At 61.6% G+C, this 51,509-nt stretch carries 56 protein-coding genes and 1 pseudogene; 38 read left to right on the top strand and 19 right to left on the bottom strand.

The window, feature by feature from the left end; all coding sequences use genetic code 11:
- The 3 genes from BZF57_RS18110 to BZF57_RS18100 form a co-directional block, all read right to left on the bottom strand.
- On the bottom strand, positions 1-359 hold a 359-nt coding region (locus tag BZF57_RS18110), incomplete at its 3' end, for a type IV conjugative transfer system protein TraE (protein ID WP_240506044.1).
- Between the two features lies 1 nt (position 360).
- Entirely contained in the window at positions 361-645 is a 285-nt protein-coding gene (gene traL / locus BZF57_RS18105) for a type IV conjugative transfer system protein TraL (protein ID WP_066270727.1), read from the bottom strand.
- Between the two features lie 34 nt (positions 646-679).
- The gene (locus BZF57_RS18100; RefSeq protein WP_420810225.1) at positions 680-988 is read right to left on the bottom strand and encodes a hypothetical protein; all 309 of its coding nucleotides are present in this window, start codon (positions 986-988) and stop codon (positions 680-682) included.
- A gap of 419 nt (positions 989-1,407) precedes the next feature.
- On the opposite strand from BZF57_RS18100, the gene BZF57_RS18095 reads away from it, so the two are divergent.
- The 6 genes from BZF57_RS18095 to BZF57_RS18070 all read left to right on the top strand — a co-directional run bounded on the left by BZF57_RS18095 (position 1,408) and on the right by BZF57_RS18070 (position 6,987).
- Positions 1,408-1,908, top strand: a complete 501-nt coding sequence (locus BZF57_RS18095; RefSeq protein WP_066542658.1) for a transcriptional regulator — start codon at positions 1,408-1,410, stop codon at positions 1,906-1,908.
- A gap of 116 nt (positions 1,909-2,024) precedes the next feature.
- Positions 2,025-3,227 (top strand): AAA family ATPase, encoded by a 1,203-nt coding sequence (locus BZF57_RS18090; protein ID WP_066542654.1) that lies wholly within the window; start codon positions 2,025-2,027, stop codon positions 3,225-3,227.
- Between the two features lie 80 nt (positions 3,228-3,307).
- Positions 3,308-4,363 carry a ParB/RepB/Spo0J family partition protein gene (locus BZF57_RS18085; RefSeq protein WP_086740650.1) on the top strand — a complete coding sequence of 352 codons (1,056 nt, stop codon included), beginning with the start codon at positions 3,308-3,310 and terminating at the stop codon, positions 4,361-4,363.
- 118 nt (positions 4,364-4,481) lie between these two features.
- Entirely contained in the window at positions 4,482-5,717 is a 1,236-nt protein-coding gene (locus tag BZF57_RS18080; protein WP_086740647.1) for a replication initiator protein A, read from the top strand.
- 605 nt (positions 5,718-6,322) lie between these two features.
- Positions 6,323-6,589 (top strand): WGR domain-containing protein, encoded by a 267-nt coding sequence (locus BZF57_RS18075; RefSeq protein WP_086740644.1) that lies wholly within the window; start codon positions 6,323-6,325, stop codon positions 6,587-6,589.
- Between the two features lie 122 nt (positions 6,590-6,711).
- Positions 6,712-6,987 (top strand): hypothetical protein, encoded by a 276-nt coding sequence (locus tag BZF57_RS18070; RefSeq protein WP_086740641.1) that lies wholly within the window; start codon positions 6,712-6,714, stop codon positions 6,985-6,987.
- Here BZF57_RS18070 and BZF57_RS18065 read toward each other — a convergent pair.
- Positions 6,954-7,838, bottom strand: a complete 885-nt coding sequence (locus BZF57_RS18065; RefSeq protein WP_240506043.1) for a lytic transglycosylase domain-containing protein — start codon at positions 7,836-7,838, stop codon at positions 6,954-6,956. The two genes, BZF57_RS18070 and BZF57_RS18065, sit on opposite strands and share 34 nt — an antisense overlap.
- Before the next feature lie 150 nt (positions 7,839-7,988).
- Between BZF57_RS18065 and BZF57_RS18060 the strand changes: the two genes are divergently transcribed.
- The 7 genes from BZF57_RS18060 to BZF57_RS18025 all read left to right on the top strand — a co-directional run bounded on the left by BZF57_RS18060 (position 7,989) and on the right by BZF57_RS18025 (position 18,472).
- On the top strand, positions 7,989-8,831 hold the full coding sequence (locus BZF57_RS18060; protein ID WP_086740638.1) for a DUF7146 domain-containing protein: 843 nt from the start codon (positions 7,989-7,991) through the stop codon (positions 8,829-8,831).
- 65 nt (positions 8,832-8,896) lie between these two features.
- Complete coding sequence (locus BZF57_RS18055) at positions 8,897-13,117, top strand: strawberry notch family protein (protein WP_086740636.1); 4,221 nt, start codon at positions 8,897-8,899, stop codon at positions 13,115-13,117.
- Between the two features lie 172 nt (positions 13,118-13,289).
- Entirely contained in the window at positions 13,290-15,335 is a 2,046-nt protein-coding gene (locus BZF57_RS18050) for a ParB/RepB/Spo0J family partition protein (protein ID WP_086740633.1), read from the top strand.
- A gap of 103 nt (positions 15,336-15,438) precedes the next feature.
- Positions 15,439-16,410 (top strand): ArdC family protein, encoded by a 972-nt coding sequence (locus BZF57_RS18045; protein WP_086740631.1) that lies wholly within the window; start codon positions 15,439-15,441, stop codon positions 16,408-16,410.
- A gap of 44 nt (positions 16,411-16,454) precedes the next feature.
- On the top strand, positions 16,455-17,105 hold the full coding sequence (locus tag BZF57_RS18040) for a hypothetical protein (protein ID WP_086740628.1): 651 nt from the start codon (positions 16,455-16,457) through the stop codon (positions 17,103-17,105).
- A gap of 26 nt (positions 17,106-17,131) precedes the next feature.
- Positions 17,132-17,794 (top strand): DUF6927 domain-containing protein, encoded by a 663-nt coding sequence (locus BZF57_RS18035; protein WP_086740626.1) that lies wholly within the window; start codon positions 17,132-17,134, stop codon positions 17,792-17,794.
- Positions 17,795-18,169: 375 nt separating this feature from the next.
- A complete protein-coding gene (locus tag BZF57_RS18025; protein ID WP_331710218.1) occupies positions 18,170-18,472 on the top strand; it encodes a thermonuclease family protein in 303 nt (100 codons plus the stop codon).
- Here BZF57_RS18025 and BZF57_RS18020 read toward each other — a convergent pair.
- Entirely contained in the window at positions 18,462-18,947 is a 486-nt protein-coding gene (locus BZF57_RS18020) for a hypothetical protein (protein WP_086740624.1), read from the bottom strand. The genes BZF57_RS18025 and BZF57_RS18020 overlap by 11 nt on opposite strands.
- 280 nt (positions 18,948-19,227) lie before the next feature.
- Between BZF57_RS18020 and BZF57_RS18015 the strand changes: the two genes are divergently transcribed.
- The 15 genes from BZF57_RS18015 to BZF57_RS17945 all read left to right on the top strand — a co-directional run bounded on the left by BZF57_RS18015 (position 19,228) and on the right by BZF57_RS17945 (position 28,241).
- Positions 19,228-20,322 carry a hypothetical protein gene (locus BZF57_RS18015; RefSeq protein ID WP_086740622.1) on the top strand — a complete coding sequence of 365 codons (1,095 nt, stop codon included), beginning with the start codon at positions 19,228-19,230 and terminating at the stop codon, positions 20,320-20,322.
- Between the two features lie 47 nt (positions 20,323-20,369).
- Positions 20,370-21,008: a DUF7007 domain-containing protein gene (locus tag BZF57_RS18010; protein ID WP_086740619.1), complete on the top strand. Its 639-nt coding sequence runs from the start codon at positions 20,370-20,372 to the stop codon at positions 21,006-21,008.
- A 43-nt stretch (positions 21,009-21,051) separates the two neighbouring features.
- Positions 21,052-21,333: a DUF5983 family protein gene (locus BZF57_RS20950; protein WP_143738564.1), complete on the top strand. Its 282-nt coding sequence runs from the start codon at positions 21,052-21,054 to the stop codon at positions 21,331-21,333.
- Positions 21,330-22,292, top strand: a complete 963-nt coding sequence (locus BZF57_RS18000; RefSeq protein WP_240506042.1) for a hypothetical protein — start codon at positions 21,330-21,332, stop codon at positions 22,290-22,292. The genes BZF57_RS20950 and BZF57_RS18000 overlap by 4 nt, the downstream gene beginning before the upstream one ends.
- Entirely contained in the window at positions 22,289-22,648 is a 360-nt protein-coding gene (locus tag BZF57_RS17995; RefSeq protein ID WP_086740615.1) for a DUF3768 domain-containing protein, read from the top strand. Before BZF57_RS18000 ends, BZF57_RS17995 begins: the two co-directional genes overlap by 4 nt.
- A 128-nt stretch (positions 22,649-22,776) precedes the next feature.
- A complete protein-coding gene (locus BZF57_RS17990) occupies positions 22,777-23,076 on the top strand; it encodes a hypothetical protein (protein ID WP_240506041.1) in 300 nt (99 codons plus the stop codon).
- A 53-nt stretch (positions 23,077-23,129) separates the two neighbouring features.
- Positions 23,130-23,636, top strand: a complete 507-nt coding sequence (locus BZF57_RS17985; RefSeq protein ID WP_086740608.1) for a hypothetical protein — start codon at positions 23,130-23,132, stop codon at positions 23,634-23,636.
- A 56-nt stretch (positions 23,637-23,692) separates the two neighbouring features.
- Positions 23,693-24,088, top strand: a complete 396-nt coding sequence (locus BZF57_RS17980) for a DUF6878 family protein (RefSeq protein WP_143738563.1) — start codon at positions 23,693-23,695, stop codon at positions 24,086-24,088.
- A gap of 3 nt (positions 24,089-24,091) precedes the next feature.
- Entirely contained in the window at positions 24,092-24,487 is a 396-nt protein-coding gene (locus BZF57_RS17975) for a DUF6915 family protein (RefSeq protein WP_086740604.1), read from the top strand.
- Positions 24,474-24,818, top strand: a complete 345-nt coding sequence (locus BZF57_RS17970) for a hypothetical protein (protein WP_086740601.1) — start codon at positions 24,474-24,476, stop codon at positions 24,816-24,818. Before BZF57_RS17975 ends, BZF57_RS17970 begins: the two co-directional genes overlap by 14 nt.
- 66 nt (positions 24,819-24,884) lie before the next feature.
- Complete coding sequence (locus BZF57_RS17965) at positions 24,885-25,556, top strand: hypothetical protein (protein WP_162291047.1); 672 nt, start codon at positions 24,885-24,887, stop codon at positions 25,554-25,556.
- A 204-nt stretch (positions 25,557-25,760) separates the two neighbouring features.
- Positions 25,761-26,216, top strand: coding sequence for a DUF736 domain-containing protein (locus BZF57_RS17960; RefSeq protein ID WP_086740595.1), 456 nt, complete (start codon positions 25,761-25,763; stop codon positions 26,214-26,216).
- Between the two features lie 142 nt (positions 26,217-26,358).
- Positions 26,359-26,607 (top strand): hypothetical protein, encoded by a 249-nt coding sequence (locus tag BZF57_RS17955; protein ID WP_086740592.1) that lies wholly within the window; start codon positions 26,359-26,361, stop codon positions 26,605-26,607.
- Positions 26,608-27,002: 395 nt separating this feature from the next.
- Complete coding sequence (locus BZF57_RS17950) at positions 27,003-27,248, top strand: hypothetical protein (protein ID WP_086740590.1); 246 nt, start codon at positions 27,003-27,005, stop codon at positions 27,246-27,248.
- A gap of 657 nt (positions 27,249-27,905) precedes the next feature.
- Entirely contained in the window at positions 27,906-28,241 is a 336-nt protein-coding gene (locus BZF57_RS17945; protein ID WP_206073299.1) for a single-stranded DNA-binding protein, read from the top strand.
- 590 nt (positions 28,242-28,831) lie between these two features.
- Here BZF57_RS17945 and BZF57_RS17935 read toward each other — a convergent pair.
- The gene (locus tag BZF57_RS17935) at positions 28,832-29,416 is read right to left on the bottom strand and encodes a hypothetical protein (protein WP_086740583.1); all 585 of its coding nucleotides are present in this window, start codon (positions 29,414-29,416) and stop codon (positions 28,832-28,834) included.
- A 1,113-nt stretch (positions 29,417-30,529) separates the two neighbouring features.
- Here BZF57_RS17935 and BZF57_RS17930 point away from each other — a divergent pair.
- The 3 genes from BZF57_RS17930 (at position 30,530) to BZF57_RS17925 (ending at position 33,221) form a co-directional block, all read left to right on the top strand.
- Positions 30,530-31,558, top strand: coding sequence for a DUF2493 domain-containing protein (locus BZF57_RS17930; protein WP_086740581.1), 1,029 nt, complete (start codon positions 30,530-30,532; stop codon positions 31,556-31,558).
- Between the two features lie 441 nt (positions 31,559-31,999).
- Complete coding sequence (locus tag BZF57_RS21745; RefSeq protein ID WP_276206648.1) at positions 32,000-32,131, top strand: hypothetical protein; 132 nt, start codon at positions 32,000-32,002, stop codon at positions 32,129-32,131.
- A 529-nt stretch (positions 32,132-32,660) separates the two neighbouring features.
- A complete protein-coding gene (locus BZF57_RS17925; RefSeq protein WP_143738562.1) occupies positions 32,661-33,221 on the top strand; it encodes a hypothetical protein in 561 nt (186 codons plus the stop codon).
- A gap of 99 nt (positions 33,222-33,320) precedes the next feature.
- Here BZF57_RS17925 and BZF57_RS17920 read toward each other — a convergent pair whose 3' ends face one another.
- On the bottom strand, positions 33,321-33,539 hold the full coding sequence (locus BZF57_RS17920; protein ID WP_086740577.1) for a hypothetical protein: 219 nt from the start codon (positions 33,537-33,539) through the stop codon (positions 33,321-33,323).
- Between the two features lie 639 nt (positions 33,540-34,178).
- Positions 34,179-34,349 carry a hypothetical protein gene (locus BZF57_RS21655; protein WP_240506040.1) on the bottom strand — a complete coding sequence of 57 codons (171 nt, stop codon included), beginning with the start codon at positions 34,347-34,349 and terminating at the stop codon, positions 34,179-34,181.
- Between BZF57_RS21655 and BZF57_RS17915 the strand changes: the two genes are divergently transcribed.
- The 5 genes from BZF57_RS17915 to BZF57_RS17895 all read left to right on the top strand — a co-directional run bounded on the left by BZF57_RS17915 (position 34,348) and on the right by BZF57_RS17895 (position 41,464).
- Positions 34,348-36,798, top strand: a complete 2,451-nt coding sequence (locus BZF57_RS17915; RefSeq protein ID WP_086740575.1) for a type IV secretion system DNA-binding domain-containing protein — start codon at positions 34,348-34,350, stop codon at positions 36,796-36,798. The genes BZF57_RS21655 and BZF57_RS17915 overlap by 2 nt on opposite strands.
- A 2-nt stretch (positions 36,799-36,800) precedes the next feature.
- Entirely contained in the window at positions 36,801-39,917 is a 3,117-nt protein-coding gene (gene mobF / locus BZF57_RS17910) for a MobF family relaxase (protein WP_206073298.1), read from the top strand.
- A gap of 2 nt (positions 39,918-39,919) precedes the next feature.
- Positions 39,920-40,201 carry a hypothetical protein gene (locus tag BZF57_RS17905; RefSeq protein ID WP_086740572.1) on the top strand — a complete coding sequence of 94 codons (282 nt, stop codon included), beginning with the start codon at positions 39,920-39,922 and terminating at the stop codon, positions 40,199-40,201.
- A gap of 228 nt (positions 40,202-40,429) precedes the next feature.
- Positions 40,430-40,648 (top strand): hypothetical protein, encoded by a 219-nt coding sequence (locus BZF57_RS17900; protein ID WP_240506039.1) that lies wholly within the window; start codon positions 40,430-40,432, stop codon positions 40,646-40,648.
- Between the two features lie 345 nt (positions 40,649-40,993).
- Positions 40,994-41,464, top strand: coding sequence for a hypothetical protein (locus BZF57_RS17895; protein ID WP_143738560.1), 471 nt, complete (start codon positions 40,994-40,996; stop codon positions 41,462-41,464).
- Between the two features lie 39 nt (positions 41,465-41,503).
- On the opposite strand, the gene BZF57_RS17890 is transcribed toward BZF57_RS17895, so the two are convergent.
- From BZF57_RS17890 to BZF57_RS17840, 11 genes and pseudogenes are all read right to left on the bottom strand, one after another.
- Positions 41,504-42,037, bottom strand: coding sequence for an RES family NAD+ phosphorylase (locus BZF57_RS17890; protein ID WP_086740568.1), 534 nt, complete (start codon positions 42,035-42,037; stop codon positions 41,504-41,506).
- A complete protein-coding gene (locus BZF57_RS17885) occupies positions 42,034-42,396 on the bottom strand; it encodes an antitoxin Xre/MbcA/ParS toxin-binding domain-containing protein (protein ID WP_067404556.1) in 363 nt (120 codons plus the stop codon). The genes BZF57_RS17890 and BZF57_RS17885 overlap by 4 nt, the downstream gene beginning before the upstream one ends.
- Positions 42,397-42,795: 399 nt before the next feature.
- A pseudogene (locus BZF57_RS21800) lies at positions 42,796-43,113 on the bottom strand (YybH family protein); the annotation flags it as partial.
- A gap of 34 nt (positions 43,114-43,147) precedes the next feature.
- A complete protein-coding gene (locus BZF57_RS17875) occupies positions 43,148-44,071 on the bottom strand; it encodes a CopD family protein (protein WP_086740564.1) in 924 nt (307 codons plus the stop codon).
- 7 nt (positions 44,072-44,078) lie between these two features.
- The gene (locus tag BZF57_RS17870; protein ID WP_086740562.1) at positions 44,079-44,468 is read right to left on the bottom strand and encodes a copper resistance protein CopC; all 390 of its coding nucleotides are present in this window, start codon (positions 44,466-44,468) and stop codon (positions 44,079-44,081) included.
- A gap of 16 nt (positions 44,469-44,484) precedes the next feature.
- On the bottom strand, positions 44,485-45,591 hold the full coding sequence (locus BZF57_RS17865) for a copper resistance protein B (protein ID WP_086740559.1): 1,107 nt from the start codon (positions 45,589-45,591) through the stop codon (positions 44,485-44,487).
- Positions 45,588-47,453, bottom strand: coding sequence for a copper resistance system multicopper oxidase (locus BZF57_RS17860; RefSeq protein ID WP_086740557.1), 1,866 nt, complete (start codon positions 47,451-47,453; stop codon positions 45,588-45,590). Before BZF57_RS17860 ends, BZF57_RS17865 begins: the two co-directional genes overlap by 4 nt.
- Before the next feature lie 5 nt (positions 47,454-47,458).
- Positions 47,459-48,031, bottom strand: a complete 573-nt coding sequence (locus tag BZF57_RS17855; protein ID WP_086740555.1) for an RNA polymerase sigma factor — start codon at positions 48,029-48,031, stop codon at positions 47,459-47,461.
- Positions 48,028-48,465 (bottom strand): periplasmic heavy metal sensor, encoded by a 438-nt coding sequence (locus BZF57_RS17850; RefSeq protein ID WP_086740553.1) that lies wholly within the window; start codon positions 48,463-48,465, stop codon positions 48,028-48,030. The genes BZF57_RS17855 and BZF57_RS17850 overlap by 4 nt, the downstream gene beginning before the upstream one ends.
- A complete protein-coding gene (locus BZF57_RS17845) occupies positions 48,462-48,722 on the bottom strand; it encodes a hypothetical protein (RefSeq protein WP_086740551.1) in 261 nt (86 codons plus the stop codon). The genes BZF57_RS17850 and BZF57_RS17845 overlap by 4 nt, the downstream gene beginning before the upstream one ends.
- Positions 48,723-48,783: 61 nt before the next feature.
- Positions 48,784-49,170, bottom strand: a complete 387-nt coding sequence (locus BZF57_RS17840; protein WP_086740549.1) for a MerR family transcriptional regulator — start codon at positions 49,168-49,170, stop codon at positions 48,784-48,786.
- A 72-nt stretch (positions 49,171-49,242) separates the two neighbouring features.
- Here BZF57_RS17840 and BZF57_RS17835 point away from each other — a divergent pair, with 72 nt between their 5' ends.
- Together BZF57_RS17835 and BZF57_RS17830 are read left to right on the top strand one after the other, a co-directional pair.
- Complete coding sequence (locus BZF57_RS17835; RefSeq protein WP_162291046.1) at positions 49,243-49,992, top strand: MauE/DoxX family redox-associated membrane protein; 750 nt, start codon at positions 49,243-49,245, stop codon at positions 49,990-49,992.
- Between the two features lie 252 nt (positions 49,993-50,244).
- Positions 50,245-51,456, top strand: coding sequence for an IS256 family transposase (locus tag BZF57_RS17830; protein ID WP_011950834.1), 1,212 nt, complete (start codon positions 50,245-50,247; stop codon positions 51,454-51,456).
- Positions 51,457-51,509 lie beyond the last annotated feature (53 nt).

Raw genomic sequence — 51,509 nt, 5'->3', positions numbered from 1 at the left:
CTCGAATTGCCCTGCTCCTTGATGACCTTCATGAGGTCACGCTTGAGCGCCCCGTGGGCCTCGGGCGCGGCGATTTCGAGGATCGTCTCCATCCAGTAGTTGAGATTTTCCGGGCTGCGGTTGAGTGCGATGAGCGCGGTGTCGCGCGTCACCATCTCGAGATATTCCTTCGAGACGCCACTCGACGACACTGTCAGCGGGCTGCGCAGCACGGGTTGAAGAACGATTTCGCGATCGCGCGTGAACCCGAAGATCAACAGCAAGACCAGAAGCCCTGCCAACGTGAGCGCCGTGATGCCCAGCATATTGCGCTGCTTGAGCACCCGCTGCGATTGCGCCAGTCCGTAGGAATGATCCATGTCAGCCCACCATCATGCGAAGATGGGAGGGCGGCGTCGCCTTGAGTCCGGTGAAACTCGACGGCAGGTACCAGTAGGCCATGTGGAACACCCACGATGTGGCCCGACCGGCTTTGAGCTTGCGAAAGCCCCACCATCCAAGCACCGCCAGCACCAGTCCGATCACGACATGCTGCGTCAGAATGCCCCAGATGAACGGAACTGCCATCGCGAGGAACTCATCCAGCGTCCAGAACCCGATGAGTTCAGGATCGTCGAGATGCGAAGGAATGCTGTACCGGTCCATGACTTACCGCCCTCCCCTTTGGTTGAGCGACGCCTCAGATCGTCGCGGTGACGGTCGAGGTGACGATCGGAACGCCGGTGCCGGCACCCACGCCCACGGCGACCGGGACGGCGACCTGGGCAAGGCTGAAACGGCCCGAACCGAGGGCCACGAGGCCGCCGGCAAGGCTCATCACGGTGATGATCCGACCGCCCGAACCTTCGAGGAAGTTCGTGAAAGTGTTCAGCGCGGTGTTGAAGGTGTTGTCGGTACCGGCATAGGCCGCACCGATCGTCAGGAGAGTGACGATGGCGAAGACCGCCAGCGCCATGAGGATCGTGTTCGGCGACAGACCCTGCTTCATCGAGAGTGCATTCATTGCAATTCCCCGTTGTACGGCCCCGCGGGATTACGGAACCTAAGAAAGCAAACGGGAAACCAGCCTATGCTTCAAGCCAAATATCTTTGACTGCCACTCAATTCGTCGCAACTTGTCAAACGGGTTGCTCAGCAGAGGAGGAATTTTCGTCTTCGGACGAAATATTTTCCTTATCTTGAGAATTCTATTCCTAGGCCGAGGAGAAATTCTCCATCCTGACGGACGTAAATTCTCCCTCATAGGAAAAATTTTCCTTCCTCCCTTTGAAACTGAATGAAATTTCTGCATCAGTGAGGATGGTCACTGCCGGACGAGATGAATCCAATTAGCCATCATCCCAAAGATTAATACTTGACAATGCGCCTAGACCCTAAGTTACTATTAGATTAAGGGGTCCAAGGCTTATGCAGAATGTCCTTAACGAAGAACGCAGGGCCGCTCGCTTCGAGCAGTACCGGATCGTGCTGACGGAGGCGTGGCGGCGCAACGGGATGACCAACAGAGAGGTAGCCCTAGCGACCGGCAAGGGAATGAGCCTGGTCAGCAAGGTCAAGAATGGCCGAGCCAACATATGTGCGAACTTTCGGCACCAGTTGATTGACCTGTTCGAGATGGACCGAGCTCGGTTGTTCATTGCGATCGAAGTTGCAGGCGAAGGCATGCTCTACTTCGACCCCATCTTCAAACAGGTCTGCCATGCATCGATGAGCTTCGTACAGGAGCTTCTGACGCTGACGAAGGACGACATTTCGCCCGAACAAAGAGCACTCTTTGCCGCGTTCTCCGAACAAACAATCAGCATCGTCGCAGGCCAAGCTGGGTCGGACGTCACAGGCCGATTCGCCGCGATAATGCCGGCCCTAACCCGCCTTGTGGAAGTACCGAGATCCGAGAATCTTGGATAATCAGGAACTGACACCGAGCGCCACTAACCAACCTTTGAAGGTTCTCTGACACATGCTTGCCGAATTGAAGGTTTTCAACTATTCAGTTCGCTCAAAACCTTCAAGGACCCTTCCGAATGGCATATTCTGATTCAATCGTGAGCCAGATCGGCGATCTTGCGGAGGCTGGCGAACGGATGATTGAACGACTCCGACGCAAGGCATTTCTGCCTGACAGCCGCAAGGGTCTTCATATCAGGTTCGGAATTGCGGAAACAGCTCAACTGCTTGGCTGTTCAACCAACAGGATCCGAATGGCCGAGGAGGATGGACGACTGCCCCCTCCCCCGTCGGGTGAGAACGGAAGGCGGATCGGGTACACGATCGAGGACATCCAGCAAATGCGGCAAGTGCTCGACGCGAGCCCTGCCCGCAGCGCCAAAGACACGCCTGCCATGATCGCCGTCCAGAATTTCAAGGGCGGTGTCGGCAAATCCACGGTCACAACACACTTAGCGCATTACTTCGCAGTTCAAGGCTACCGCGTCCTGGTCGTCGACTGCGACAGTCAAGCTACGACAACCACGCTCTTTGGGTTCAATCCTCATTTCAACATCACGAGGGATGAAACTCTCTACCCGTATCTCTCGATTGACCCGACGCAGGCGGACCTCCTTTATGCGGTCAAGAGCACCCCTTGGCCAAATGTCGACCTCATCCCGTCAAATCTGGAACTTTTTGACGTTGAATACGAACTCGCCGCATCGGGTGCAGACGGGCAAAACGTCCTTGCCGCACGCTTTCGGAAACTGAAGCAGGGTCTTGTTGACCTGGCTCGCGATTATGACGTCGTGATTCTAGATCCGCCTCCAGCATTGGGAACGATCTCTCTTGCAGTGATGCAGGCGGCTAACTCGTTGCTCGTGCCGCTCGCAGCGACAACGCCGGACTTCTGCTCGACCGTACAGTTTCTTTCAATGATGGATCAGGTGATCGAGCAACTGATCGAGGCAGGGGTGGCGGTCGAATACAATTTTGTACGCCTCTTGTGCTCGAAGTTCGACAGCGGTGACCCGAGCCACGAGATGGTGAGGACAATCATGGAGCAGGCCTTTGGCCCTGCCCTGCTCCCCATTCCTATCTTGGAGAGCGCAGAAATCAGCCACGCCGCGCTGCGCATGATGACGATCTACGAACTGGAGAAGCCTATTGGGACCTCGAGGACGCACAAGCGATGCCGGTCCAACCTTGATGAAGCTCTCGGACAGGTAGAGCAACTTGTCAGGCAAGGCTGGGGGCGGACCCAGGCAATCGACGAAAGCCTTCTCGTCAATGGCTGATGCGGCCAACTCATTGAAACCGAGACTGCGAGCTCGAACCCACGTTGCGCTGCCGCCGGCGGCAGACTGAGAGACCAACGATGGCAAGGAAACAAAAGGACTATCTGACCGCATTGCTGGCAGATGAGATCGAAAATCACGAGGCAGACGCGACAGGTAGCGAACCCGAAGGCGCGCCTGCACCGCGCGCAGACAGGGCCCGTAGAAATTCACTTCTCGGACGCGAAAGTGCCCTCGCCCGAGTGGCGAGCGGCGAGGTCCGACAGGTCACACAGATCGCATTGGACCCGGCTCGCGTGCGCCCTTGGGCAGGCAATGCGCGATCCTACAACCATCTCAACGAAGAGAATTGCCGCGAACTGATCGACGCGATCATCGCCGAGGGAGGCCAGAAGGTTCCCGCCATTGTCCGTCGTGTCGACGGCGATCCGACCTTTGAGTTCGAGGTCATCGCCGGAACGCGTCGCCACTGGTCAATTTCGTGGCTCCGCCAGAATTCGTACCCGGACATGAAATTCCTCGCGCAGATTGCGGATCTCGATGACGAGGCAGCATTCCGCCTCGCGGACATCGAAAATCGTGCACGAAAGGATGTTTCGGACCTCGAGCGAGCCCGCAACTATGCGGCTGCGTTGAAGACCCATTACGGCAATCATCAATCTCGGATGGCCGAACGGCTCAAGCTCTCACAAAGCTGGCTCTCCAAGATGATCAAGGTTGCAACGATCCCCGACACGATTGTCGCCGCATTCGCGTCGCCAGCTGACGTTCAGCTGAAGCCAGCCTACCCCCTCGCGATGGCACTGAGCGACCCCAAAAGGACCCGATCGATACAGAGCGCCGCAAGGGATTTGGCAGCCAAGCAGGCTGATCTACGCGAGGCTGGAAAGCCCCCCCTCTCGGCTCAAGACGTGATCAAGGCACTACTGGCAGCTGATCAACGGACGACCAAGGGCCGCGAGATCGTCCTGAATGGGGCTCACGACCGACCTGCGGTAAGTCTGCAGGGAGCAAGCCGGCAGGGCATAACCTTGCGCCTGCACGCTGGGCACGGCCTATCTGACGACGAACTTCTGGCAAAGGTGAAACTTCTTCTCGAAACGCTCGCCGCCGACGGCGGGGGGCTTCAGAGGTGACACCCCACCCGCCCCCGAGAACCAGCGACACGCGATCACCCGATTATTCCCCGGGGAATAATCGTCGTTGGAATTATTCCCCGGGGAATAATTTGCGCAGCGGGGAGGAAAGAATCCCATGACGCAAGCAATCAAGAAGAGCGTTCCCGAGCAGTTCGACCTCTTTTTGCCTTACCTCGCGGATATGCCACTGCGCGATCAGCGCGAGATGATGGAGCGCCCCTTCTTCTCCCTCGCAAAGCGCAAACGGACCAAACCGATCGAATACACGGCGCCCGACGGCAAGCTGTGGGTCCATGTGAGCGCCAACCCCGATTACGGAATGGCAACAATCTGGGATGCCGACATTTTGATCTATTGCGCCAGCCAACTGGCCGACATGTCACGCCGCGGGGTGAACGATGTGCCGCGCAAGCTGCATATCATGCCCTATGACCTTCTCCGCGCAATCGGAAGGCCTACAACTGGGCGCGCATACGAACTGCTGGCACAGGCCCTCGACCGCCTCGTGTCCACGACGATCAAGACCAACATTCGTGCCGAGAATCGCAGAGAGGCAACCTTCAGTTGGCTCGATGGCTGGACACAACTGGTGGACGAAAAGACTGAGCGAAGCCGCGGCATGACGCTCGAGCTCTCAAACTGGTTTTGGGAAGGGGTGATGATGAAGGGAGGCGTACTCAGTATCGACCGCGCCTACTTCGATATCACAGGCGGCCGTGAGCGATGGCTGTACCGGGTCGCCCGAAAGCATGCCGGAGGCGCTGGTCAGGGGGGGTTCGCAATCTCAATGCCAGTACTCTTCGAGAAATCTGGTGCCGAGGGCGAGTATCGACGCTTCAAATTCGAGATACTCAAACTTGCAGAAAAGAATGTGTTGCCAGGCTATCGGCTCGACGTTGAAGAAGGGAAGGGGAGTGAACCGCTTCTCCGCATGACACGTCTGAAGGATGTGAACGATGGCGACTGCGACAATGTGCCTCCTCAACCCGGTCCTCCCCCAGCACCACAAGCAATTGCGCCTAGGACGGATTGTACAAAGCCCGCTATCGATTCCGATGCGGGTCCAGCAGAACAAACCCAAGAACAAGCACCGCTCTTCTTCGACGCCCGTGCACTTGTTCGTTCTGCCGTAGCAGGACTATCCGACAAGGCGACGCGCGGGATCATTACCGACGAGACGATCGCCTTCCTGCGGGAGCAATGCCCTGGATGGGACCTCTATGCCCTCCATGCGGAATTCGAAGCTTGGGTGAACGCCGACCCAGCACGAACCCCGGCAAGCTGGCAAAGGGCCTTTATCGGGTGGGTGAAGCGCCATCACGAAAAGCACAAGCACGAGCTCCGCAGGTAGAGCCATTGTTCGCAGATCCACTGCGTCCGGGAGCCGCTGATACGGCTAAAATCCGCGGCTCGACTTCTGCCGCTCCCCACCGTTCCAAATGTGTCGTGTCGATCAAACGCGTCACATTGCCGAAGCAGCGTGCAAAGCCGTGTTTGAAGCTCTTCAAACAAAGTGAGCGCGATAATGATTCAATTCGCCCCGCACCTGAACGCCCTCGAACCATTTTTCGACACTTCAGGAACACCATTGATGGGATTGCCGACACATCAGGAACAGTGGGACGAACCTTCAGGAACGCCCTAACGGAACATCAGGAACGGACTGTCGACACAACAGGAACGAAGTCGGGCAATTTCCCAAGGGAATCCGGCGAGTCGCGGTGACCCGAGCCACCTTTAACTGATCTAACTTACCTGTAACCCTTCTAACGAGCGGGAAGTTCGAACCTTTTTTGGATTAGGTTGATGAGATCACCCAACCATGCCGGTGCTCTCGAGCCCTTTGAACCAGCCTAGTTTATGATGCCCGCCACGATCGGATTTTTGAATCACTGCCAGTCCGGTGATTCATAATTCCAATTGGATCGCCCTGCGACAGCCCTGCAAGACCGGGGCATGTGCGAGCTTCTCGATAAATCATGGCATTGGCAGGCGATTGACCCCTCGCGGAATATTGCCCGCGACTATCACCTTCGAATCGCCACAGACTTGTTCGGATGGACAACTATTGAGCGGCGCTGGGGACGAATCGGATCGAAGGGACAGAGCATAACAATGGCATTTGATAACGGAGGCGATGCTGAGCTGACGGTGAAGCGCATACTCCAACGTCGCCAAAGCGCCGTGCATCGCATCGGCGTAGGTTATCGCGAACTCCGATGACAATCAGTTCAGTGTCTTCAATCAGGCTTCGTACGGAAGCGAATTCTGAGACGCCATACAGTTTCTGCGGTCACCGGCCAAATTTGCATGCTATCGTGCCGAAAACTTCGGAGTCGGTCAGCATGAGTACTGCGGCCTATAACGCTTGGCTTGCGCTCTACACAGGGGTGGGGGTCATGGTCGCGCTTTGCTCCGTGCTCGCAGTCGCCAAAACAATCTACGATCTACACGTAGGCATTCTGGCGCTCGAATTACGCGACTGGAAAGGGCGGGCTTTGGCACTTCCCAGGCTATGGTTGCGCTGGCAGATCAATTATCTCTCTGGGACGCCGGTGATCTTACTCACGGGGATCTTGTTCGCAGACTATCTGGGCGTCGCAACGTTGCTCGACGTATAATCCACGACCGCTGCACGGCGAAACCGGGCAGAAGTCGAAGCGGGGTTGGGCGCGTACACAGGAGCATCAACGTGTTGCTGCGAAGCCCACGCAGTCGTGATGTTGCGAACATATTCGAGCGTTTCACGGATACGCGGGATGCCCCTGGTCGCGCGCACCCGTCCGGGTCCCGCATTATAGGCAGCCAGCGCAAGGTCATATCGGCCAAATTCTTCGATCTGCATACGAAGGTAGCGCGCCCCACCACGCAAATTTTCCTTTACGTCCCAGGGGTCAGAGACGCCGAGATCTCGGGCCGTACCAGGCATCAGTTGGGCAAGGCCGATGGCACCTTTAGGCGACCGGGCAAAGGCTTGGTAACGGCTTTCCTGCCAAATCAGCGCATCGAAGAGCCCCACCGGAATATGCTCCTCGCAGGCCATGGCCGCGATCAATGGAAAGTGTTGCGCACGGCGAAGCTCGGTTGCCGCAGGAAGATCGCTACGAGGCCGGTATCGGGTGTCTCCGCAGCCATAAACTAGTGATTGCGAGCGTATGGCAGCAGGAAGCATGATCGAAGAGGCGGCGACTCCACTGCGTATCCAGCGTGGGACTTCAATCGAGGGCGAACTCGAAAAGGCATCGATTGGCCCCCTCGAGCCGAACTCGGCGAAATCGGCGGCAAGCACCCCTGCCAGGTCCGACACCTGATCATCCCCAGACCTGTCGACCGGTGCCGGAGATGGACCAACGCGGATGACAAAGTCGCTTGGGCCTGCACCATCAAACTGCAGCAGCTCGGCTTCCTGCGCTGAAGCAGTGGTGTGAAGCGCTACGCCGATCAGGCTCGCGGCGAAGAGACGGAGAGGCATATACGGGCTCCTTCAAAGACCCGAGAATTCCTTCTTAACCTACAGAGTCAATTGGGAAAAATTTTCCGCCTTGTCTTCGTGGCGCTCCCGAATTCAGATCCAGGCGAAAGGGGAAGGGGGGAGGGGAGGGGGAACTCGAAAGGATTTGTCATGCCAATCACTGCCAAAGCCCCATCACAGCGCCTCATTGATGTCGTGGGTGCACTTGGCGGTAGCTGGTCGGGCTACACTGCAATGTGCCGCTGCCCTGTCCATGCCGATGCGACCCCGAGCTTGTCACTGCGGCAGGGGAACAGCGACATCCTCGTTCATTGCTTTGCAGGATGTGATCCATCCGACGTGTTGCGGGCGCTAAGCACCATCGTCACAGGGAAGCAGTATCCATCCCCCGATGGCCCTACGCGACCGTTCAACTCTACCGCAATTGCCCAAAATCTCTGGTCGCAAGGACGAGAGATCAAGAACACCTGGGGCGAGGCCTATTGCCACCACCGCGGCATCAACCAGGACCATGACGATTTACGTTATCACCCGCGGTGCCCGAAAGGCAGAAAGCCCAACACGGTGTTCGAACCAGCACTTCTGGTCGGGGTGCGCGAGAGGGGCGAGATCAAGGCAGTTCAACGCATCTTCCTTAGGCCAGGCGGGGAGGGCTACCGCTCGAAACTAATGATCGGAAACCCGCAAGCCGCCAGCTGGCAGGGCCGTCGCCCCGGAAAGGTCCTTGCGGTTGCCGAGGGCTTTGAAAGCGCCGCACGCTTTGCCGAACTGCATGGAATTCCTGCCTGGTCCTCGCTCGGCGCCGAACGGCTCGATGTCCTCCGGCTGCCAGACAGGATCGAGGAGCTAATCATTGCTGAGGACAACGACGACGAGGGGCGCAGGGCCAGCACAAAGGCTGCCGAGGCCCACGCCCGCGATGGCCTGACGGTCCGCCGGATGGCGCCGCCGGCCGCATACGCTGATTGGGGAGCGGTCCCCGGACCCAGTTAAAGGAGAGGGGGAGGGGAGGGGTTTGGCTTGTCCGTGATGAGACGAGCCTGACCCAGGAGACTCCCATGACAGATCTGTTCAAAGCAGCTGCGCAGCGCCGGACGCCAGGCCAGCTTGCCGCCCGCGCGCTTTCCATCCTCATCGACAACGGCACCGTCATCACGCGGCCGATCATGAACGAGGCCATGACCAGCGCCTTCGGCGGAGGTGATGCTACCGGCCGTTGGACGCAGCGTGAAAGCTTCGAGGTGCTTGAGCACGCGCTTGCTCTCAGCCTCATGGCGCGCAGGCGTGAAGCGTTCGGCCGGGACGATCTCGATAAGGCAATGAAGATCGCAGCGCAGCTTCCGACCCAAACGGTGCGGAGCGAAGACCAAATCGACTGGCAGCAGTTTTCGACACCCGTCGACCTTGCTGCAGTCGCCATGATGCTGGCCAATGCCCAGCCCACGGATATCGTCCTCGAGCCCAGCGCCGGAAATGGCCTGCTCATCGCACAGCTTCCCGCAGTTACAGAGCTGCAGCTGAACGAGTTGAACGAAACACGTCGCTTGCGTCTCAGCGACATCTTCCCTGACGTCACGGTGACGGGGCACGACGGGGCGGCGATCGTCAGCACCCTTAGCGGCAATACCCGACCCTCCCTGATCATCATGAACCCGCCGTTCTCGCGTTCGCTGGGACGCGGCGCAGATCACCTTGCTGCTGTGCGCCACCTTTCTGCCGCCATCACTCATCTGCGTGCTGGCGGCCGGATTGTTGCGATCATGCCCGACTGGTTTTCGCCTTCGGCCAAGATGCGCCAGGTTTTCGACAACACGCTGGCGGCCGTCGCAATTCGAACCTCGATCCGCCTCGAGCAGGCGTATACCAAGCACGGGACCAGCATTGCGGTCAGGCTGTATGTCCTCGACAAGGTTCCTGCGGCACGAGCACCAGCGACCATTCAGCGCAAAGACGTGGCCGCACTGGTAGACACACTCGAAATGCCCCCTCGGGCAGAGCTCATCGAAGAAAAGCGCCCGGCCAAAGCGCCCGCCAAGCCGATTTCGCTGTTTGGTGCGACACGCAAGGCCAAGCCTGCAGCTCCGCGAATTTTCCGCGCCCCTGCGCGCAACGACGTGCTGCCCGTCGCCTACAATGCACTGGAAGCACCTGCCGCGCTGCTGGAGCAGACCGGGGTCTATCTGCCATACCGGCCGAGCCGGGTGACCTTCGAGACCGCGGGCGAACACCCGACGGCGCTCGTTGAGTCTGTTGCAATGGGCTCGATCCCGGCGCCCATCCCTCACCACATACCCCACCTTCCGGAGCGCACCGTGTCCGAGCGCCTGCTATCGGCATCGCAGCTCGAAACCGTCGTCTACGCGGGTCACGCTTGGGACCAGTGGCTACCCGGGACATTCCGGCCCGATCCCGAAGGCGTGGGGCTGCTGATCGACAAGGACGGGGCTTGCTACCGCAAGGGGTTCTTCCTTGGCGACGGTACAGGCGCAGGGAAGGGGAGGCAGGTCGCGGCCACCATCCTCGACAATTGGCTGCAGGGCCGCCGCCGGGCGATCTGGATTTCGAAGAACGAGCCGCTCCTGGAAGACGCGCGGCGGGACTGGGCTGCGCTTGGCGGACTTGCCGCCGATGTCCAGTCGCTTTCGCGGTGGAAGATCCACGAGCCGCTCACCCTCGATGAAGGCGTGCTGTTCGTGAGCTATCCGACGCTGCGCTCGGCGCGCGGCGATCACAGCCGCCTTGAGCAGCTCATCCGCTGGGCTGGCGAAGACTTCGACGGTGTCATCGCCTTTGACGAGGCCCATGAGATGGGCGGGGTCGCAGGCGGGGAGGGGGCTATGGGGACCAAGAAGGGCTCTCAGCAGGGGATTGCTGGGGTCCTCCTTCAGAACCGGCTGCCCAAGGCCCGGGTACTCTATGCCTCGGCCACAGGGGCATCAGAGGTCAACAACCTGGCCTATGCCGTCAGGCTCGGCCTCTGGGGGCCCGAGACCGCCTTTGCCTCGCGCGAGGCCTTCATTAGCGAGATCCGCGCTGGCGGAATTGCCGCCATGGAACTCGTCGCGCGCGACCTAAAGGCGACGGGGCTATACATGGCCCGGGCGCTGAGCTTCGCCGGTGTCGAATACGACATCCTTCGCCACGAACTCACTCCCGAGCAAGTCGCCGTCTATGACACCTATGCCGACGCCTGGGCGATCATCCACCGCAACCTCGAAGCTGCGCTCGAACTGACCGGTATCGTCGATGATCTCGACGGCACCACACTGAACTCAGGAGCGAAGGCGGCAGCCCGCTCCAGGTTCGAATCCTGTAAGCAGCGCTTCTTCGGGCAGGTGCTATTGTCGATGAAGCTGCCGACGATCATCGCCGCGGTCGAGCAGCATCTTGCCGAGGGCAACTCAGTGGTCCTCCAGCTGGTCACCACCGCTGAATCGATCCTCAACCGCAGGCTCGGCGAACTCTCGGCCGAGGAACGCGCGGAGCTCGATATCGAGCTGTCCCCCCTCGAATACTGCCTCGACTATCTCACCCGCGCTTTCCCGACCCGGCAGATGGAGGTCTACACCGACGACACCGGCGAGCAGCATTCGCGCCCCATGAGCGACGAGCATGGCAACCCGGTCACCAACCCGCAGGCCGAGGCTGCCCGGGGCGACCTCATCGAGCACATCTGCGCCCTGCCGCCGATCAAGGCCGCGCTCGATGCCCTCCTGGAGCGCTTCGGACATGACAACGTCGCCGAGGTGACCGGGCGATCCAAGCGGATCGTGCCTGCGGCAGGCGGCCACCAGAAGATCGAGACCCGTACCGTACGCTCGGCCCAGGCCGATGCAGCTGCCTTCATGGAGGGCACGAAGCGCATCCTCATCTTCTCCGATGCGGGGGGCACGGGGCGATCCTACCACGCGAGCCTCGATGTCCCCAATCAACAGCAGCGCGTCCACCTGCTCCTGGAGCCGGGCTGGAGAGCCGACAGGGCGATCCAGGGGCTAGGACGCACCCACCGCACCCATCAGGCCTCAGCGCCGCTGTTTCGACCTGTCACGACCGATTGCAAGGGCGAGCTGAGGTTCACCTCGACGATCGCACGGCGCCTCGACAGCCTCGGGGCTCTGACCCGGGGTCAGCGACAGACGGGAGGGCAGAACCTGTTCGACCCCGCCGACAACCTCGAAAGCGAGTATGCCAAGGCAGCACTTGTCACGTGGTTCCACCTGCTCGTCGCCGGCAAGCTTACCAGCACTACTCTGGCAGACTTCGAGGAGCGCACGGGCCTGTCGCTGCTCGATGCAGACGGGGTGATCAAGGAAGAGCTGCCGCCGATCCAGCGCTGGCTCAACCGGCTGCTGGCGCTTCCGATCGGCCACCAGAACGTCATCTTCGATGAGTTCCTCGCGCTCGTCGAAACCCGGGTGGCAGCGGCCCGCGACGCCGGCACGCTCGATATTGGCGTCGAGACGATGCAGGTCGAATCCGCGACCATCCTTGAGGACACCCTGCTGCGCACCGACCCGGTGAGCGGCGCTACCTCGCACCTTCTGACGATCGAGGTCGCACGACGGCGCAATCCGGTATCGCTCGAGCGCGTGCTCAGGCTGGCATCATCAGACAGCACCGCAGTCTTCCTGCGCAACGGGCGTTCCGGAAAGGTTGCACTCAGGACCAAGGCGCGCTCTGGCATGACGGAAGACGGCACTTCGGTGCCGCGTGTCGAACTGCTGCGCCCGACGCGCCGGGAGTACCTGCGCGAGCACGACCTCTTCGAAACGGCCTGGGAGCCATGCAGCGAGGTGGCCTTTGCGGAAGGATGGGCAGCCGAGGCAGAGCAAGCATCCAATACGGTCGATACCGAGGTCATCAGGATCGCCACCGGCTTGCTGCTGCCGATCTGGTCAGCGCTTCCCTCAGACCACCTTGCGGTCAATCGAATCGTCGATGCCGAAGGCAATTCCTGGCTCGGGCGCATGGTCTTTCCAGAACACGTCGAGAAACTGCTGAAGGATCTCGGCGTGGAAGCAGCGGCGCCGCTCACCCCGTCGGAGACGCTTCGCGCTATTCAGGGAGGGGGAAGCATCGCGCTGGTGCGACCCATCCCCTGCGAACTGAAGCGTTCAAGGGTCAACGGATCGTGGCGGATCGAGATCACCGGTGCACCGGCCAGCCAGCTCGCATGGTTCAAATCTCTCGGCTGCTTCACCGAAGTGATTCAGTACCGCACCCGCCTCTTTGTGCCGACCGAAAAGGCCGAGGCCATCATCGAGAAGCTGACCACCTGACAACGACGGTCGCTGATCGTCCGGCCTCTCGCTGACAGACCGACAAACCCTAACGTCACGTCCCCATTACCGCCCCATCCACATCCCCGACCCCCTGAAGAGAAAAGGGGAGGGGGAGTGATGGGGGTGGATCCGGGGAAGTTCTCACCGGGCCACATCCAGGAGAATGACGATGGAACAGATGATTGCCCTTTCGAAACTGCGCCACTCGGACAGCAATGTCCGCAAATCCGGCCGCACCGATATCCCCCAGCTTGCTGGCGATATCGAGGCGCGCGGTCTGCTGCAGAACCTGTGCGTGACCGCTCTCAAGAAGCCGCGCGGGCACTACGCTGTCTTTGCCGGTGGCCGGCGCCTCGAGGCCTTGCAGCTGCTCGCCGGAGAAGGCCGCATCGACAAGGACATGCCGGTGTCATGCAAGGTGCTGGAAGGCGATGATGCGATCCTTTCGGAAGCCTCGCTCGCCGAGAACTTCCAGCGCGTGAACATGACGCCGACCGATGAGTGCCGCGCCTTCCAGCACTTCATCGGCGAGGGCTGCGATCTCGACGCGGTTGCCAAGCGCTTCGGTGTCACGCGGCGGTTCGTCGAGGGGCGTCTCCGGCTCGCGGGCCTTGCCGATCCGGTTTTCGAGGCACTCGCCGAAGGTCGCATCACCCTCGACATGGCCAAGGCCTACGCCACCACGGCAGATCAGGCCAAGCAGACCCGGGTATTCGAGCAATACGGCACCTACAGCTACACGACGCCCGACCAGGTGCGCCGTGCGATCGCCGGCGATGCCCTCAAGGCGACCGATCCGATCGCCAAGCTCGTCGGCGAGGATGCCTATGTCGCAGCCGGCGGGACGATCGAGCGCGAACTGTTCAGCGAGAATGGTGACCGCTGGACCGATCCCGAGATCGCGCAGGGTCTGGCGGCTGCCATCATGGAAGCCGAAGCGAAGCGGCTCGGCGAAGAGCAGGGCCTGGCATGGGTGCGCCCTGTCGCGGCCGCGCACATCTACAACGCCACCGATGGCCTCTACCGCGTCAACCTGCCCAAGGCCCCGATGACCGAAGCCGAAGAGGCGCGCGCCGATGCCATCCAGACCCGTTTGGAAGAGATCGGCGACGAACTCGACAGCGGCGAGGTCGACGATGAGGCGGGCGCGGCGCTCGAGGCCGAATACGACACGCTCGAGGACGAATGGAACGAGCTGCAACGTCGGCCAACGGTGCTGCCCGAAGATCTCAAGGGGCAGATCGGGACATTTCTGACCCTCGCATCGGACGGCAAGATGGTGCTCGAGACGACCTATTTCAGCGAGACCCCGATCCGCGGCCCTGAAGACGAGGCCGACGGTGCCAGATCGCGCGGCAGCAAGGGTGCCACTCCGCCGCCCGAGAAGATCGCGCCCGGCGGCAAGCCTCTGAGCGCCAGACTGTCGGACGAGCTCGCAATGCAGCGCCGCGACATCCTCGCCGCTGCGATCCTCGCTGACCCCGCGCTGGCGCTCGATTACGCGCTGTTCGCCATGATCGACGGCAACCGCGGGTTCGGGCGTTACGGCACCACGATGAAGGCCCCGCGGCCGAACGATCCGGTAATCGGTATGGACGGCGAGCCGACCCAAGCCCGGATCGCAATCGAACAGGCGCGCGATGCGCTCGATGCGAGCTGGACCGAACCCGGCGATGTGGTGTCGCGTTTCGAGGCCTTTCGCGCGCTCGATGACGGTGCCAAGGCCGGTTGGCTGGCGCTGATGGTCGCAGGTTCGATCGAAGCGAAACCGGACTATTCGGACACGACCAACCCGCTCCACGCGCGCCTCGCTGCAATCCTCGAGATCAACCCTGCGCAGTGGTGGCGGCCGACCTCGGCCAACTTCTTTGACCGGGTCTCGAAGGGGACGCTGCTCGCGCTCCTCGGCGATATCGGTGGCGAGACGCTGGCGGGCCGTTATGCGGCATCCAAGAAGCCGGAGGTCTCCGCAGCCTGCCAGAAGCTCTTCGCCGGCGAAGCCATCACCGAACCGGCGATCAAGGACGCTGCGCTGGCTTGGGTGCCAGGGGCGATGCGATTCGACATAGTGGGTGCCGAACCCGTCGAAGACGACGACGAGCACGCTGGCGATGACCACGAGGATCCGGAGGACGATCCCGCTGACACCTGTGGCGACGATCAGGACGACTTCGAAATCGAGCACCCCGACGAAACGCTCGAAGCCGCCGAATAACGCTCTCTCCTGGGCGTCCCTGCGGGCAGCTCGGCTCCGGCCGGGCTGCCCCTTTTTTCGTCATCGCCCGTCACGCGGGCCATTTTCGACAAAGGACCACATCATGGCCAAACCCTTTTCACGCCGGACAGCCGGCAAAGGAGCACGCCGCGACATCGCCGCCGAAATCACTGCCCTCATCCTCTCCAAGCTCGAACAGGGCGTCATGCCCTGGGTAAGGCCATGGAATGCCACCCAAGGCGGCGGCAGACCTCTTCGCCATTGCGGCACCGCCTATACCGGCATCAACACCCTGTTCCTCTGGGCCATGGGCGACGCCATGGGCTACAGCAGCCGCTACTGGATGACTTACCGTCAGGCCGAAGCCCTTGGCGGGCAGGTGCGCAAGGGCGAGACCTCCTCGCTCAGCGTCTACTACTCGCAGATCAGTAAGACCGAGCCGGACCGCGTGACCGGCGAGGATCACACGCGTGCGATCCGCTTTCTCAAGGCCTACAACGTCTTCAACGCGGATCAGATCGATGGGCTGCCCGCGCACTACTACCCGGTGCTGTCGCCGCCTGAAGATCGGCCGGAATCCGTACACCGCGCAGCGATTGATGCCTTCTTCGCAACGCTTCCCATCGAGGTGCGGCATGGCGGCAATGCCGCGTTCTTCTCGCCTGCCGGCGATTACATCCAGATGCCGCCGCGCGAGGCGTTCCACTCCGACGATCACTATGCCAGCACGCTGGGACACGAGGCGGTGCATTGGTCGGGCGGGAAAACCCGGCTCGAGAGAACGTTCGGCAAGCGGTTCGGCGACAAAGCCTACGCCTTCGAGGAACTGGTGGCCTCGATCGGCCAGTGCCTGATCTGCGCCGATCTTGGCCTGCCGGGCGAACTCCACGACAATCACGCCAGCTACATCGGGCACTGGCTGGAGATCCTGAAGGGGGATTCCTCCGCAATCATCCATGCCGCGGCCAAGGCCGAACAGGCGTTCGGATACCTGAAGGGCTTCAGCAGCGAGGCCTCTGACGAGCAGTCCGAATCGGCGTCCGAGAACAGCCCCGCGCTCAAGCGCGCAGCATAGAGGGGAGGGGGAAGGGGGCAGGCGTCCAATCAAGGAGAATTCGGATGCCTTCCACCCTCCACCTCGACCTGCCCTTCCGTTTTCAGCGCGCGCTGCAGCCGGATGGATTGCGCGTCATGCAGACCTGCAGCGCTGCACTAACCGATGCTCTCAACGATGCCCGGCGGGCCGGCTGCGATCCCGAAACTGACCCGGCTGTCCTCCTTCTGGGCCGACATCTCGGCAGGGTGGCTGCAGGCGAGTGTCCTGAGAGGGGGCATCCCGAAGATGATGATCTGCGCAAGGCGTGCGAACAGCGGATCGCGGAATTGCAGTCTGCACCGATCCTCGTCCCACTGATCCAACGCGGCCTTGGCTGCGATCCGGATCTCATCCGGGTCTACAAGTCAGCCGCGCGCGAATCCTTGCGCTACCTCGCACATACGCTGTGCCTCGATCCCGCCAACTACAACATCCAGCTGGACCGTCACTTTACGGCCGACAACCCGGCAATCAGCCTCTTTGCCGACAGATTTTGCGTCACTATCGACCCGTGCCGGATCAATCCCGGGCGAGAGATCGGGTGGGTGCGAACCAATGGGCGCGACGGTCCCTGGGCGGGGCGCCAGCTACGCGGCCCCATCGATCTCATCTCCAATGTCACCCGCTTCGCTGCCACAGTGCGCCGCGACTGCCACCTCCACCAGCCCGCCTGAAGCGGGCGCAATCGAAGGAATTACACATGGGTTGGCTCTCAATGCCGCTCTCGAGCATGCACCCCCACAGCACGCCCAAAGAGTATCTGGACGCGCAATTCACCTTCGAGCACGCTTACGACGCTGAAGGCAAGCGGATCGAGGGCGGAGTGGCTAATCCGCTGCCCGCGGGAGTTTCCACGCGAGGGCTGCGGGTGATTGCCTCATCCTGTCTGCGCAACAAGGTCTGGTATGCGGCCATAGCTCCGCTCGAAAACGGCAAGGCCGGGCCGGTGTTCGCGGCCGTCGTACTCGTGCGCTGGAATCCGCGCGCCAGCGATGGATACGTGTTCGCCTACAAGGACATGGATGAAACTGCCGGGCCATTCGAGTGCGAATGCCCGGAGCGCATTCTGCGGCTGCTCGATCCGACCGAAAATCATGCGGCTCTCGTCTGGCGCCGCCGCTGCATCCGCAATCTCATGCGGGAAACGCGCAAGCTCGAGGACGGAATGCAGATCCGGCTGCCGTCGAAGATCAGATTCACTGATGGCTATGAAGGCGACGTGTTCTTCATCCGCAAGCAAGGCCGCAAGACGACGCTCGCCCTCACCGCCGATGGGCCGCCTTGCTACCGCATCGGGAATCTTGCGCGTATGAACTTCACGATCGTACCGCAAACCCGCGTCCACAAGACTTTGTTCGGATAAACGCGCCATGACATGCCATCCTCTCACCCAGACCATATTCAGCCCACGGCGAGGCGATCTGTGCAGCCGAGAAAACGCTCACCGCGTCGCTGAGCGGCTCTTCGCACACAAGCACCGTCCGGTCGCGATCATCCGTACCGGAGACCCGATCAAGCCCTTCCACGTCACCGACGAAGAGGCGTTTGACGCTCACGTCGAGGTAGAGCTGCGCGCATGAGCAGACGCCGAAACAGCGTGTGGGCCATCACCGTGTCAGCGGTTCTTGCTGCCCTCGGAGGTTGCACACAGGCTGCGGCACTCCCGCCTGCAGAGCCTGTTACCGGCTGCAGCGTAGCAGACGGCGATACACTGCGATGCGGCGACGAACGGGTCCGCTTGCTCGCCATCGACGCGCCGGAAAAACCGGGCCAGTGTCGTCAGGGACGCACCTGTGCGCCGGGCGATCCGTTCGCAAGCGAACGTAACCTGCGTGACGCCGTAACTTTCACAATGACGATCCGGCGCGTGGGCACCGACCGGTTCGGACGGACTCTTGCGCTTGTCGAGGCGCGAGGCCGCGATTTGTCGTGCCATCAGCTTGAGAGCAAGGCCGCCATCTACAATCCGCGATGGGATAACGGCGGCTTCGTCGGGGCCATGTGTCCCGAGGCCGCCGCACGCCAGACAGTCAGTCGGTGAGCTCGGGATCCAGATACCAGGACGGGCCTTGCGCAAAGTCGCGTGTCACGGCCACCAGAGGCCCATCGGGCTCGCTGGCCACATAGGGACGCACCTGTGGCATGACCGGCGCGCGGCGCTTGAACAGCTTGCCCGCCACACGTCCACGCGCCTCGAGCAATTCCTCGAGCCACATGAGGTCGTCGAGCATCTGGACAATCCCACGGCCGGCGAGAATGAAATAAAGGCAACGCTGATAGTCGTCACAACGGTTGCCGAGGATCATCGACAACTTGAGCTTTGCACCGGGCTCGCCCTCGTGAACCCACTGAACCGCCTCGCGCAGCTCGACCGCAGCATAGTAACCGTCATTGATTTCGGTCCCGATAGCGGCCGCCGCGAGCATTCTCCGGGTCGCACGGTTGTGAGGGTCGAGGCTGGCGTCACGCAGGACCAGATCGAGGTCGAAGCGGCCGACAAGATTGGATGGCTTCATGTTGAACGTCTCCTTTGATGGGAACATAGAGTGAACACGCTAGACCGTCAAACGCAATTGCAGTAGGTTACATTGCATGTGGCTCGTCCCTCGACATTCGAGAGGCCTCACTCTCAGAACGCCGGTCCCGGACGTTGTCCGCGACGCGCTGGTGCGCTGGTATGAGGGGGAGGGGAGCGAAGCGGACCACCGCGCCAGCGTCACTATTGTGACCAAGGCCCGGACACATGGGCAATGGATCGCCTGCAGCTGCATCGGAGACACCGACCCGCCGCCACTGATGTCGGCCGCATACCTTTCCGAGGCCGAAACCTATTACCTGCGCCGTCTGACCAGCAAACGGCAGCGCCGGCCCGAACATGCGGCAGACTGTCCCTTCTTCCGCGAACAAGCTCCCCAACGCTTCCGCGAGAAGAGCTCAGCCGAGGCGCCGGATATCGATGTGCCTGACGGGCTGTTCATCGCGCACCGTTTTGCCCCAGAAAGACTCGCCGAGGCGCCCGCAGACAGCGAGCCCGACGATCGCAGCCGCGGGGTCACCATTCCGCGCCTGGCCCGCCTTCTATGGCAACTGATGGATATGGCTCACGTCAACGAGGTCCATCCCTTGCCAGAGCACCGCGGACGACGCACCACGATGGCCTCGGAATTTGCACGATTGCGGCATGCGTCAACGCGGCTCGAAATCGCACCCGGCATCCCGCTGTCCGCACACCTCTACACCCATATCGACCCCTATGAGCGCAAGGCCGTCTTCGCGCGGCTGCGCAAGGCCGCGAAAAGATGGCCCGAAGGCCTCGCGCCGCAAGCTTTCCTTGCACTCTATGCCAACGACATTTCGGGAACGACGCTATTCCTGGGGCAGGGCAAGGAACTCGACCTCAAGACCCGCGTCAAATACACAGGATCGCTGATCGGGCCGCCGTATCTCGTGCTGGTCGTCGTCGGAGAGCACAACCCGCGCGACGGCTATGCCGCGCTGCGCGCTTTCGCGCAGCCGCTGGCACGCACCTCGGCCTTTATTCCGGTACACAACCAGTATGAGCGCAAGGTCGCCTGCGAACTGCTCGATCTCCAGTATCACCTGCGCCGCCGGGGCATTGCGCTAGGATTCAAGCGTCCGCTGTTCGATCTCCCCTCATCCGTCGGCACCGTCCGGCCAGACTTCATTCTCGACATCCGCGACAACACAACCGGAGAATTGATCGAGACAGCCCTTGAGGTCATCGCGCGCGAGGATCCCGAATACCTTGCCGCCAAGCGGCACCAGCTCCAAAGCCTAAGCAAGGCGGGCCGGGTCATCGCTGCGCGCGCAGGCACCATCGATTCCCACGGGACGGCAGCGATCCTCAAAGCCAACCTCGGAATCGGCTGAAAGGGGAGGGGGAAGGGATGGGTCAGATCCAATGAGGAGATGGCCAAATGCCCCAATTTCACCCGATCGAGCGGCCCCAGAGCACCATCTGGGGCAGTCCAGACACCGCAACGCAGCTTCTGCCCGGCGTCTGGGAGGTCCACACCGCCAGTCACGGCGGAATGATCCTCTCCGAAGAGCGCCAGGCCGCGATGCCCGAGGCACTGCGGCTAGAGGGCATCTCATACGAGGAAGACGTCGATTGGGCGCTCGTCGTGCTCGCCTTCGACGCGGAATTCAGGCGACTGCCTGCCAGAGGCTTCGACCTGCTGGTCGACAACGCACGCGCAAGCGTAAAAGCGTGGCACCCTGACCGCTTCACCGCCTTTACGGGTGAGGCCGTCGAAGCGAAGGACAGCCACGTTCTGCGCCGCCGGGAGGCTGTCAGCGCGCAGATCGGGAACTATGTCGTGGTCAGCGCCTCGGGCGATTGGGCCGAGTGGGTGCCCGAGGGCAAGGTCGGTGTGGTCGCCCGCCGTGTGGTCCGGGTCGATGCGATGGGTCATGCCATCTACGAAGGCGATCCCATTCATGGCCTCGTCGACAAGGCGAATTACGACAGCAGCCGCCCGGTCAACGGGTTCGACGAGATCGGCGCGATACCGATCACGGCCGCTGCCCCGGCAACGAAGGAGGTCGTGCTGTGACCCAGCTCGAACCCTGCCGCGGCGCCCTAACGGAACGACCGCGATGCTCGTTCTCAGCACAGCGCACATGTCGCCGAAAACAGCGTCGTCATGGATCGCAGACTGCCCATGGGCCTGCTTCGACAAGGGTGAATGGGGTTGGTTCATGTATGTCTGCGACGATGCCGGCATCACCGAGGCCGAGGGCGTCCCATTAGAGATCCGTTCGGCACTGCATGTTGCGCGGCGCCTGCGCTGCGAATGGATCATGTGGGACCGGGATGGCCCCGTCATCGATGAACTGCCCGAATACGATTGGGGCAGTGTCGACGGACATGTGACATGAGCAGTGCATGGACATCGACAGCAGGGAGGCCGCGCCAGCGCGATGTACTGCAGGCCCCAAGGCGACCGGTGGTCCTCGCTTACGGGAAGGGCGTAGATTCAACCGCGATGATGATCGAGCTGGTTGCGCGCGGCGAGGCACCCGACCTTGTGCTTACGGCAGACACCGGCTCCGAAAAGCCCGCCACCTATGCCTATCTCGACATCATCAAGCCATGGATGGAGCGCCACAACCTCGATTTTCGGATGTGCCGCTATCAACCCCAGCGATTCAAACACTGGCCGCCCTACGCGACGATCGTCGAGAACGTGCTGACGAACGCAACGCTGCCGTCGATCAGCCTGGGCCGTCATTCCTGCAGCCTCAAATGGAAGGTTGCTCCGCAAGACAAGTTTATCGCCAGCTGGCAGCCAGCGGTGGACGCATGGCAGCGCGGCCAGAAGGTGGTCCGTCTGATCGGCTATGACGCATCGCCAGCGGACACCAGACGCCATGCACACGCGCTTACCATCGCGAGCGAGCAGTTCGAGTGCCGTTACCCTTTACGGGAATGGGGCTGGTCACGAACCGACTGCATCGCCCGGATCGAGGCCGAAGGATTGCCGGTCCCGCCAAAATCGGCGTGCTTTCTGTGCTGCGGCTCCAAGCCTGACGAGATCCGGGAGCTCCCCGCCTGGTGCTTGCGGCTCATCGTGCTGGTCGAGGCGCGAGCAGCTCCGAGGCTACGAACCGTCGAAGGCCTCTGGCGAAGCTCGACCCGCACGCGTCCGGGCCGGATGACCGACTTCATACGCAGCGAGCGCCTCCTGGAGCCCGAGGAAATCGACCGGATAGAGTGCGAGGCCCCGAGCGCCCTGATGCTCTTCCAGGAGGCCGCCGCCAAAATCCCCCTGCCTGAACGGCCACACCTTGCAGACTGGATCGACCAGTTTCAACTGCAGCTGGAGAATATCGCATGACAACCGAAACAGTGTCGCGGAGCGAGCGCATCGCCCGGCTCAACGATCGCGCACGTTCCGGGTTCGACCCGAGCGCCCGCATCATGTTCACCCGCGGCTGCCTGGACTGCTTTTGCAGTGGAGATACGCCAAGCGGGCTTCTGGCCCAGGCCGAAATGATCAAGACCATGCGCCGCCATCGCTTCGAGAGCGACACCTACGGCGAGCGAGACTTCGGCAAAATGACCTTTCGGGGCGAGACGCTGTTCTTCAAGATCGACTACTACGATCTGGATCTCACCTATGGCTCTGAAGACCCGGCCGATGCATCGATCACTACGCGCGTGGTGACAATCATGCTCGCATCGGAATACTGATCAGATGCACAGTGGTGCAGGCACGATCCGCCCGATGATTAAGTCCTAACCCATAACACCTATCACGCGAGGACGACATGAGCCGCCGAGATATTCCAGTGAGACCTGACGCAGCGCCCGTTGCGCGCGTGACTGTGGGCTGGGATCGCCCACTGGGAACATTCTTCGCTCAAGCTGTCGCAATCGACGAGGAGGGTGAAGAAGAAGTCATCGTATGGGAGGGATCGTATCCAGGTGAACTTCCGACCCCGCGAAGCGCGATCGCTGTCATCGAGCGCTATTGCGATGTGCCGGAGTCTCTCGTGCGAGAGTTGGAAACCGACCGGCTCGCCACTCTCGCGCAAACTGATGGTCCGAACCAGCAGGCCGCAAAGCGCGCCCTCATCATCGGCGAGGCCGACCCGCCCCGGCCCAAGCCGGGCACGTAAAGGGGAGGGGGAGGGGGCTTTTGATCCGATGAAGGATCAAAGGAGACCCCAAGATGCCCATCATCATCGACATCGGTGTAGCCCCGGCGAACGAGGATTGCGCGCAGCTCGGCATCACGCCGGACTTCAGCGCGGCGAACCGCCTCGAGGTACTCGCCTACCGCGCAGCGATCATCGCAGTTCATGGTGCCCCGCCCGAAGGCTGCAAACTTGAGCACAAGAGCAGCCATCACGATTTTGGTACGTTCTGCTCGCTTAGGCTCATCATCTCGGACGAGGCCCCGGTCGGCGCCGCACATGCCTATGCAGCGGCCGTCGAAAGCGGTCTTGGGCACTGGACCGAGGCCGCCATGGCGCCCCCGATCACCTACCGCGACAGCATCGCGCGCTGGCACAAGCGCACCGCCTCGGACGTCGTATTCGGCGTGCTGATGAGCACCCGGCCGGACGATGACGGACACTTTCGCATCGAGGCCTTCGCCACGATCCACGCCAACCTCTCGGCAGCCTACGAAACGGAGGCAGCGCGCTTCGCCGCCCTTCAGGGGGAACTCGCATGATCGGCACAGTCGACCCGCAAACTGCCACCGCTCCGCGAGCCGAGGCGCCGAGGCTGATGCTCGCAGCAGTCTGCGACTGCGCCAGAGCCTACGACATCGCGACGATCACCATAACCTACGATGGCGCTGGTGATGAGGGGCAAATCGATCGCGTCTCGCTGGCGGGACCGCCCGCCGACGGCGAAGCCGCTCCCGAGATCGCGATGCCCCATGTGCAATGCACCTCGTGGACAGTGCCCTACCGCGGCGACGTCTCGGAAATCGAGACCAGTTTAGAAAGCGCAATCGAGGATCTCGGATACGAGTTTATCGCCCAGTACCATTCCGGTTGGGAAAACGGCGAGGGCGCCTTCGGCGAGCTCGTGATCGATGTCGTCGCAGGCAAGGCGACGCTCGAGCACAGCACGCGGTTCGTCGATACCGACTGCTCGAGCTACGAGTGGGGGTGCTGAGCCATGTCCCACTGTTACTACCATGCGCTGTCCTCGGTGAAGCGCTGGGGCGGAACCGTCGAGGACTATAGGCCTCTCCATGACTGGTTCGACCAGTCGAAGGCAATCATCGCCGACCCGCGCCACAGGGCGCTCAGGCACCATGCCGAAGGCATCTTCATGCTTGAGGCCCTGTTCGGGCAGACGATCAGCAACAGCGAGGGTCGCATCGTGCCCGTTCGCCTCATCGGCGAGCAGCACGTCATCGAAGATCTCGGCCACATTCCCTCGTTCGCCGATTGGGCCCGGGAAATTCGCCCGGCGTCGTGGATGCTGCGCGGCAATCCGAAGAGATCGCCTGGTCTCGTTCCCACGATTGTCAGCCTCACGGCAAAGGAGACCAGCGATGTTGACGGATAGCGAACGCTTCGCCTTTGTTCCCTATCGCATCCACGTCTTCGAGACGAGCGGGAACGCCTACGACGCAGTCCAGACCGACGAGCGGATAGCGACAGGTGATCTGCTGCTGATCCTGGACGAGGCCGTGGTCGGAATTGCGATGACCTGGCCCTTCGCCGTGACAGCCGAAGCAGCTCACCTGCACCAGGTTGCGCCGAAACCGCAGGATAGGCTCAGCGACCTCGCCGCGTCGTTCGGGGTCGAACCCGCTGCCATCGAACGAGCCGTAAAGCTGGCCCGCCAGCTTGGCTTCCCGATCGAACCGGCGCTGCTCGCGCTCGCATTGAACTAAGGATAACCGCAACGAGATCGGCGCGCCCACTGCAAAGCTGGAAAGGCAGCAGGCCGCCATCCGTGCATGGGTAGCGAGGACCTCCTCGAAGTCCCGGCCAAGCCCTTGACCCTGCTTGCAGGTCAGTTGACCGACCCCGTGCGCCCCATGCGAAACACGTCCCGCCACGAGACAACAAGACCTTGCATTGCAATCGTTTTTAGATTCAAGTCCTCTAACATAAAGGGGCGCATCATGGAGATCGTGTATCACTTCGACACGGCAAGCGCAGCGTTGCGCGCTTGCGAAAAGGGGGATCTCGTCACCGGGTCGGTGCTGGTCATCGAATCCGATTGCATCGTCGCATTGGCAAGCGCCGCGCCACATGCGATCACCGAGCATACAGGCCCGTTCAAGCCGTTCTTCGGCAAATACCGCAGCGCAATCCTTGCCGAGAGCCGTCATGGCGCCAAGGAGATCCGAGCCGGGGTCGACGAAGCTTACCGGCACGGTTTTCCGGTGCCCGAAAACCTCGTCGACTTCGCAACGCTCCGCTCGGAAATGTCCCCTTGCGCCCGCGAATTCCGCCTCACCAGCGATGAGGTTCTTGCTCTCGTCGAAGCTGCGGAAGCGCGCTCGAGCGAATTCAGGAACCGACTTGCGGGGGCAACACCAGCCTCCGACGCTGGATCAGTCCTGCGGCGAAGCATCGCGGTGCTCGCCAGCGCCAGGTGCAAGCTCCTCGACAGACCGCTTTGAGACGCTGGCAGGGCAACGCCCCGGTATGCAAACCTGAAAAACCGTGAACCCCTGAAGTGATCCCATTGGCGCGCCTGAAGCGCGGCCAAAGGAGGGCGCGCGGCACGCGCGCCTGCTCGTCCCGCAAGCGGGCCGAGGAGAGGAGGGGGGTTGAGAAGGGTGTCGAGGACAGGGTGTCCGAGACGCAATCTCAGGAGAAGCATCATGAACATCGGTTCCATCAAGCAGAACGACAGCGGCGTTTTCATCGGCCGCGTTGACACCATGGCGGTCGCGATGACCATCGCGCTCAAGCCGGTCGCCAGCAACAACCCCAAGGCCCCGCGCTTCGAAATCCATGCGCTCACCCCGGCCCGCAAGTGGATCCAGGTCGGCGCGCTGTTCGAACTCTTCTCGAACAACACCGGCGAAACCTTCCTCAACGGCAAGATCGACGATCCGTCGATGACCGCTCCGCTTCAGATCTCGGCCTTCCAGCAGGACGACGGCAGCTACAACATCGTCTGGTCGCGCCCCACGCGTCGCCGCGACGTCACCGCCCAGCTCGCCGCCAAGCAGGACGAACTGCCCGACTTCGACACCGGTGGCGCCCCGCCTCCCGAAAGCGGCGTCAGCGCCTCCGACGGGCTCGGCGAATCCACCGCGGAATTCGCTAGCTGAGACCAGCTCCCCCAGCGCAAGGCGGCTCCCAGTCCTCCGGCCGCCTTGCGCCCCCTCATGGGCCCGTCTTTCTCCCCCCCCAAGAGACGGGCCCTTTCTTTTGCAAGCACGGCTCCACGCCTGCCCTTCGAAAGGACAACCCATGACCATCATCACCGCCATCATCGATGTGTGCGAACACACCGGAGTGCCGGGAGACGCTTCCATCGAAATAACCCCCATCGGGACGATCGGCGGGATCAAGCTCGCAGACGGCCGACTGGTTCGCCCCTGGATCACATGGGAAATTCAGGAGACCGACGGAACACACCGCGATCTCACCTTCGACGAACTGAGCGCGCTCGGCTTTGTCCCGACACTCGACAAGACAATCGGGATCGAAATCCCCTGAGAGACAGGGGCAAGTGTCGAAACCTCAATGGAAATTCAACGCGAGCTACGAATTCGTGCTCGGCAAGGGATGCCGCGCCGAAGGCCGCAGGGCGCTTAACAAGATCGAGCTTGGAGGCGGCATCCTGCTGCGCGAAGACGGCGTACATGCTGCCATCGCCGACGTCCTTTCGTTCATTCGCGATGCGGACGACAACGGCGACGTGTCATTCTGGGCGCCGCCCGGATCATCCCAAAGCGAACTCGTTGCCGAAGTCATTCGCGGCCGAGCGGCATGGAAGCCGCAATTCAAACGCTGGTTCGCACCGCCCGTCCATGCTGACAATCTGATCGAAGAGCTCCGGGAGTCCTTAGAGGGCTGCACCGCGCGCTTCGCGCCCTGCAAGGAGCATATCGATGCCCGATATCCTCATCCGCATCCCCAAGCGCTTCATCGACGATCACGCCGAGCGAGAACTGCCTACGCCGATCGTAGTGCGGGAAACATCGTCGCACTATTTCGTCGATCCGGCAGACGACGCGATCGAGGAGCTCATCAACGACGCAGAGCACTACGTCGATGGGCTCGATGAGGCACCACGCGGCATCGTGGCGTCGGCAAGAGCAACTCTCCAGGCGATCGGCGCGTTTCGCAATTCATGATGCGCCGCCTTCGGCGACGATTTCCGATCGCCAAAGATCAGCATCGATGCAGACCGACCATCCCGGACGTCGAAGGAGGCAGCACCGCAGTCCCGCCCCTGCCCAGAGGAGAAATCTGCGTCTCGAAGCGAGTGATCTCGCGCCTTGGCATTCGAAGACGTCACCATCCTCCCCGCGTGTAGATTGGACGTCGACGGGAGACTGGCCGCATCTTCATGCACACGCAGCACGATCCCATGCCGATAGCGGCGACATGCGCAACCCGGCATCCAAGCAAAATCAGGTAGCGCATCCTGCCGGACTGCCGCCGCAGCGCATCGCTTTGTGACGAGGGCTCGGCAGACCTGCGTGCTTCTGTCCGGCATCACGGGCGATGGCGACTCTCGCGGCGAGCCTGTGCACGACGAGAATGTCGTTGTTCAGTTGGATTGAAAGCCCCGTGTCCGGCAGCACGCCCGCCGCCAGTGCCCCTGCCTCTCTGGTCGGGCTCTGGAACAACCCCAAAGCTCCGGGCCGTGTTGCTCGCTAAAGCGAGCTGCCCGCACCACCCCGGATTTTGAGGTTTCCCGCGCGCGATGCGCGAGGTGTTCCAGCCTTCCCGCCGAGGCTCGATGAGGGCACCGGCGGACGAGCCGTCGGCCACAAGGAGGCTTTATCATGAACAACGTCAATCTCGTCGGTCGTCTCGCCAAGGACCCCGCAGCCCGCGACACCGGCGAAACCCGCGTCACCGAGCTAATCCTCGTCACCGAGCGCCCCGTCATCCGCGACGGCAAGGTCCAGAAGGACGCGGAAACCGGCTACGCCCTCAAGGACGCCGAGTTCCACAAGGTCACCGTCTTCAACGGCATGGGGCTGCCGCTGCGCGAGCACAAGAAGAAGGGCGACCAGCTCGCCGTCACCGGGCGCATCCACTACTCGCGCTGGAAAGACGCCGACGGCACCGAGCGCTTCGGCACCGAGATCATCGCCGAGAACGTGATGTTCATCTGATCCCGCAGGGGCGGCACTCCGGTGCCGCCCCTCGCTTCGCTCTTACCGGAGAACGACCATGCCATCGCTTGCGCCTATCTGTGTCCCAATAATGCACTGAGGCATTAACCCTGCACATGAAGAATGGCACCCGTCGGATCTATCTTTGCCCCCCTATGGCCGCAGCTGCACCTCAAGTGCTGCGCAACCATCTCGAGCTTCATAGAAATCGATCTGGCGAAACATTGATCGCGCAGCTTCGATGCTGGAACGAGCACAACTCTGCGGCACCTGCGGCATTCGATCTGCGCGTTGAGCCCATGCCGAACCAGATCGGCGACCGTGTCGATGCGCTTCATTCCCATAAGGTCGGTAGAACATAATAAGAACATGGCCGTCAATCGGCATGGCGAGCCATGAAGGGGGTAACGTCTCCCGACCTTCGGCCGGGACAGCGCTCTACTTCGCGACCCGCGCCGCGGCCCCGGCTGTGCCAAGGGTCGCGTCTGCGGCCCGCTCCACCGAGCCCCTGAAGGGTCTCGGCCCTTCGGGTGACGATCGCTGACGCATATTGCCGCGCACCGCGCTCAATCGATTTGTGAGTTGATCTATCACCGCAAGAACGCGCTGTATTCGACCTTGTAGTAACTCCCGAAGCCATACCCGTTCTCAACGAACTCGTACTTTCCCGCAGAAAAAAGCTCGGCTTGCCGCTCCAACAGGTCGCGCTCGGCCTCGACACGCCGAAGTTCGGCTGTACGACCCCACAGAGGTCCGGCAACCTTGATGAGCCAACCGCACAGAACGGCGCCAGCCTGAAAAATCGCCAACGGTATCGCGATGCCGAGCATGAATGCCCAATGCAACGCGACGGGATTGGCTTCGAAATAGCGCAAGCCAAAGATGGCGGCACAACATATCCCAACGGCCAGCAACGGCGGGAGAATGAACGAATGCGAGAGGTAACTGCGCTGCTCGATCTCGCGAAGCGTCGCATTGACCGCGACAGCATCACGCACGAAACGCCGTTCCTCAGCCTCGATTGCCAGCCTGACCAACTCGTCCTCGATCTCGCGCTCTAAACTCTCTTCGAGCGCTGCCTCTTCCGCCTCTTCTCGACAGCGACGCCGCTGATCGCGCCGCGCACGAAGCGCTGTAATGGATGAAGGCACATCATGTCGGCGCAGACTATTCATCGGTCACCAGCCAGCTTGCTAATCTTGCAGGCAAAAATCCTCTCGACGGTAAACGGCGTCAAGCCGGAACTTTTTTCCCAACGGCTCAACTAGGGCGATGATAACGTCTCCCAACCTTCGGCCGGGATCGCGCTCTACTCCGCGCCCCGCGCCGCGGCCCCAGCTGCGCCTGGGCTCGCGTTTGCGGCCCGCTCCACCGAGCCCCTGAAGGGTCTCGGCCCTTCGGGTGACGACCGCTGACGCATATTGCCGCGCACCGCGCTTTCGCGCTGCGGCCATGATGAGCGGGGCTTTTCCAGCGGCTCGGGCTTCGCCCGGGCCTTGCGTTTCTTTAAGCCCCGCCGGCCCTCGGTCCCGCCGCGCGCCGCACGAGCAGCAGGAGACCGGCCGACGACTTGCGCCGCCGCCTCGATCCCCGACATGCTCCGCGCGTGCCTGCCGCGGCTCCTGCGAGGGCCGTTCCTGTTTCGCTGACGCGGATTTCACCGCCGCCGCCCTGCGGGCAGGTTCGGCGGTCCCGATCGCGTATGCCTGCCGCGGCCCTGACGGTCCGCGCGCGCGGCACCCACGACCGTGAGCTTTATAGCCGTAGTTCGCGCATGCGCGCGAAAGCGCGGCATTCGGCAGCCTCCGGCCGGTCAAGGATCGGCCCAGGCTGTCGCTGCGCTTGCCTTCGCCGCCCGCGTGGCGGTGATGCCAGCTGCGCGGCATCATCCCTGACAGTCCGTCATCTGCCGAGCAGCCACGCTGAACGGCCTCCAAGATTGGGAGTGTTCCCGCTGTTAACCCCGTCGCCGGGCCGGGAGGGCGGGCCAGCAGGCTGGCCCGTCTGCCTCCCGTCTCTCGTGCTCGGGGGCGGGAACGTCTCTTCCACACACACAGGAACACCTGCCGAAACATATCAGTCTTCGGCGCTCGTCAAGGATCGCGGTCCCCCCAATTTTCCACCGGGTGACCGTGTCGCTACGCGCCGGCCACCCGGCAGAAAATCGGCTCCCCCGCGCCCGCATGGCGGCGGCGAGACAAGCTCGCCGTCCCTGACTGCACGCCTCCCGACTGATGGGTTTTCTGGGTTCCCATGGTGGGAACGATTTCAATCAATTGGAGGCTTTTATGACCAAGATTTCGAACCTTTCCGACCTCGCAATCCTCGCTGCCGAAATGCGTGCTGCCCGGATCGAAGCAGACATCGCCGATGAGTTCGGCCACGCCAACAACGGCGAATACGACGCCGCATTCATCGAAACGAGCGAAATGGCCAAGCTCAGCATCGTTGCCGAGCCGGAAAATGCCGACATGCCGGACGCGCACATGTCTGCCGCCGCCGTCGAACTCATGATGCAGACGATGTTCGACGTCCTACGCGATACGAGGATGCAGGAATGCGCCGCCGATCTCGCCTGGGGCTTTTGCAACAGCTTCCACATGGTCGCCAAGCGCATCGAAGGCCGCGAGGACGACGCGGCCAAGAAGCTCGGAGAGCTCGCCCGCAACTTCGACCCCTCGGAGATCTACGCCGTCGAACTCGAGGAAACGCAGCAGCTCTGCCAGACGCTCGAGGGCATTCGCGCAGCGCTCGAATGCATGCGCGATCACGCCGCCGAGATCTACCGCGTCGAAACAGGGCGGCCGTTCTCCACGGTCAAGGGCAGCAGGGTCTCCAGCAGGCTGACCGCTTCGGTGGTCGATGCCCGCGATTTCCTCGCCGGACGCGCCCAGCGCCGCCGCGAGCAATACGCCCCTGAAGGCCCGGTCGTCGCGTTTTCGGGAGGCGCTGAATGGCACGACGATGCGCTGATCTGGGCCCGCCTGGACAACATCGTCAAGCGCATCCCGAACATGATCCTCGTCACCACCGCCCAGAGCAGGGGCTGCGACACGATCGCTCGCACCTGGGCTGCATCTCGGGACGTCAAGGTCGTCGAGTTCAAGCTCGACACGAGGAAGGGCGGCAGCGCCGGTTTCGTCCGCAACGACCGGATCGTCGCCCTGAAGCCGGTTGAGGCAGTCGTCTGCGAAGGTTCGGGCATTCAAGCCAACCTCGCCCAGAAGCTGCGCAACGCCGGTGTTCCGATCCACATCCTGCGCCGCACCCAGCAGCGGGCAGACGACTTTGTCGCCAGCAAGCGGACCGCTCACTGAGCACTCAGGGAGGCTCCGGCATTCGCCGGAGCCTCCCTTTTTCTTCTGTCGTGCTCACACGGGCTCAGGGGGCATCGAGCCCCCGTCGCCCGTCGGGGAGGCTCGATCTGAAGATCGAGGAGGAAAGGGGGAGGGGGAGGGCTGCTGGGGCGGGGAGGGGTGTCTCGTGTCGTCCCAGTCTGACGGTTGCCCGCTGGCGCGCGTCAAGGATCGCCGGTCCCCCCAATTTGCTCCGCAAATCGGCTCCCCCGGCGCCCGCTTGCGCGGCGTTCCTGAGGGAACGCCCCTGACCCGCTGTCGAGCACCGTCCCTCGGGAACTCCCATCAAGCACAGGAGGTTCACATGGGAATCCAAGTCACATTGTATCAGGCACTGCGCTCTGTTAAGGTGCCCGCGAGCGACGCCGAAAAGTCGTCGAAGACCTCGAGAGCCACATCGCCATGAAGATCACCGAAGCCAACAAGGAACTCGTCGGAGAGCTGAAGAGCCAGCGCTGGGTTCTCGGCTTCCTTCTGATCGTGACGACGATCTCGGCGAGCCTGGGCGGATACGTCGCCTTTATCCTGAAATAACCCGGGGGCTTCGGCCCCTTTTTTCGTCGCACTCTCCGCAACAATACGGCGCGGCGCAGCTCGCCAGCGCATCGGCACATTCGTGCCTTGCTGGCATCGCCGCCGCGCCTGCCGCGGTGCATGATCCGAGGTCGACCGGCCGTGGTCGGCCGGGCTTGGGGCGACCGTCAGTGCGCGGGCACCGGCAGTCCCTTGCTGGTCTTGCGGACATGCGTCCGCGTCGCCTTCGCGCGGTCTGCCGTGCGCCCCGATCAAGCCCGTGAAACGGGCATCACAGGAAGTCTGCGGTCCCTGTAAGTAGGGCGATTGCGTGCATCCCTCCAGCTAGGTAACAACATTCGAGCAGCAATCCCGCCAGAATGCTGCTGAGACCAACTCTGCGTCTCGAAAGAGACGATCCTTGATGGCCCTGCACAGCGACCCGGCAGGGCCATCACTTTCGTCATCGTCCCTCGCGCCTGCGGTCGCCATGCGGCCCCACAAGAGGAAAGAGGGATGGGCTGAGCGTCCCATCAAGGAGTGCAAGCCCATGACCGTCACCTTCCAGCTGCGCGGCAAGACTACCCCGACAGTGAACCCTGCTGCTGTGACCATCCAGCAACTCGCCGCCTTCCGCACATTTGCCAAGGCCCATCGGTTCATAGTCGACATATTCGATGATGAAGATTTCAGGTACCTCGAAAGCGGTTTCGAGGCACGAGTCTGCCCATGGAGCTGGGCAACCCTTGCCAAGCTACACGGCGACCAAGAAACGGCCATTGCCGTAATCGAGGAAGCCCAGTTTCTCGTGCTGAAAGGATGCTGCTGGCGAGAACATGAATCTGAAGAGACAATGATGGCTTTGTCTTCGACGATCGATGGCGCGTGGCCCATGGATCTCAGCAACAGCAACGCCCACGATTTGCTCGACGCTCTCGGCAAGGATTGCGAACCGTTCGGGCACATCGAACTTGATGAGCTGCACGCCATCATCGCAGACCAACCAACCCGACGACACCTCGCCCATTCCGGGCTCGAATTCTATGTCGAACAGCTAGATCAGATGATCCGAACCGGCTCGCACGACAGCCAACATCTGGTCTGGTACTAGCTTCCATCGGGCCAGATGAGAGAGGCGCTGACGCTGTCAGCGCCTCTCTTCATTTGCCTTCACGGGCTGAAGCCCGCAGAAGCTTGTCAAAGAAATGGCTTATGCCGAAAGCCGCTTCTCGACCTCTTCAATGCCGAGCGCTTTCATACGGCCCAGGAGAGCATCGAGACGAGTCTGCTCGAGCTTCCCAAGAACGCTCTTTCCGATCGCGGTCGCGCGCTCTTCAGCATCACGCTCAGCAAGCTTCTTTTTGCGCTCCGCAAGCCTGAACTCCTCCTCCCGGATCGCCGCCCTTTCCTTCTCCAACTTGCTGGCCATGTTTCACTCCTGTTCCACCTCACGCTAATGACTATCGCCCGGTAAGCTGGAACGATCAAGGTGCCATATCGCATTGACAAGTGAACCGATCGCTACGGAGCGATCGATGATGAAGCGCCGGCGCCAAGGCTTGGCGCTTTTGGGGGTCGTAATTGCTGCGCTTGATCCTTTGCACAGCGGTTCTCGAAACCGCGCAGCGGCACCTCCACAGGATGTCCAGACTCACAACCGGAATCGATACCAGGACGCCGCGTAGGCCCTGTCACAGTCCCTAGGGAGATGCACACCCTATGCGGGGCCCGCGCTTGTAACTATCTGAAATATCGGATGTTGACCCCGGTGGACCGGTTGACCCCGGTCTACCGATTGGTCCCACAGTGTTAACATCCTGAAATGTGGAATTCTTTCCGGTCTGCCGGGGTTTGACTCCAGGAGCATGTATTGGCTTCCCTCGGCCTTCAAACCGAGGTATATGAAGGGCTCCTAAAGCCCCACCATCCGCCTCTTGAGGTGGATGATGACATGAGTTCCGAAAGACTCCCGCTCCTCTCTTTCCGATTGGAAAGCGAAGAGCTCACCGGAATCGACACGCTAGCGAAATTCCTCGGCTGCTCTCGGTCTGAAGCGGCCAGGCGGGCATTACGCGTCGGCTTGCCGCTGGCGCGTGCAGGCCATTCGATCGACGTTCGACGTCTCATCCTCCTCCTGGAATACACACAGGCTGCGGTCGATCTGATCGTCCATCGCGAACACGGCGATCTTGCCCCCGGACTCGAGCAGGTTGCTCACCAGCGCATGGAGGAATTTCATGCGCCGCGATGACATCCGTTTCAGCGGCAAGGGCGCAACGATTCAGCACCATTCCGCGCGCGGGAAGGTGACCCGCAACGCAGGCAACTTCACCCGCGGTTCGCAGCTCGTAACGCACGAGTTCTGGATGTGGTTTGCAGGGATCAAAATACCACTGCTGATATGGTTTCTGGTCTTCGCCCTGGCCCTGACGATAACGGTCAGCCTCTCGCTCAGCACCCCTGAGATTCACCTCGTTCTCATGCGCATGTATTCGGGCCTGTGGTCACTGATGCTGCTTGACCCGAGCAAGGTCATTCATCTCACCCTGCCCAATGGGATGATCCGACCCACCCTGATGGGCGCAGTGCCCTATGATCCCTACGTTGCTTCTGCCTCGGCCAAGGCACTTCGCTGTCTCCTCGGTTCTGCCTTCATGGCCGTGTTTATCGCCGCTCCTCTCAGTATCTGGTTCATCGAATTCTCCCGAAAGCGCGGCAAATCGATCCTCGAAGAACGGCACGAACGCGGCGCCATGCTTGTCGAACGCGAAGTACTCAGCCAGGAGGTGAAAGCGCATAATGGCAACCGCTTTGCCTACGAGTGTTCGCGCCTCGATCCTCCGATTGGACCGCAAGAAGCGATAGCGCTCTCCCGCGAGGCAAAACGCGCGCGCGGCATTCATCAACCTTACGTGATCGCCGGCATTCCCTACCCATGGCGGCTTGAGCAAAGCCACACCATGCTGATCGGCACTACCGGCGCGGGCAAGACCACGCAGTTGCGATCACTGGTCAAGCAATTGCGCGAGCGCGGCCACAACGCAGTGATCTTCGATCTGACCGGCGCTTTCGTTGAAGCCTTCTACAACCCTGAGAGCGACACAATCCTCAACCCGATGGACCAGCGCTGCGTGCCCTGGACCATCTTTAACGACTGCGAACTCTATGCCGATTTCCTGACCGCCGCGACGGCTCTCATCCCCTCTCACCCAGACGAGAAGGAGCCCTTTTGGCAGAACGCGGCACGCACGCTGTTCGTTGAAATCTGCATGAAGCTCAAAGCCGACGGCGAGATGTCAAACGCCGCCATTGCCCAGCACCTGATGACCGCCAACCTGAAGCAGATTCATGCCAAGCTGAAGGACACCGTCGCGGCTCCTTTGACGGCGGAAACTGCGGCCCGCATGGCAGAATCGATCCGGTCGGTGTTTAACACCAACGCCAACGCCATTCGGTACATCCCCGATCCATCGCCGGACAAGCCTGACAGCTTCTCAATCAAGGCATGGATCAAGGCATCCAAGCCCGGCTCGATCCTCTTCATTACGTCGAGCTATTCCGACATGAACTTCACCCGGATGCTGCTGACGCTGTGGACCGACATGGCCGTCACCGCGCAGATGACGCTCCCGCGCACGCGCGACCTTCGAACCTGGTTCCTGTTTGATGAGGTCAATGCGCTGCATGCCCTTCCTGCAATCGGCAATGGTCTCCAGACTGCCCGAAACTATGGCGGGGCATTCGTTCTCGGCATCCATTCCTTTGCCAAGCTGGAAGAGACCTATGGGGAGAAGGGGGCAACCAATCTTGCGGGTCTCGCGCGGACCAAACTGATCCTCGCCACGGCCGACTACCAGTCAGCCGAACGCTGTGCGGAGTTCATCGGCAACCGAGAGGTCCGGCAGATGGATGAAGCCTACAGCTATGGCTACAACAACACGCGGGACGCATCGACCCTGACCCCGCGCAAGGCAATCGAGCCGCTCGTCATCCCAGACGACATCACCAACCTGCCGTCGATGCATGGCTTCATCAAATTTCCCGACGGGTTTCCGGCGGCGCGGATCAAACTCCAATGGAAGGACTACCCTGAGGTCGCTCAAGGCTTCCTGAGAGTGACCAGGATGGAGCCTACGCCCTACAAGCCGCCAGAACCCAGGCGGCCGGCGAGCCGGCCGGATGGCGCGGAAGGGGGGAGCGAGGGCGGACCTGAGTCCTTGCCGCAGACCGGCCGCGTTGAGGTGGAGGAGGTCGAGAAGGCGGCCAGCGAGGAGCTGGCGAAGGCCGAGAAGGGCGACGAGCGGTCGGAAGCGGAAAAGGCTGCCGATGCGATGATCGTGCAGAGCGAGGTTGCCAAGGTCGTCGTGCCCGGCAACGACAACCCGGCAGAGGGGACCGTAAAGGAGGGCGATACCGGCGACGAGCAGCCCCGCACGATGGGTCTCTCCGTCATGAAGCAGCTGATGGCGATCAATGGCGATCAGACCGAAATCAACCGCGCGCAGGCCAAGGAGGCACTGACCGAGAAAACGCTCGGCAAGCAGGAGCGTGACCGGCCAGATGAACAGATCCTGCGGGAGACGCGGGAAGGGGCGGGCTCCGGGAATCCGGAGCAGGGAAAGGATCACGGCCACGAGGCTTCGAAAGACGCGCCCCAGATCGATGATGACTTCGGATTGGGCGACTGATCATGCTCTCGGTTGCATCGGTCAAGTCAGCCTCCGGCGCAGCGGAATACTTCGCCAAGGACGACAAGCACCCCGCCGACTATTACGTCGGTGAGGGCGGGAGCGCCGGCGCCGGCGGTGAAGGCGCGCCCGGAGGAAGCAGCCCCGGTGGCGGGCCGGGCGAGGGCGGAGCCGGCAACGGCGCCGACACAGGTCGCGGCGGATCAGCAAACACCGAAAGAACCGGTTGGGAAGGGAAGGGTGCCGAGCTCCTCGGACTCTCAGGTGAAGTCACCAAGGATGCCTTCGAGAAAATCCTCAATGGCGAGCTGCCCAATGGCGACAAGATCGGCCAGGTGCAGAACCGGCAATCGGGGATCGACCTCACATTCTCGATGCCCAAATCCGCCAGCATCCTTGCGCTCGTGTCGGGCGATCAGCGCATCCTCACGGCGCACTGGAATGCGGTGCGCGAGACCATGAGCTGGGTCGAGGGGAAGTTCGCCGAAGGGCGGACCTACGAGCGCACCAAGTCCGGCGAACCGGTGCGAACCGGAAATCTGGTCTATGCCATGTTCGCACACGACACGAGCCGCGCGCTCGATCCGCAAGGTCACATCCACGTCGTCATCGCCAATCTCACCCGGATGGCGAACGGCGCCTGGCAGGCGCTCCACAATGGCCAGTTATGGAAGAATAACGCGGTGATCGGCGCCGCCTACCATGCCGCGTTCCGGGAAAAATTGGCGGAGCTGGGCTACGAGACGCGTATCACCGGCAAGCACGGCCAGTTCGAGATCAATGGCGTCCCCAAGGAGGCGATCGACGAATTCAGCAAGCGGCGTGAAGCGATCGTCGAGAAAGCAAAGGAGTTGGGGCTCTCCTCTCCCGCGGCTATCGACAAGGTCACCACCAACACCCGCGATCCCAAACTCAACGTGGATGACCGGGACAGGCTTGCCGCCGACTGGCACAATCGGGCAGCAGCCATCGGCTTCGATGGCAAGCAGGTCATCGAGGATGCGAAGGCGCGCGCGGGTGAGAAGACCGCTGATCACCTGCCAACGACAGCCGAGCGCGTCCGCGAAACTGTATCGAACATCGCCAGCGTTATCGGCGACATGTTCCGGCCCCAAGACCCGCTTGTCTCACAAGGGCTCGAGCGTCTCAGGCTGTCTCCCGACGCGATGCGAACGCAGGCGGCGGTCGCATCTGCCATCCGTATCCTCGAGCAACGCGAAGCCGCTTTCCCGGCCGCTCAGATCACCAAGACGGCGCTCGATCTGGGGCTGAAGGGCGTGACAGCCGAGAAGGCAGATGCACGCGTTCAGCAGCTCCTGGAGGGCAACAAGCTCATTCCCGGGAAATCGGACCGGGTCGATGGTGCAGTCATCCATGTCACGACGCCGCAGGGACTCGCCACCGAAACGCTGATCCTCGCTCAGATCGACAAGGGCAGGGGGGCTTCAACGCCGATCATTCCTGCCGACAACGCCGTGGAACGGATCAATGCCGTTTCGCCCGACAAGCAGCTGAACACCGGCCAGATGGCCGCAGCCGTGCTGGGTCTATCGTCCACCGACCGGATTGTCGCCGTGCAGGGCATCGCGGGCGCAGGCAAATCCACGATGATCACCGCCCTTGCACGGGTGGCAGAGCAGGAGGGCCACAAGGTGCTCGGGCTCGCCTTCCAGAATAAGATGGTCGGCGACCTGAGGGACGGAGCGGGGATCGAAGCGCAGACGGTTTCCTCCTTCGTGAACACCTATGCCAAGGCGGCCCTGGCCGGGAAGGGCGAGCGCTATGAAGCAGCGCGCGGCGAGCTGAAGGGCACCGTGCTGGTCCTCGATGAAGCCTCCATGGTCGGAAGCGAGCCGATGAAGCATCTGGTCGGCATCGCCAACGCGCTTGGCGTCGAGAAGCTAATCATGATCGGCGACCGGCAGCAGCTCTCATCGATCGACGCCGGGAAGGCGTTCGCAATGGCCCAGGCTGACGGCATCGCCATGGTCCGCATGGACGAGAACCTGCGCCAGCGTACCGACCAGCTGCGCACAATCGCGGCGTTGGCCAACCGCGGAGAGGTCCGCGGCGCACTGGAAGTGATGGGCGACAAGTTCAGGGCTAGCCCAGACCATATCAAGTCGGCGGCCGACCAGTGGCTGGCGCTGCCAAAGGACGAACGCGAGCGCACCATGGTGTTCGCTTCGGGGCGTGACGCACGCTCAGAGCTCAACCAGCGCATCCAGGCGGGACTGGGATCCGATGGTACCCTTGGGAAGGAGAGTATCACCCTCAGCGTGCTGGAGCGTGTCAACAGCACCCGGGAGGAGTTGCGCTACCCACAGACCTACAAGGCGGGCCAAATGCTCGAGGTGGCGCGCGCGGTCTCGGAGATCGGCCTTCGGCGGGGCAGCTATGAGGTGCTCGGCGTAAACGCGAAGGGGCGCGTCGAGCTCAAGGTCGGCAGCCGTACCGTCAGATTTGACCCGCAGAGGATCGATCCGAACGATAAGCGCGACGCGCTCGGCCTCACCCAGCGCACCGATGTGAAAATCCACGAGAACGATCAGATCCGCTGGACGGCGAACGACAAGGATCGCGGGCTTTATAACGCATCGCTCGCGCAGGTGACGAGCATCGGTAAGGACGGGATCAGCGTCAAAACCCCGGACGATCAGACGGTCACCCTCAAACACGGCGATCCCATGCTGGAGCGGCTCGGGCTCGCCTACGCGCTCAACATGCACATGGCACAAGGTGTGACCACCGACAAAGCCATTGCCGTGATGTCCGGCTCGGAAAGCAACCTCTCCAACCAGCGCCTGTTCAATGTCACCGTCACCCGTGTCCGCGACGATCTGACGCTGCATACCGACAACAAGGACCGGCTGATCAGCGCCATCGAGCGCAACGAGGGCAACAAGACGAGCGCGCTCGAAACGGTCGGCCGCCTCGAGATCGATGCTCCCAGAGACAGCGCGGCAGGGAAGGGCAGGACAGACAAGACGTTCAATCCCGAAGTTCCCGCCGATCTGCTGAAGTCCGACAGCATGGATTTGAGCAAGCTGCGCGTCGCGGTCGAACCGCGCGTGCCGGACAAACCCTTCCCTGAAAAAGACATCAGCCTGGAGATCTGACCATGCGACCTTCCGTCAATTACGATCACCTCATTCACGGCGACCATATTCATTGGTGCAACATCGAAGCGCTTGGTGTGACGCGGTGCGAAGCGCAGGCGCTGCGGGAGCACGCGGAGACGCCAGTCGATGTCCCGCTTGCCGACGTCGGGCTCTCGATGATGATCGCCATCGGCATCACGCTACTGGCGGGCATGCTGTGGCGCATGAAGCGCGGTAGACCCGCGAGGAGAGCGCTCCCTGTCGAAGATGCCTACACGGAGCCGGCGGTGGAGCGGGCCTGATGAGCATCGATGATCGCGACTATATGAAGGACCGATCCTGGGAGCGGCAAGGCAACGATACCGGAGCACGCCCGGCCTTCAGCCAATTCGCTTGCTTCGATGTGTTCGCATAGCTGGAGGTTTTCATGGAGGAATCTCTCCGCCGGGAGCTCGAAGAGGCGAGATTTGAATGAGCGCGAAGGCCAAATTCATACAGGCCAAGGAAATCATTGAAGAAAGGACGATACGATGAGCAACTGGAGTTTCGAGGACCTGGGCGATTTCGCCGACGATGCCGCAGCCGAGCGCTGGGCCAAGCGCAACGATATCGACCTGCGCGATATCCGCACCACTGGCAATGGCAGGGGGGGTGCGCCTCGAGGTCCGGCGATCATCGCTCGGCGACAACCGGACACACAACGACCTTCGCGACGGGCGAAGGACGGGGTGGTAGCCTTTTGCAGGTAACACGGGAAGGGAAGCGCAATGACCAACAGACATCTAAGCATCTGCCTACCGGTAGTGGTTGCTACAATCGCGGCGCCTGCGGCCGCAGAGACTGCACCAGCTTCGGGGGTGGCCAGCAGCATGGCCACCTTTGCCAAGCAACAGGCTGGAGCCAACGCCGAGGCTTCGGCCGCCGAAAAGCGAGCGCGCTATCTCGCCCGAAAGCGCTCTGGCAAAGCCGACTGCAGCGATTGTGAGACTTGTGCCCCGTGCGAGGCTTGTAAGGAATGCGAGGATCCCGCTCAACAAAGCAAACGCGAGGGGAACGCGACCTGAACGGGTCGCACAGCTATCGGAACAACGGACATGAACATCGCGGCGGGGATCAGCATCGCACAGTGCCCCAGATGCAGCCGATCAGTCGGCCCGTGGATGGAGCGGCGTATCACGCACATCTGTGCCTCGTGCAACGCACCGCTCATTCGCTTCAGGGCAAGCCGTAAGCTGAGGCTCTACCGCATCTTTCCAATTGCTGACCTGATCCGCATTACGGGATTGCTGGTATCGATTGCGGCCATCCTTTGCGCTGTTGCGCTTCCCGGTGGCGTAAGGGCTGCAGTTTTCATGGTAGCCGCAGCGCTGCTCGCATTCGGCGCTGCCGATATCATTCAAGAGACTTTCGCGATGCGAGCCCGGCGGCGGCGAAACGATCTCGTCATTGGCGGGCCCAAAGCCCAAAGGTGGAGGGCTGTCTTACGACTGGCAGCCGGACTGACCTGCCTCATGCTCAGCGTCGTAGGGTTCATGATCTGGGCAAGCGTCACAACCGAAATGTGAGAAGCCAACCGTGCCAATGCCAAGCGACCAATTCCGCAATCACTGCCAGGATGAGCGGTCTTTGGGCAGGCGATTATCGTCATCGACGACGGTGACCATATGCGGCTTGTCTCGCGTCCAACGCCACAGGACCAGATTGATGTCCCTCTCGCCAGCCCGCGCCGCAAAAGACGGGACAATGATTCCAGCGCATCCCGCTTCGATCAGACGGTCAGCGAGCTCCCAGGTGGGCACGGGCTTGCGATCGGCCGCCATCACTTCCCACGCGCATGCGAGTTCGGCCCGCGTTACCAGAGCTGCTGCAAGACCCTCATCCGTGGTCAGATCGAGGATGTCACTGCAATCGATCCGGTAGCTGCACAGCGTCATTGGCTGCGCTTTGAAAGCGAAGCCCTGTTGCGCCTCGAGCCACGCGGTCTCAAGGCGCAGCGATGTGTAAAAGCATGCGGTGCTTGGCCTGTTGAACCGGCCGCCATGCATCCGGGCACCCTCGCCGGATTCGGGATCGAACGCCCAACCCGGGTGATGCGCGCGATATACCAGCCCTTCGAACCGCGTAACCGGCAGCGTCAAGCAAACCCGCCCTGTGCAATACGGGCGAGGTAGCTGCGGACGAGCTCGGCGCGTCCTTGACGAACCAATTCCTCGGCAGTTGCATCGCCCAGAGAGGGCAGGGGCTGCGAACGATACCACGCATAGGCCGCAAGCTCACTTCCGGTCCATGGGATCACGCGATTGATGATCTCGCTCATCTCGCGCAGCCGTGTCTGGGTTGACACACTGCCATACCGTGAGCTTTTGGAGACAGCATCGCGAGACAGGCCGGCCGCCGCGGCCAGTTCGGACTTGGTTATCCGCAACGCTCCGGACAGACGGTCAGGCGATACGCCATCCTTTCCTGTGATCTCGCTCAGAAACGCAGCCGACGCCATAATGCCTCACCAATTGCACCATATGCGTTCAATGTGTGCGGCAACCCTAGGGATGTCAAGGCTGATCCCAAAGAAGGAGCGAACATTGGGAGAGCTCGTCGCGGCCACGGAATACGGGATGCTGGAAGCGTTGGCTGGCGCACATGCCTTGCGGCGGTGCCCCGAAGAGTGTTCGCGCATCCGCAGGTCCGATCGCCTTGTATTTCGCACATGCCGATGGCATTCTCATGCGGCGACAGAAGGGTCCGGCGACACGATTTCTGCGAAGCGATGGGAAAAATCCGGCTGCAACCCATTCAACACAAACAGAAATTCTCCAGTTTGATAACATACATTATGTAAAATTGTCTCTGTCAAGTTCGGAATTTTGTTCTGCTTACTGACATCAATTCACGTGCTCTAGCCATTGATTGTCGCAGATGACCAATGGATGTGCATGATACGCCATTGCCCTTTCATCCGCCTGAGAATTACCGTCTCGATCAACCGGCTGTTGATCACACGCGTGCGGTACGTTCCTGAGACCGTTTCAACGCTCATAACCCACGCCATATCGCCTTGCATTCGATCGGTCCGGCTTACCAGCTTCCGAGTTACAGCGGCGGTAAAGGCAGCGTCCGCCTCCAGATGGTGGCTGGCATATTCGGCGCGACCTCTTTCGACGCCGCCAGATTCAAAGATGACGACATCTTCCGCAAGCAGCGCTAACGCAGCATCTGTGTTCCCCCTCGGTGGTCAATCCACGTACTGTCTACATCGTCATTGGAGACAGCATGCCCAGCACAGCAACCAGTCCAATCACCCCAGCAGCCAACATCAACTCGCCTGCCAAGCTTTTACGCAGGAGCGTCAGTGCAACTGAGTGCTCCACACTGTCGCGTTCATGAACCAGAAAATGCCGCCGTCCGATCTGGGCATTGTGCGCGCCAAACGCCAGCATTCCGCCAACTAACGTCACTTTTGCGACTAACAACAAGCCATAGGGGGTGTCGGAAACGGCTATGGTGTTCTCCAAGCCAAAGATCAGCTGCGCATTTATCAGACCCGTCATAGATACAGCTGCGACAAGCCCGACACCCAGCGGTGCGAAGCCATGCATGACGCGAAGCAGCTGATCGGTAGGGATAAGAGCGGGCTGCCGGTGAGCTTTGATTGTCAGTAAAAGGAACCAGCAGATGGCACCTACCCACAAGCTCGCCGCAAGCAAGTGTACGCCGTTATTCAGACGGTGGAACAAGCCCAATCCGCCTTCAGTCGCAGCCACATGGCCGCTCCAGCTTAGCGTGAGCAGCGCACCGGCGAAGCAGGCAGCAGCGACGGGGAAACCTACGCTAGTCCGGTGTCGAATGAACAACGCACACAAGCCGAAGGTGAGCAAAGATTCGCGCAAGAGGAACGCTTTGCCAAGGTCAGTGCCAACAATCATTGCTTCGGCCATCGGCCAATCGAGCGCTGTAATTGGCACACCCATCATAGCAGCGATCGAGGCCAGCATCAGGGCGATTGAAACCACCGGTGCCGCAAGCGCTGCGATGATCAGCGTGTGACCGCCCTCGTCGTGAGGCACCCAGCGCTCGCCACGCAACCCAACCAACCGAAATGCCGTCCAACCCAACAGGCCGAGCAGCAAAGCATAATGAGCAAACCGCAGAACCTGTTCGGTTGGCTCACCCATCTCATTATCAGCCGACGATAAAGCTGACTTTACCTGTCATACGATGGCCGTCCGCCCCCGCAGCCTGCCAGCGCACCTCATAGGTTCCTTTGGCCAGCGGCTTTTTCAGGGTGAGTGTCATCGTTTTGTTGCCGTTGGACCAAGAGGTGGTGAAATTGCGGATGGCCATTTCGCCGTGGTTTGCCATGCCCGGCATCGCGGTCATGACGATGCTTGCTGCCGCCGTCGGCGGGAGCAGAGCTTCACTGAAGGTCAGTGTGACCACGCGGGCGCTGCCAACAGTCGTTCCCTCAGCCGGTGTCGATGCGACGACTTTGGTGTGAGCAAGCGAAGCGGACGGAACTGCAAGCGGAGCGGCGACCATTGCGATTGCGGCGAGGAGAGATGCGAATTTCATGGGGTACTCCTTTATTTCAGAACCAGAAACGGATGCCAACGAGATAGTTCGTGACGCTGGGATCCTCGCCGCGTGCGCGGGCGTAATCGGCGCTGCCGCCGAGGCGCCAACTTTGCTCGATGCCGATATACGGGGCAAATTCGCGAATAAACTCGTAGCGCAGCCGCACGCCGACCTCGACCGAATCGATGCCTGACCCGGTGCCGAGCTGCGGAATTTCCTGCGCCGACAGGTTCACCTCGGCGCGCGGTTGCAGGATCAGACGTTGAGTGATGCGCTGGTCGACCTCGCCCTCGATCCGCGCTGTGAGATCGCCACGCTGTGACAGGAACAATGCGGCGTCGACCTCGAACATATAGGGCGAAAGCCCTTGCACGCCGATCACCGCATGCGTGGTATCGGGTCCGCGGAGGTCTTGGCGCACGCCCGCCTGCAGATCCCAGAAGGGCGCAATGGCCCGCGCGTAGAGCGCCTGGACCTCGGCTTGTTCAATCGGTTCGCCGAACGTGCCTTCACCTTCGCTCTTGAACCAGAGCCGGCTCGTCGGGCCACCATAATAGCCCTGAAGATCCCAAAGATAGCCCTCACGACCGTCGCGCACCTGCGTCTCGAAACGATCGCCCTGAAACCAGAAGACCGGGAAATCGCCATGGGTGCGTTGCAATTCCTCGCGCGAAGCCCGCATCGCGTCGGCGCCCCAGATGGCATCGGCGGCGCGCGGTGGACCGCTTCCGGCCTCAGGTGGCGGCGGGGTTTCCATGGCAGGTCCCGGAGAAGCAGGCGCGGCAACGTCGACCGCGCCATGATCCATGGTGCTGTGGTCCATGCCAATCATCGAATCGGCAGGCCCGGCCGCCCCACCCGTCATGTCATGGCCTGCGTGAGGGTCGATTGGCTCAGCGGTAGCAGGCTGCTCTGGCATGGCGTGCCCCGCGTGCGGATCGGCCGGATCAAGCGCTGTCGGCGCCGCGGGCATGCCGTGGCCGGCATGGCGGTCGCCGGGCGCTGGCGCAGGTGTGGGCGCTGGCGCGGGCATTGCATGCCCTTGATGCTGAGCGAAGGCCGGAACGGAGATCAACGCGCTCCCGAGCAGGGCCGCTGACAGGACAGACCGCACGCTCATGCACCGCCGCCCGGACCGACCACGGTCACAGTCTGCATCATCCCGCCATGCATGTGATACATCAGGTGGCAGTGAAACGCCCAGTCGCCGGGTTCATTGGCCGTGAGATCAAATTGCGCGCTGGCGCCGGGCTGGACGATCACGACGTTCTTGCGCGGCTGAAGCGCAGCGCTTTCCCCGTTTACCAGCTCGAAGAACATGCCGTGCAGATGGATGGGGTGCGCCATCATGGTGTTGTTGACCAGCTTCACCCGCACCCGCTCGTTCCATGCAAAACGGATCGGCACATCGCTGACGGCAGAATACATCCGCCCGTCGAACGACCACATATAACGTTCCATATTGCCAGTAAGGTGCAGTTCGAGCAGCCGCGATGGCTCGCGGGTGTCGCGGTTGGGCTCGAGCGCCTTGAGCATGCGATAATTGAGCACCCGGTGCGGCACATCGCGCAGTCCAAGGCCGGGATCGCCCATTTTGTCGATGGGGGCCATCGACACCATGTCGATGCCTGGGCCGATCGCGACGTCGGGCGGGAGCAGCGCGGTATCGCGCATCTTCATGCCGTCCATGCTCATGCCACTCATCGCCATGTCTGCCATGCCACTATCGGCAGAGGCGGCCACGTCGCCATGTCCCATGGCTGCGTGATCCATCGCGCCTGTTGCACCACCGGTTGCACCTTCTGCGGAAGGACCGGACGTCATTGCTCCATGATCCATGCTGCCGGACCCGTGATCCATTCCCATGTCGCCCATGGTTAGCAGCGGCGGATCGCGCAGCGCAGGAACGGTCGCCCGCGCACCGGGCCGACTCGCCAACATGGCCAGCGCCATGCCCGAACGGTCCATCGACTCACCGACGATGGCATAGGCTTCGGCATTTCCTGGCTCGACGATTACGTCATAGATTTCGGCAGTGCCGATCTGGAATTCGTCAACCTCAACCGGGCGCACGTTCTGCCCATCTGCTGCGATGATCGTCATCGGCAGGCCGGGGATGCGAACGTTGAAAAAGCTCTGCGCCGATCCATTGATGATACGCAGCCGGATGCGTTCTCCCGGCTTGAACAGATATTCCATGCCCTCCGCCGGCCCACGTCCGTTGGCAAGAAACGTGTACGTCTTCCCGCCAATATCCATGATATCGGTCGGCATCATCCGCATCTGTGCCCACATCCGGCGTTCTTCGCCGGTCATCGGGTAGTCATCGGTCCAGGTGTTTTGCTGGCGGTTGAAATAGCCTTCGCCGGTGCGCAACCGCTGCATGATGAAATGTGGGTCGAGCACAGTGAAGTCGCTTAGCAGCAAAATGTAATCGCGATCATACTCCACCGGTTCGGCGCCTGCCGGGTCAATAATCAAAGGGCCATAATGCCCCGACTGCTCCTGCAAGCCCGAGTGGCTGTGATACCAATAGGTACCTGCCTGGCGGACCGGGAATTCGTAGGTGAAGGTCTGGCCCGGCTTGATGCCCGGAAAGCTGATGCCCGGGACCCCGTCCATCTGGAACGGGAGCAATAGCCCGTGCCAGTGGATCGATGTATCCTCGCTCAAATTGTTGGTGACATTCAGGCGGACATTCTGCCCTTCGCGCAGCCGGATCAACGGGCCGGGGACACTGCCATTGACGGCGATGCCCGGGCCGCGTCGCCCTTCAACAATGCGATGCCCGCTGCCGACGGCAAGATCGATGACCTCGCCGCTGAGCTCACCAAAGCCCGCAGGAATGCGCGGGCCGTCGCGGCCATGGCTGCCGCCCCGGTGCATGCTGTGCCCTTGCGCCCAAGCTGGCGTAGCGGCGAAGGCTGAGGCCGCGCCAAACGCAGCGATCAGGTGACGTCTTGTGAGATGAGGACTGGTCATGCGATTTATACGCGCGCAAGGCCTTCACCCCTCAAAGTTTCCTGAAGTTTTTTCCGCGCCCTCCCAAGACGTGTCTCGACCGCCTTTACGCTGATGCCCAGTGTCGTTGCGGTCTCCTGCTGGCTTAGCCCTTCGACTGTGCAAAGGATCAGGACATCTTTGAGACGTGCTGGAAGCTTGGCGATCGCGCGGGCGGTCGCGGCGAGCTCGGCGCGGTCTGCGGCAAGCGTTTGTGCCGAGGGTGCATCATCGGCAATCCATTGCGCAGCCTGTTCGGGCATGGGCAGGCCTATGAAGCGCCTGACGGCGCGCCGACGGGCCCAGTCCCGGCATTTGTTGAGCGTGATGGCGCTGATCCAGGCCTTGAACGATCGTCCGGGGTCGAAGCGGTTCAGCGCGCCGAATGCGGCTATGAAAGCCTCCTGCGTAATGTCCAAGGCTTCATCCGGATCACCCGTCGCTGAGCGCGCAAGCCGGTACACTGTCTCGCGGTAGCGCTCCACAAGCTCCCGCTGCGCATCGGCATGGCCAGCCAGAGATCTGCGGACGAGCGCCGCATCCGGATCGTCAGCGGTCACTGCGGCTGAGCAGCGAGGCTCTTGCTGACCACCGCATCGAACCGTGATTGCTGATCGGGGCGCAGAATGGCGCGCATCGCGAAAACGTGTTCGAGTGTTGCTTTTTGGAGATCCCCCATCGCGTCATGCGTCTCGTCGACCGCGGCCGACACGCGGGGACCGTATTCGTGCTCGGCAGCAATGGCTTCGCCGAGCAGCGCGTTGCTGCTCCTGAGCCGTTCTTCGAGCGCTTCGCGCCGCGCAGCGAACTGGCGCTCCAATGCAGTCAGTTCTTTTTCCTGCGCCGGGTCGAGGTCAAGCTCATCATGAATCAGGGCGTGGAGTTCAGCCCCACCATGGTGCGGTGCGGGTTGAAGCATTCGTCCGAGCCATACCCCTACCAGCGCAAGCGCAATGATCAGCCCCGCCGCCAAAACGATGCGACGCTGGTTCATTGCTGACCCAGGGCGATGAGAGGGGTCAGCGATGCCGGGGGACCGAAGGCGGCAATAGGCACTTCGGCTTGTGCAGGTGCCTGAAGACCGCTGAAAACGCCCAGTCCGAGCGACGCAACGAGGCCTAGTCCGAGCAATGCCCGTGTCTGCCTGACGTCTGCCTGTGCGCGCTGCGCGAGGCGTTCACCATCAATCCCGGACATATCCGGGACAGGAAGTCTGGCCAGGCGTGCGAGATTCTCGTCGAGATCCATCATGCAGCTCCTTTAGAGTTGTATACGCAGGCGCGGACAAAACCCCTCACTTTCCGATGCCCAATTATCGTTGCAGCTCAAAACTGAAGGCATCGATGATCGGACAGGGCCCAGATTTCCCCGCAGCGCAGTCCTCGGCGAGCCGGACGAGCGCACCGCGCATGGTTTGCAAAGTGGCAATTTTCTCATCAAGCGCCGCGATCCGAACGCGTGCAAGGTCCTGCGCCGCCGCTCGGTCGCCAGAATCGAGGGAGAGCAGCGTGGCCATCTCTTCAAGTGTGAACCCGGCGGTCTGCGCCGAGCGGATCGATTGCAAGCGTGCCAGATCGCCGCGCGTGTAGCGGCGCGGACCCTCGTGGCGCTCAGGCTGGGCCACCAATCCGCGCCGCTGATAATAACGGATCGTCTCGACGTTGACCCCGCCTGCACGGGCAAATTCACCGATCTTCATATAATGCTTGATCCCGTACCATGGTACGGAACCTATATAAGCCGCAAGTTTGCGATTCAAAGGAAATCACTAATGCCCAAGCCTACAAAAACCGCCGTGCTTCACCGCATGGTCATGCAAAACCACACTTGCCCTTACGGCCTGAAGTCAAAGCATCTGCTCAAAACGCGAGGTTACTCCGTCGATGATCGGCACCTCACCACGCGCGAACAGACTGACGCGTTCAAGGCTGAATACGGCGTTGCAACCACCCCACAGACCTTCATCGATGGCAAGCGGATCGGAGGGCATGACGACCTGCGGCGCTACTTCGGGATCAAGGTCCCTGTTCCCGGCGCGACCAGCTATCGCCCGGTAATTGCGCTCTTCGCCATGACAGCAGCCATGGCGATGGCCGCTGGCATCGCGGTTGATGGCACAGCCTTCAGCATTCGCGTTGCCGAGTGGTTTATCGCGTTTAGCATGTGCGTGCTTGCGATGCTCAAACTTCAGAATGTCGACAAGTTCGCGACCATGTTCCTCAATTACGACCTGTTGGCGAAGCGCTGGGTCCCTTATGCGACCCTCTATCCCTTCGCTGAAGGCTTGGCCGGTGTCCTGATGGTTTCAGGCCAGCTGCATTGGCTCTCGATACCCGTGGCGCTATTCATTGGGACGATCGGTGCAATTTCGGTCTTCAAGGCAGTCTACATCGACAAGCGCGAACTCAAATGCGCTTGCGTCGGTGGCGACAGCAATGTCCCGCTAGGCTTCGTCTCGTTGACTGAAAATCTAATGATGATGGCAATGGCAATCTGGATGTTATCCAGAGCCATTGGCTAAAGGTCGCCCGCATAAGAATTGAGAACATCGCCCCTTAGGCTTTGACCTGCCTAAAAATAATGGGTCGTTGCTCATTATCGATGGGGATAATGGTTAGCGTCCGCGCTCGTGGTGTAATTTCTGGTGTAGATTGAGATGATCGCATGGGGTGGGGCATGCCCCACCCCATGCGATTTCGATCTCGGTGGCCACCGGGCTCATCGGTAAGGTGGAGTTACCACACTTCACACGCCCACCGAGGAGTTGATCCCGATGACCGACGACAGACTACCGCTTGCCGAGCTGATGGCGAAGACTGGAGATGGAGATTTCCTGCGCACGATCGCCGAGAGCGTATTACAGATCATCATGGAGGCCGACGTCGATGGCCTGGTCGGCGCTAGCCGACACGAGCGCTCCGGCGACCGGACGACCTGGCGGAACGGCTACCGCGACCGCAGCCTCGATACCCGGCTCGGCACGCTCAACCTGAGGATTCCCAAGCTACGGACCGGCGCCTACTTCCCTGGCTTCCTGGAACCCAGGAAGACCGTCGAGAAGGCGCTGGTCGCGGTGATCCAGGAGGCGTGGATCGCCGGCGTCAGCACCCGGCGTGTCGACGAGCTGGTGCAGGCCATGGGCATGACCGGCATCTCCAAATCCTCGGTGTCCAAGCTGTGCAAGGATATCGACGAACGTGTCCATGCCTTCCTTAAGCGGCCGCTCACCGGCGACTGGCCCTACCTCTGGCTCGATGCTACCTACCTCAAGGTGCGCGAGGGCGGGCGGATCGTCAGTGTCGCCGCGATAATAGCCGTTGCCGTCAACACCGAGGGCAAGCGCGAAATCGTTGGCCTTCACATTGGACCCTCCGAAGCCGAGCCATTCTGGTCGAGCTTCCTCAAGGACCTCGCACGCCGCGGACTGACCGGCGTGAAGCTGGTCATCTCCGATGCCCACGAGGGCCTCAAGGCAGCGATCACTCGCGTGCTCAGCGCCACCTGGCAGCGGTGCCGCGTCCACTTCATGCGCAATGCCCTGGCCTACGTGCCCAAGGGCCAGAACACCGTCGTCGCCGCTGCCATCCGCCAGGTCTTCCTCCAGCCCGACCATGCCGCCGCGACACAGGTCTGGCGCCAGGTCGCCGACCAGTTGCGTACCCGCTGGCCAAAGCTCGGCGCCTGCATGGACGATGCCGAGCACGACGTGCTGGCCTACATGACCTTCCCCGAGCAGCACCGCGTCAAATTACATTCCACCAATCCACTGGAACGCCTGAACAAGGAAGTGAAGCGCCGCGCCGATGTCGTCGGCATCTTCCCGAACGAGGATAGCATCATCCGCCTCGTCGGCGCCGTCCTGCTGGAGCAGAATGACGAATACCAGCTCCAGCACCGCTACATGCAGATCGAGGGCATGGCCGCCCTTGCTACACCAATGATCGAGGAGGCACAGCCGCTACAGATTACACCCAAGGCCGCCTGAAAATGCAGCCCGCTGGCCACACCCAATTCTACACCACATTGACGGACGCGACC

Origin of the sequence: Erythrobacter colymbi (assembly GCF_002155685.1) — a bacterium.
In the GTDB taxonomy this organism is placed as follows: Bacteria; Pseudomonadota; Alphaproteobacteria; order Sphingomonadales; family Sphingomonadaceae; genus Erythrobacter; species Erythrobacter colymbi.
The sequence above is the reverse complement of the archived record's forward strand: the minus strand, read 5'-3'. Positions and strand labels throughout refer to the sequence as shown.

What these genes read in the sequence shown, in the direction of transcription:
- BZF57_RS17975 (WP_086740604.1), top strand. Translation starts at nt 24,092, where the DNA reads ATGTCCCACTGTTACTACCATGCGCTGTCCTCGGTGAAGCGCTGGGGC.
- BZF57_RS18070 (WP_086740641.1), top strand. Translation starts at nt 6,712, where the DNA reads ATGAGTACTGCGGCCTATAACGCTTGGCTTGCGCTCTACACAGGGGTG.
- BZF57_RS18050 (WP_086740633.1), top strand. Translation starts at nt 13,290, where the DNA reads ATGGAACAGATGATTGCCCTTTCGAAACTGCGCCACTCGGACAGCAAT.
- BZF57_RS17935 (WP_086740583.1), bottom strand. Translation starts at nt 29,416, where the DNA reads ATGAATAGTCTGCGCCGACATGATGTGCCTTCATCCATTACAGCGCTT.
- BZF57_RS17970 (WP_086740601.1), top strand. Translation starts at nt 24,474, where the DNA reads ATGTTGACGGATAGCGAACGCTTCGCCTTTGTTCCCTATCGCATCCAC.
- BZF57_RS17830 (WP_011950834.1), top strand. Translation starts at nt 50,245, where the DNA reads ATGACCGACGACAGACTACCGCTTGCCGAGCTGATGGCGAAGACTGGA.
- BZF57_RS18090 (WP_066542654.1), top strand. Translation starts at nt 2,025, where the DNA reads ATGGCATATTCTGATTCAATCGTGAGCCAGATCGGCGATCTTGCGGAG.
- BZF57_RS17930 (WP_086740581.1), top strand. Translation starts at nt 30,530, where the DNA reads ATGACCAAGATTTCGAACCTTTCCGACCTCGCAATCCTCGCTGCCGAA.
- mobF (WP_206073298.1), top strand. Translation starts at nt 36,801, where the DNA reads ATGCTCTCGGTTGCATCGGTCAAGTCAGCCTCCGGCGCAGCGGAATAC.
- BZF57_RS17835 (WP_162291046.1), top strand. Translation starts at nt 49,243, where the DNA reads ATGCCCAAGCCTACAAAAACCGCCGTGCTTCACCGCATGGTCATGCAA.
- BZF57_RS17885 (WP_067404556.1), bottom strand. Translation starts at nt 42,396, where the DNA reads ATGGCGTCGGCTGCGTTTCTGAGCGAGATCACAGGAAAGGATGGCGTA.
- BZF57_RS17950 (WP_086740590.1), top strand. Translation starts at nt 27,003, where the DNA reads ATGCCCGATATCCTCATCCGCATCCCCAAGCGCTTCATCGACGATCAC.
- BZF57_RS18065 (WP_240506043.1), bottom strand. Translation starts at nt 7,838, where the DNA reads ATGCCTCTCCGTCTCTTCGCCGCGAGCCTGATCGGCGTAGCGCTTCAC.
- BZF57_RS21745 (WP_276206648.1), top strand. Translation starts at nt 32,000, where the DNA reads ATGAAGATCACCGAAGCCAACAAGGAACTCGTCGGAGAGCTGAAGAGC.
- BZF57_RS17960 (WP_086740595.1), top strand. Translation starts at nt 25,761, where the DNA reads ATGAACATCGGTTCCATCAAGCAGAACGACAGCGGCGTTTTCATCGGC.
- BZF57_RS17920 (WP_086740577.1), bottom strand. Translation starts at nt 33,539, where the DNA reads ATGGCCAGCAAGTTGGAGAAGGAAAGGGCGGCGATCCGGGAGGAGGAG.
- BZF57_RS17845 (WP_086740551.1), bottom strand. Translation starts at nt 48,722, where the DNA reads ATGATGGATCTCGACGAGAATCTCGCACGCCTGGCCAGACTTCCTGTC.
- BZF57_RS17875 (WP_086740564.1), bottom strand. Translation starts at nt 44,071, where the DNA reads ATGGGTGAGCCAACCGAACAGGTTCTGCGGTTTGCTCATTATGCTTTG.
- BZF57_RS17840 (WP_086740549.1), bottom strand. Translation starts at nt 49,170, where the DNA reads ATGAAGATCGGTGAATTTGCCCGTGCAGGCGGGGTCAACGTCGAGACG.
- BZF57_RS20950 (WP_143738564.1), top strand. Translation starts at nt 21,052, where the DNA reads ATGCTCGTTCTCAGCACAGCGCACATGTCGCCGAAAACAGCGTCGTCA.
- traL (WP_066270727.1), bottom strand. Translation starts at nt 645, where the DNA reads ATGGACCGGTACAGCATTCCTTCGCATCTCGACGATCCTGAACTCATC.
- BZF57_RS17945 (WP_206073299.1), top strand. Translation starts at nt 27,906, where the DNA reads ATGAACAACGTCAATCTCGTCGGTCGTCTCGCCAAGGACCCCGCAGCC.
- BZF57_RS18095 (WP_066542658.1), top strand. Translation starts at nt 1,408, where the DNA reads ATGCAGAATGTCCTTAACGAAGAACGCAGGGCCGCTCGCTTCGAGCAG.
- BZF57_RS17965 (WP_162291047.1), top strand. Translation starts at nt 24,885, where the DNA reads ATGGGTAGCGAGGACCTCCTCGAAGTCCCGGCCAAGCCCTTGACCCTG.
- BZF57_RS18010 (WP_086740619.1), top strand. Translation starts at nt 20,370, where the DNA reads ATGCCCCAATTTCACCCGATCGAGCGGCCCCAGAGCACCATCTGGGGC.
- BZF57_RS18035 (WP_086740626.1), top strand. Translation starts at nt 17,132, where the DNA reads ATGGGTTGGCTCTCAATGCCGCTCTCGAGCATGCACCCCCACAGCACG.
- BZF57_RS18060 (WP_086740638.1), top strand. Translation starts at nt 7,989, where the DNA reads ATGCCAATCACTGCCAAAGCCCCATCACAGCGCCTCATTGATGTCGTG.
- BZF57_RS17955 (WP_086740592.1), top strand. Translation starts at nt 26,359, where the DNA reads ATGACCATCATCACCGCCATCATCGATGTGTGCGAACACACCGGAGTG.
- BZF57_RS17995 (WP_086740615.1), top strand. Translation starts at nt 22,289, where the DNA reads ATGACAACCGAAACAGTGTCGCGGAGCGAGCGCATCGCCCGGCTCAAC.
- BZF57_RS18085 (WP_086740650.1), top strand. Translation starts at nt 3,308, where the DNA reads ATGGCAAGGAAACAAAAGGACTATCTGACCGCATTGCTGGCAGATGAG.
- BZF57_RS17925 (WP_143738562.1), top strand. Translation starts at nt 32,661, where the DNA reads ATGACCGTCACCTTCCAGCTGCGCGGCAAGACTACCCCGACAGTGAAC.
- BZF57_RS18100 (WP_420810225.1), bottom strand. Translation starts at nt 988, where the DNA reads ATGAAGCAGGGTCTGTCGCCGAACACGATCCTCATGGCGCTGGCGGTC.
- BZF57_RS18045 (WP_086740631.1), top strand. Translation starts at nt 15,439, where the DNA reads ATGGCCAAACCCTTTTCACGCCGGACAGCCGGCAAAGGAGCACGCCGC.
- BZF57_RS17870 (WP_086740562.1), bottom strand. Translation starts at nt 44,468, where the DNA reads ATGAAATTCGCATCTCTCCTCGCCGCAATCGCAATGGTCGCCGCTCCG.
- BZF57_RS18075 (WP_086740644.1), top strand. Translation starts at nt 6,323, where the DNA reads ATGTGCGAGCTTCTCGATAAATCATGGCATTGGCAGGCGATTGACCCC.
- BZF57_RS17900 (WP_240506039.1), top strand. Translation starts at nt 40,430, where the DNA reads ATGAGCAACTGGAGTTTCGAGGACCTGGGCGATTTCGCCGACGATGCC.
- BZF57_RS17980 (WP_143738563.1), top strand. Translation starts at nt 23,693, where the DNA reads ATGCTCGCAGCAGTCTGCGACTGCGCCAGAGCCTACGACATCGCGACG.
- BZF57_RS17905 (WP_086740572.1), top strand. Translation starts at nt 39,920, where the DNA reads ATGCGACCTTCCGTCAATTACGATCACCTCATTCACGGCGACCATATT.
- BZF57_RS18015 (WP_086740622.1), top strand. Translation starts at nt 19,228, where the DNA reads ATGTCGGCCGCATACCTTTCCGAGGCCGAAACCTATTACCTGCGCCGT.
- BZF57_RS17860 (WP_086740557.1), bottom strand. Translation starts at nt 47,453, where the DNA reads ATGACCAGTCCTCATCTCACAAGACGTCACCTGATCGCTGCGTTTGGC.
- BZF57_RS17895 (WP_143738560.1), top strand. Translation starts at nt 40,994, where the DNA reads ATGAACATCGCGGCGGGGATCAGCATCGCACAGTGCCCCAGATGCAGC.
- BZF57_RS17985 (WP_086740608.1), top strand. Translation starts at nt 23,130, where the DNA reads ATGCCCATCATCATCGACATCGGTGTAGCCCCGGCGAACGAGGATTGC.
- BZF57_RS18080 (WP_086740647.1), top strand. Translation starts at nt 4,482, where the DNA reads ATGACGCAAGCAATCAAGAAGAGCGTTCCCGAGCAGTTCGACCTCTTT.
- BZF57_RS17915 (WP_086740575.1), top strand. Translation starts at nt 34,348, where the DNA reads ATGCGCCGCGATGACATCCGTTTCAGCGGCAAGGGCGCAACGATTCAG.
- BZF57_RS17850 (WP_086740553.1), bottom strand. Translation starts at nt 48,465, where the DNA reads ATGAACCAGCGTCGCATCGTTTTGGCGGCGGGGCTGATCATTGCGCTT.
- BZF57_RS18020 (WP_086740624.1), bottom strand. Translation starts at nt 18,947, where the DNA reads ATGAAGCCATCCAATCTTGTCGGCCGCTTCGACCTCGATCTGGTCCTG.
- BZF57_RS21655 (WP_240506040.1), bottom strand. Translation starts at nt 34,349, where the DNA reads ATGAAATTCCTCCATGCGCTGGTGAGCAACCTGCTCGAGTCCGGGGGC.
- BZF57_RS18040 (WP_086740628.1), top strand. Translation starts at nt 16,455, where the DNA reads ATGCCTTCCACCCTCCACCTCGACCTGCCCTTCCGTTTTCAGCGCGCG.
- BZF57_RS18055 (WP_086740636.1), top strand. Translation starts at nt 8,897, where the DNA reads ATGACAGATCTGTTCAAAGCAGCTGCGCAGCGCCGGACGCCAGGCCAG.
- BZF57_RS17865 (WP_086740559.1), bottom strand. Translation starts at nt 45,591, where the DNA reads ATGAGCGTGCGGTCTGTCCTGTCAGCGGCCCTGCTCGGGAGCGCGTTG.
- BZF57_RS18000 (WP_240506042.1), top strand. Translation starts at nt 21,330, where the DNA reads ATGAGCAGTGCATGGACATCGACAGCAGGGAGGCCGCGCCAGCGCGAT.